This window comes from Streptomyces sp. NPDC054786 (assembly GCF_053611685.1).
The window spans coordinates 56,174-113,844 of the sequence record NZ_JBSHAW010000025.1 but is presented as its reverse complement, the minus strand read 5'-3'; the positions used below and the strand labels follow the sequence as shown (position 1 = coordinate 113,844).

The following is a 57,671-nucleotide window of genomic DNA, read 5'->3' as shown; positions in this document are numbered from 1 at the left end:
TTACGTCCTGCGGTAACGCCTCTGAGGCGGATGGGAAACGTCAAAACGGACATTCTCCGTCGCGAACCTGCCATGGACGGCGCGGCCGGGGCGCTCACCAGGTCACAGGGTGCGAGCATCTGCTGGGGACCCGCGCCCGTAGCGCACATGGTCAGCACCCGACGCTCCGAGGAGAGAGTGACAATGACGACCGAGGCAGCGACCCGGCGGATGCCCGGCGCGCCCTGCTGGGTGAGCCTCCTGGCCCACAGCCTTTCCGCGACGCAGGAGTTCTACGGCGCGCTGTTCGGCTGGGAGTTCCGCCCGGGACCCCAGCATTTCGGTCCGTACGCCCGGGCCTTCCTCGACGGCCGGGAAGTCGCCGGCGTCGGCGAGCTGGCACCCGACCGCCACCTCCCGGTCGCCTGGACCACGTATCTGGCCAGCGATGACGCGGATGCGACCGCCGAGCAGATCCGTTCCTGCGGTGGGACGGTGGGCGTCGGGCCGCTGGATGCGGACGACGACACGGGACGGATGGCGATCGCCTCCGACCCCCAGGGGGCGATCTTCGGAATCTGGCAGGGCAGGTCGATGACGGGCACCACCATCACCGGGGAGCCCGGCACCCCCGCATGGAACGAGCTGGTCACCCGGGACAGTAGCTCCGTCCTGACGTTCTACGAGCATGTCTTCGGCTACGAGGCGGAGCCCGTGGTCTCGGCCGACTTCGACTATCTGACGCTGCATCTCAAGGACCACCCGGTGGCCGGTATCCACGGCGTGGGCAACGCCCTGCCACGCGACCGGGGCTCGCACTGGATGACGTACTTCGCCGTCCCCGACACGGACGCGGCGGCCCGCCGGGTCACCGAGCTGGGCGGGCAGGTGCTGCATGCCGCCCGGGACTCCGCGCACGGCCGGCTGGCGACGGTCGCCGACAGTGAGGGCGCCGTCTTCACGATCATCCAGCGGAACTGAGGGGCTGTCACTCCAGGTTCCGCCCAGCGTCCGGCGCGTGTCCGCACGCCTTCCGGCCGCGGACAACGGGCTGTTGCACCCGCCCCTCCCCCGGACTCGCCGCACGCTCGGCCCCGCCGCCGGCGGCCGGTCCTACCGCGCGCTGTCGACCGGCAGTACGTCCGGGGAGAGCGCGGCCGCGCGGGCGCTGGCCGAGGTCTGGCGGCGACGGTGGTGACGCCGGCACAGCACCTCGTAACCGACCACGGCCTGTGGGCCGTCCACCTCGCCGACGACATCGCCGACCACGACCTGCGCACCCTCGACGACCATCCTGCCGTCGACCGTACGGGCGTTGTGCGTGGCGCGGGCGCCGCACCAGCACAGCGCCTCGACCTGCAGTACCTCTATGCGGTCGGCCAGTTCGACCAGACGCTGGGAGCCGGGGAAGAGCTTGCTGCGGAAGTCGGTGGTGATACCGAAGGCGAAGACGTCCAGTTCGAGGTCGTCGACGACGCGGGCGAGCTGGTCGACCTGTTCGGGGGCGAGGAACTGTGCCTCGTCGGCAATGACGTAGTCGACCCGGCCGCCGGCGGAGAGGTGGCCGACGACATGTGTGTAGAAGTCCATGTCGTGCGCCGCCTCGACGGCTTCGGTGACCAGGCCGAGGCGGGAGGAGAGCTTGCCGCGGCCGGCCCGGTCGTTGCGGCTGTAGATCATGCCCTGCAGACCGCGGGAGGAGCGGTTGTGCTCGATCTGCAGAGCAAGTGTCGACTTTCCGCAGTCCATCGTTCCGGAGAAGAACACCAGCTCGGGCATGGGAAGTTGCGGGCCTTTCGGGCTCGTACGGAGGGGGCGGGGCAGCGCGCGGGCGACGGGCCGTGCGGGTCAGGTGCGGACTTCCAGAAGCGGCACCAGCTGCTCCATCGGGGTCATCGAGCCGTGCATCCCGACCATCTCCGATTCACGGGGCTCCCGCTCGGTCGCGATGATCACCATGTCGGCGTGCGCGGCCGCCACGACATCGCCGATCCGGGCACGCACCCGGTCGTCGACATGCGGCCCGAACCACCCCGCGGCGATGGCCTCTTCGCGGCTCGCCACCCACATCTGCTCGCCGACCACCTCGCGCCAGACGGCGAGCACGTCCGCGGCTGCGCCCGGGTGGGCGTACACATGGCGGGCCCGGCCCTCGCCGCCCAACAGGCGTACGCCGGCGCGCAGTTCCCAGTCCTCGTCGAAGTCGATCCGGGAATCGGGATCGAAGGGAATATCGATCATGCCGTGATCGGCGGTGATGTAGAGCGCGCTGCGCGGCGGCAGTTGTTCCGCCAGCCGCTGGGCGAGCCGGTCGACGTACATCAACTGGCCACGCCAGGCATCGGAGTTGACGCCGTAGCGGTGGCCCTTGCCGTCCACCTCGGAGTAGTACGTGTAGACCAGCGAACGGTCACCGGCGGCGAGCTGCTCGGCGGCGAGGTCCATCCGCTCCTCGCCGGAGAGCCGGCCGTGGAACGTGCCGCCGCTGAGCGCGACCTGGGTGAGCGGGGTGTGCTGGAAGTTCGGCGCGGAGACCTGGCAGGTGTGGACACCGGCGGCGTCCGCACGCTGGAAGACCGTCGGATACGGCTGCCAGACATACGGATCGGTCCACGGATACCAGCGCAGCTGGTTCATCAGGCTGCCGGTGGCCGGGTCCTCACAGGTGTATCCGGGCAGGCCGTGGGCGCCCGGTGGCAGGCCGGTGCCGACCGAGGCGAGGGAGGTGGCGGTGGTGGACGGGAACCCTGCGGTGAGGGGGCGGCCGCTGCCGTTGAACGACGTACCCAGGAGTGAGGTGAGAAACGGCGCCTCCTCCGGGTGGGCGCGCAGCAGCTCCCAGCCGAGGCCGTCGATCAGGAAGACACAGGCCCGGTCGGCGGGGGCCAGCTCCATCGTGGTGGCGAGGCCGGTCACCCCGAGCCCCGTGGCGATGGTGGGCAGCAGATCGGCGAGCGAACCGGTGCCGTACTGCGGTACGGGGGCACCGAGCGGGTCGAGGGGTTCGGGTTCCGGCCAGGCGGGGGCGATGTGGACCATCAGCGGGGGGAGGGGGTGGCCGCGGTGGCCTCGGAGAGCGCCTGGGCGAAGGTGAGCGTCTCGCGCACCGAGTCCGGTCCGTCACCGGCCTCACTGACCCGCAGCGAGAGGTCGTCGGCGGTGGAGGAGCCCGTGTAGCCGTGGTCCGCCTCGCAGTTGGGGTCACCGCAGGCGGCGGGCTCCAGGTCCAGGCGGGCGACCGCGCCCCAGCCGATGGTGAGCACGACCTCGCGGGGAAGCTGGCCAGGCGTGTACGACTCGGGGTTGGCGACCACCCGGCTGAGTACCACGGAGGAGATCCGGCCCAGCTTGACGGACTCGGTGGAGGTGGTGGCGTACGGCGACGGGGAGGTGGCGTCGGCGGCCTGCTCGTCGGTGTGACTGACGATGAAGCGGGTGCCGGTCAGGACCAGGACCGTGACATGGCGGCGGACCTCGTTGGCATCGAAGGTCGTCTCCTGATGGACGAGGTACGACACCACGGGCTCCCCGCCGACCGCGGCCTGCACCGCCTCGGCCACGAGCGTCGGGTAATAGCCGCTGCGCTCGATCGCCGCGCGCAGCCCCTGGGTCGTCGTACCGGTCTTAGCCATGGGGTCCATCTTACGGGGCGTACCGGGCCACGAGAGCCTCAGTAGACGGGCAGCCGGCGGGGGCCGAGGTCAGTGGTGGCAGGGGCCCGGGCCAGGCGCACGGTCGCCCCCAGTACGGAGAGGCCGTGCGCGGCGACGACGACCGGTTCGAGGTCGACGCCGACGACCTCGGGGTGGTCGTCGACGAGCCGGGAGACGCGCAGGAGCACCTCGGCCAGCGCCGCGGTGTCGACGGGCTGGGAGCCGCGCCAGCCGAACAGCAACGGGGCGGCGCGGATCGAGCGGATCTGCTCGGTGACCTCGCGGTCGGTGGCGGGGATGAGGCGGTGGGCGATATCGCCGAGCAGCTGGGAGGGCGCCCCGGCCAGGCCGAAGGAGAGAACGGCACCGGCGGCCGGGTCGATGGCGGCACGGATGACTGTGTCGACGCCGCGCGGCACCATCGACTGGACGACCGGACGCAGCTCTTCCGGGGAGCCGAGGAAGTCAGTCAATTCGGTGTATGTACGGCGGAGTTCGGACTCGCCCGCGATGTCGAGACGTACTCCGCCGAGATCGGCGCGATGGCGTAGATGGGGTGCGGTGGTTTTGAGGGCCACCGGATAGCCGAGGCGGGCGGCGGCGCGGACGGCGGTGTCCGGGTCGGGGGCCGGGAGGACGGGCCGGGTGTGGATGCCGTAGCGGGCGAGCAGGGCCTCAGCGTCCTGGGGAGGCACCGGGACGGAGCGGCCCGTGGGGGCGTCGGGGGTGAGCCGGTCGAGCAGGCGCTCGATGTCGGCGCCGGCCGCCGCCTCCTGGATGTCGTCGTACTCGGGCACCCGGCCCGGCTCGGCGGCCTCCCGGCGCCATGCGGCGTAGCGGACGGCCTCGGCGAGGGAGCGCACGGCGCGCTCGGCGGCCGGGTAGGCGGGGATGCGGAGGGGGGACGGGCGGGGCCGGGGCGGGGTGGCGGCGTCGGCGTCACGGGACGGGGCCGGATGCCGTGCGGCGAAGGTGGGGGGCGGGCCCGGGGGGATCAAGGGGCGTGCGCGGTTCGACGGATTGTGGGCGGGCGGCGGGGGTTCCGCGGGGCGGGCGGCGGGCGCAGGGACCGGGTCCGCGGGGCCGGTCGACTCGACGCGAACGGGGTCGGGGGCTGCGGGCTCGGGCGACTGCGCCGGGGCCGGGGCTGGGGCCGGGGCCGGGGCTGGGGCCGGGGCCGGGGCGGCGAGTGTCTCGGCCAGATCGTCCATGGCGAGGTGGACGACCGTCACCGGCTTCTCCGGATGCGCCTCGGCCGCGGTGCGCAGCGCGGCGGCGAGTGCGGCGCCCTCGCTGTCGGCCGGGGAGACGGCGGCCCCCTCCCCCACCCAGGGGATGGCCGTGACGACCACGGCATCGCAGCCGTCGCCGGAGAGTGCCTCGGCGAGCGCGGCCCGGAAGTCGTCCGGTGTCGCGGCGGAGGGCAGTACCCGGGGGCTCTGCGGACGCAGCCGTTCGGTCAGGCAGGCGTCGTACGCGAGCAGCGCCAGCGACTCGGAGTTGCCGAGGATGGCGATGCGCGGGCCGGCCGGCAGTGGCTGGGAGGCCAGCAGCAGACCGGCGTCGATCAGCTCCGTGACCGTGTCGACCCGGATCACGCCGGCCTGGCGCATCAGGGCGGCGACGGTGCTGTCCGGGACGCGGACCGTGGGCACGGCGTGGCCGGGCGGTGCGGTGCCGTTGTGCCGGGCTCCCTTGGCGACCACGACCGGTTTGACGGCGGCGGTGCGGCGGGCGAGCCGGGCGAACTTGCGCGGGTTGCCGATGGACTCCAGATAGAGGATCACGACGTCGGTGTCCGGGTCGTCGTACCAATACTGGAGCAGGTCGTTGCCGGAGACGTCGGCGCGGTTGCCGGCCGAGACGAAGGCGGAGATACCGGCGATACCGCCGTCGCCGGGGCCGCGCGCATGCAGTCCGCTGAGCAGGGCGATACCGATGGCACCGGACTGGGTGAACAGGCCGATGTGGCCGGCGCCGGGCATCTGGGGGGCGAGGGAGGCGTTCAGCCGGACGTCGGGGGCGGTATTGATGAGGCCGAAGGCGTTGGGCCCGATGAGCCGCATGCCGTACGAGCGGGCCTGCCCGAGCAGGGCGCGCTGCCGCTCCCGCCCCTCCAAGCCCGCCTCGGCGTAACCGGAGGACAGGATCAGCACGCCCTGGACGCCGTGTTCGCCGCAGTCGCGGACCACGTCGGGGACGCTGTCCGCGGGGACGGCGATGACGGCGAGGTCGACCGGGTCGGGGATCTCCTGCAGGGCGCGGACGGCCGGCACGCCTTCGGGATGCAGCCGCTGCATGTCCTCGGGGAAGGCGTGGTTGACGGCGTGCACACGGCCCGTGAAGCCGGATTCCAGGAGGCTGCGCAGGGCGGTACGGCCGACGCCGCCGGGGGCGCGGCCGGCACCGATGACGGCTACCGAGCCCGGGGCGAGCAGCCGTTGTACGGAGCGGGCCTCGGCGCGCTGCTCGCGGCCGCGCATCACGGCCATGGACTGCTCGGTCGGCTCCAGATCGAACTCCAGGCGGACCACACCGTCTTCGAAGGTGCGCTTCTGGGTGTAGCCGGCGTCCGTGAACACTTTGATCATCTTGGAGTTCGCGGGGAGCACCTCGGCGGCGAACCGGCGGATGCCGCGTTCGCGGGCGACGGCCGCGATGTGCTCCAGGAGGGCGGAGGCCACACCGCGGCCCTGGTGGGCGTCCTGGACGAGGAAGGCGACCTCGGCCTGGTCGTCCTCGGGGTCCTTGGCGGGCAACCCCTGGTCATTGATCCGGTCGTAGCGGACGGTGGCGATGAACTCGCCGCCGACGATGGCCGCGAGCCCGACCCGGTCGACGTAGTCGTGGTGGGTGAAACGGTGCACATCGCGGTCGGACAGGCGCGGGTAGGGCGCGAAGAATCGGTAGTACTTCGACTCGTCGGAGACCTGTTCGTAGAAGGAGACCAGCCGCTCGGCGTCGTCCGGGGCGATGGGGCGGATACGCGCCGTGCCTCCGTCGCGCAGCACCACGTCGGCTTCCCAGTGGGTCGGGTATGCGTGGTCCGGCGGCTTCTGCATGCGGACAGCGTACGACCGGCCACCGACAACCGGCTCGGCGCGCGTACGCTCGGGGTGCGGGGCAGGCTGGGGATGCCGTATGGACGTACGGTCCGGTCGGTCTGCCGGACCTCCCTTGGGGGGACCAATGGCCGCAAAAGGCCAGGACAAAGGGCTGCGGAGCACTGTCGGCAGCGTGAGAGACTGGTCTAGACAACAGTCACGACTTTGAAGGGCAACACCATGGCTGAGCGCCGCGTCAATGTCGGTTGGGCCGAGGGCCTGCACGCCCGCCCCGCGTCGATCTTCGTCCGTGCGGCCACCGCCTCCGGCGTCCCGATGACGATCGCCAAGGCTGATGGCAACCCCGTCAACGCGGCCTCCATGCTCGCGGTCCTGGGCCTGGGCGCCCAGGGCGGCGAGGAGATCGTGCTGGCCTCCGACGCCGAAGGCGCCGAGGTGGCGCTCGACCGCCTGGCCAAGCTCGTCGCCGAGGGCCTTGAGGAGCTCCCCGAGACCGTCTGAGCCCGCCAGGACTCTCTGCTGCATGCGGCGGCCCCGCCGCGGCGACCGGTGACCGGTTGCCGCGGCGGGGCCGTTTCGCTGTGCCGGGTTCCGTCCGCAGTGCCGGATTCCGTCCGCAGCGCCCGGGATATCGGGGTGCGCGCCTCACCACGTGGGTCGTACGCGAATCACCGCACGGGTGCATTGAACGCGTTGGATTTCCGGATGGCCCGATATCGTCGGCGCGCAAGAAAAAGCGTGCGCTATTCAATGCCCCGAATGCGGCAATGGAGGCAGCGCAAATAAAACTGCGGACGGGCCGAAAAGAGAACGCCACCGCCCGCCACCGAAGTCCATTCGGCACTTCTTTGTATACGGGGCGATTGTTAAGGACGGGCGCGCGCCGTGTTGACGGGCGGTTTCGGGTCCCTCACCTCCGTCTTGGCGGGGCGCCGGAGCCGGTACACCGGGAGTGAGCGCTCGACATGAGCCGCCATCAGGGCGCGGGCCCGCTCCGCATCCCCCCGGGCCACCGCGTCCAGCACCGCGCCGTGTTCATCCCAGGACTCCCCGGCACGGGCGGGCAGTTCCACGGCGTACATCCACTCGATCTTGCGCCGCAGCTGGGTCAGCAACGCCGTCAGACTGGGGCTGCCGGCCGCTTGGGCCAGCGTCTCGTGGAACCAGCCGTCCAGTTGGCGCAGATCCGCGGGGTTGCCGTGACGGGCCCGCTCGCGGCCGAGCCGTACCAGGCCGCGGAGCACCTTGAGGTGGGCCGGGCTGCGACGGGCGGCCGCGCGGGCGGCACCCAGCGGCTCCAACAGGGCGCGGACGTCGAGGAGATCGGCGGACTCCTGCTCGGTGGGCTGGGCGACACAGGCGCCCGCATGGTGGCGGGTGGTGACGAACCCTTCGGACTGCAGCGTGCGCAGCGCTTCACGGACCGGCACTCTGGAGACGCCGTACCGGGCCGCCAGGATCTCTTCGATCAGCCGGCTCCCCGGCGCCAGCGCACCGGAGACAATGTCGTCGCGAATCGCCGTGCACACCGCATGCGCGGAAATATGGCCTCGCATCTTCCGTGCCTCCGCCGTAATCCCGTGGAAACGCCGCCGGTCGGCGACTTTTCCGTGACTCTATTCGACCGGAACGGCTTTTCCGACGGACTCCGGTTATTCATGGATATTTTTTGGCCAGAAGTCGCGGGCCACACGGCGTATCCGGTGCACTCGTCCCGCTCCCGGATACGCCGAAGCCCCGGCCGTGGAGCCGGGGCTTCGGGCGGACGCTCGGGCCGACGCGGGCACCGCGAGGCGCGCGGCGGGGCGAGACGGGAGATCAGACGTTGACGCCGTGCGAGCGCAGGTACGCGACCGGGTCGATGTCCGAGCCGTAGTCGGCGCCGGTACGGGCCTCGAAGTGCAGGTGCGGGCCGGTGGCGTTGCCGGTGGCGCCGGAGAGGCCGATCTGCTGGCCCGAGGTGACGTGCCGGCCGACCGAGACACCGAGCGACGACAGGTGACCGTATTGGGTGTACGTACCGTCGTTCATCTTGATCACGATGTTGTTGCCGTACGAGCCGCCCCAGCCCGCCTCGACGACGGTGCCACTGCCGACGGCGTGGACGCTGGTGCCGGAGGCGGCATGGAAGTCGATGCCGGTGTGGCTGCCCGAGGACCACAGTCCGCTGGAGGCCTTGTACGCGGTGGAGACGTAGGAGTTGGCCACGGGGGCGACGAAGGTGTTGAGGCGCTTGCGCTCCGCCTCGCGGGCGGCGCGCTCCTTGGCCTTGCGAGCGGCCTCGACGCGCCGCTTGGCCTCTTCGGCCTGCTTCTTGGCCACGGCCTCGGCCTTCGCCTTCGCCGCCGCGGCCTCCGCTTCGGCCTGCTGCGCGTCGGCCTGGGCCGCGACACGGCCGGCGAGCTCGTCACCCAGCACGACGGCCTGCTGCAGACCGGTGTCGTGGGTGCGGGCTTCGTCCGTGGCCGCCAGCGCCGGCGAGGCCATGGAGGCGACAACGCCGCCCGCCGCGAGGGTGGCTATGCCGGCGATGTTGCGGGTCGTACGAACGGGGCGGCTCGCACGACGGTGCTTCCCGGTGGCACGGATGAACGCCATGTACTGGCTTGTCCTTTCCTTCCTTCTCGCCTACCGGGTTAGCTGACGGGTTCGGAGCAGGAAGGTCTCCTACGGGCTCCTCCGGAGGGGAGTCCGATTCACCCCAAGGGACACTGGGTCCCCGGCTCCCCTGGCTCGCGCCGTACGGGGACTCGGCGATGACTGTCCGGTGCCACGGTTGTGGCGGACTTGTGACGAACAGCCGGACCGACGCTAAACGGGGCAACTTTCAATCGGCAAACAGAACCGCTTTTTTGTGCGGGATGCCACAAGAACCGGGGCGCCTGTCGAGATAAACCGGACATACAGCGGCTCCCGTGGCGGGCTATCGCCACGGGAGCCGCTTTGTCGATATATGACCTTCCGTCACATGCCGGGACTAGCCACTGACGACCGTCACCTCACCGATGCCCAGCGCCTTGATGGGCTCGGCGATCTGTGCCGCATCGCCCACCAGGACCGTCACCAGCCGGTCCATGGGGAAGGCGTTGACCGCCGCCGCGGTCGCCTCGACCGTGCCGGTCTCCGCGAGGCGGGCGTACAACTGCGCCTGGAAGTCGTCCGGAAGGTGCTGCTCCACCTGATCGGCGAGAGTGCCCGCGACGGCTGCCGCGGTCTCGTACTTCAGCGGCGCGACCCCGACGAGGTTCTGTACGGCGACATCCCGCTCGTCGTCCGTCAGCCCCTCTGCCGCAAGAGTGCGCAGCACCTTCCACAGGTCGTCGAGCGCCGGGACGGTGGAGGCGGTGTCCACCGAGCCGCTGATGGCGAGCAGCGCGGCGCCCGTGGCCCCCTCGGGGGACGTGGGAGCGGTGGAGCGAAGCACCTGGCCGAAGGCACGCACCCCGTAGGTGTAGCCCTTCTCCTCCCGCAGTACGCGGTCCAGACGGGAGGTGAGGGTGCCGCCCAGGCAGTACGTGCCGAGGACCTGCGCGGGCCACACCCGGTCGTGCCGGTCGGCACCGATACGGCCGATGAGCAGCTGCGTCTGGACGGCACCGGGGCGGTCCACGATCACCACGCGGCCGGTGTCGTCGGCGACGATCGGGGAGGCTTTCAGCGGCTCGGCCGTCGAGCCGCTCCAAGCGCCGAGGGTCTCGGCGAGCGCGGCGGCCAGGTCGACCCCGGTGAAGTCACCGACGATGACGGCGGTGGCCGTGGCGGGCCGCATGTGGGCGTCGTAGAAGGCACGGACGGCCGCGGCGTCGATGCGTGCGACGGTCTCCTCGGTGCCCTGGCGCGGCCGCGACATACGGGACGTGGCCGGGAACAGTTCCTTGGACAGCGCCATCGCGGCACGCCGGGCCGGGTTGGCGAGCTCGTGCGGGATCTCGTCGAGACGGTTGCGCACCAGCCGCTCGACCTCGCTCTCCGGGAAGGCGGGCGCGCGCAGCGCGTCGGCGAGCAGGCCGAGCGCACGCGGCAGCCGGGAAGCCGGCACCTCGAGGGAGACCCGTACGCCGGGGTGGTCGGCGTGCGCGTCCAAAGTGGCGCCGCAGCGTTCCAGCTCGGCGGCGAACTCCTCCGCGTCGTGCTTGTCGGTGCCCTCGGACAGGGCCCGCGCCATGATCGTGGCGACGCCGTCCAGGCCCTCCGGTTCGGCGTCCAGCGGAGCGACGAGGTTGATCTCGACGGCGACGACCTGCTGGCCGGGGCGGTGGCTGGTCAGGAGGGTGAGCCCGTTGGGCAGTTGGCTGCGGTCGGGGGCCGGGAAGGCCCACGGCTTGGGCGCGCCGCCCTGGGGCTGCGGGTGAAAGTCCATGCTGCTCACGGGGGAATCGGCGTGGGTGGTGGCGTCGCTCACTGGTCCGCCTCCCCTTCCTCGGTGTCGGCGGCGTCGGTCGGCTCGGTCGGCTCGTAGACGAGCACCGCGCGGTTGTCGGGGCGCAGCCGGGCCTTGGCCACCGCCTGCACCTCCTCGGGGGTGATCTCCAGAACGCGCTGCACGGCGGTCAGCGCGAGCTGCGGGTCGCCGAACAGGACAGCAAAGCGGCACAGTTCATCGGCGCGGCCGTTGACCGTGGCCAGCCGGTCCAGCCATTCGCGCTCCAGCTGGGCCTGTGCCCGCTCCATCTCCTCCGGGGTCGGGCCCTCGGCGGCGAAGCGGGCCAGCTCCTCGTCGACCGCCCGCTCGATGCCGGGGACCTCCACGCCGCCGGACGTCTTCACGTCCAGCCAGCCCAGCGAGGGCGCGCCGGCCAGCCGCAGCAGGCCGAAGCCGGCCGCCACGGCGCTGCGGTCGCGGCGCACCAGCCGGTTGTACAGGCGGGAGGACTCGCCGCCACCCAGGACGGTCAGCGCGAGGTCCGCGGCGTCCGCCTCACGGGTGCCGTCGTGCGGCAGGCGGTAGGCCGCCATCAGGGCACGGGCGGGCACGTCCTCCTCGACGACCTCGCGGAGCTCGCCGCCGATGACGTCGGGCAGCGTGCCGTCCCGCGGCGGCTGCTTGCCGTCGTGGCCGGGGATCGAGCCGAAGTACTTCTCCACCCAGGCGAGCGTCTGCTCGGGATCGATGTCGCCGACGATCGAGAGGACGGCGTTGTTGGGCGCGTAATACGTCCGGAAGAACGCCCGCGCGTCCTCCAGAGAGGCCGCGTCCAGGTCGGCCATCGACCCGATGGGCGTGTGGTGGTACGGGTGGCCCTCCGGGTACGCCATGGCCGTCAGCTTCTCGAAGGCCGTGCCGTAGGGGACGTTGTCGTAGCGCTGGCGGCGCTCGTTCTTGACGACGTCGCGCTGGTTCTCCATGGAGTCGTCGTCGAGCGCGGTCAGCAGCGAGCCCATCCGGTCCGCCTCCAGCCAGAGCGCGAGCTCCAGCTCGTGGGCGGGCATGGTCTCGAAGTAGTTGGTGCGCTCGAAGCTCGTGGTGCCGTTGAGCGAACCGCCGGCGCCCTGCACCAGCTCGAAGTGGCCGTTGCCCTTCACCTGCGCGGAGCCCTGGAACATCAGGTGCTCGAAGAGGTGAGCCAGGCCCGTACGGCCCTTGACCTCGTGGCGGGAGCCGACGTCGTACCACAGGCAGACCGCTGCGACCGGGGTCAGGTGGTCTTCGGAGAGCACCACGCGCAGGCCGTTGGCCAGCCGGTGCTCGGTCGCTGTCAGGCCGCCGGAGCCGGCTTGTTCTGTGGCCGTGTGACCCATGGGCATGTACGTCCCTTCGATCTGCTTGCGAGGAAGTTCTGTCACTGTATGCAAGCGGATCGACATCTGGCGAAGTTCCCGTGCGACCGGCCCCGAACGTGCACCGTGCTCGGCCCCCGCGGGAGCCGAAGGGGGGAGTCGCGGTCGGCATTGTCAGTGGGGCGGTCCACAATGGTCCGCGTCAGACGCAGACATACTCGCGGGTCGATCCCTCAGCTGGTTGACCCGACTGGTTGACCGTTGTTCCGATGTCGCCTCCCCGACCTCGGCAGTAGACGCAGCAGAAGGAGCCGCAGCCGCGATGGCCCGCCGCAGCACGAAGACCCCGCCGCCGGACGACTTCGAGGAGAGGATCCTCGACATCGACGTCGTCGACGAGATGCAGGGTTCCTTCCTCGAGTACGCGTATTCGGTCATCTACTCGCGCGCCCTGCCGGACGCCCGCGACGGTCTCAAGCCCGTGCACCGCCGCATCCTGTACCAGATGAACGAGATGGGGCTGCGGCCCGATCGCGGCTACGTCAAGTGCGCCCGCGTCGTCGGCGAGGTGATGGGTAAGCTCCATCCGCACGGCGACGCGTCGATCTACGACGCTCTGGTGCGCATGGCGCAGCCGTTCTCGATGCGGCTCCCGCTGGTTGACGGCCACGGCAACTTTGGTTCGCTGGGCAATGACGACCCGCCCGCCGCGATGCGGTACACCGAGTGCCGGATGGCGTCCGCGACATCCCTGATGACGGAGTCCATCGACGAGGACACCGTCGACTTCGCACCGAACTATGACGGCCAGGAGCAGGAACCGGTCACCCTCCCTGCCGCGTATCCGAACCTCCTGGTCAACGGCACGTCCGGCATCGCCGTCGGTATGGCGACGAACATGCCGCCGCACAACCTGGGCGAAGTGATCGCCGCCGCCCGCCATCTGATCAAGCATCCCAACGCCGATCTCGACACCCTGATGCGCTTCGTGCCGGGTCCGGATCTGCCGACGGGCGGCCGGATCGTGGGCCTCGGCGGCGTACGGGACGCCTACGAGAAGGGCCGCGGCACGTTCAAGATCCGTGCGACGGTCACGGTGGAGAACGTCACCGCGCGCCGCAAGGGTCTGGTCGTCACCGAACTCCCCTTCACGGTCGGCCCCGAGAAGGTCATCTCCAAGATCAAGGACCTGGTCGGCTCGAAGAAGCTCCAGGGCATCGCAGACGTCAAGGACCTCACCGACCGCAAGCACGGCCTGCGGCTGGTGATCGAGATCAAGAACGGCTTCAACCCCGAGGCCGTATTGGAGCAGCTCTACAAGCTCACGCCGATGGAGGAGTCCTTCGGCATCAACAACGTCGCGCTGGTGGACGGCCAGCCGCTGACGCTGGGCCTCAAGGAGCTGCTGGAGGTCTATGTCGACCACCGCTTCAATGTGGTGCGGCGGCGCAGCGAGTACCGGCGCGGCAAGCGGCGCGACCGTCTCCACCTGGTCGAGGGCCTGCTGACGGCCCTGGTGGACATCGACGAGGTGATCCGGCTCATCCGCTCCAGCGACAACAGCACGCAGGCCAAGGAGCGGCTGATCGAGCGGTTCTCACTGAGCGATATCCAGACGCAGTACATCCTCGACACCCCGCTGCGCCGGCTGACCAAGTTCGACCGTATCGAGCTGGAGTCGGAGCGTGACCGGCTGCAGGACGAGATCGAGAAGCTGACGCAGATCCTGGATTCGGACGCCGAACTGCGCAAGCTGGTGTCCGGCGAGCTGGCCGCGGTCGCGAAGAAGTACGGCACGGACCGGCGGACGGTACTGCTGGAGTCCGCGGGCACCTCGGTCGGCGCGGTGCCGCTGGAGGTCTCCGACGACCCGTGCCGGGTGCTGCTGTCCTCGACGGGGCTGCTGGCGCGTACGGTCACAGGGGAGGTGGCCTTCGACGCCGATGCCAAGCGCGTCAAGCACGATGTGATCGTCTCTGCGGTCCCGGCGACGACCCGCGGCGAGGTGGGCGCGGTGACGTCGCTGGGCCGGCTGCTGCGGATCTCGGTGATCGATCTGCCGCAGCTCCCGGAGACCGCGGCGGCGCCCAGTCTCTCCGGTGGCGCGCAGCTCTCCGAGTTCGTGACGCTGGAGGACGGCGAGGAGCTGATCTGTCTGACGACGCTGGACGAGTCCTCGCCGGGCCTGGCGCTCGGCACGGAGCAGGGCGTCGTCAAGCGGGTGGTGCCCGACTACCCCGCCAACAAGGAGGAGTTGGAGGTCATCACCCTCAAGGACGGCGACCGCATCGTGGGCGCGGCCGAGCTGCGCACCGGTGAGGAGGATCTGGTCTTCGTCACCAACGAGGCGCAGCTGCTGCGCTATCCGGCGTCGCAGGTGCGGCCGCAGGGCCGGCCCGCGGGTGGCATGGCGGGCGTCAAGCTGGGTGAGGGCGCGAAGGTGATCGCGTTCGCCGCGGTCGATCCGGCCTCCGAGGCCATGGTGTTCACGGTTGCCGGCTCGCACGGCACGCTGGACGACTCGGTGGCTACGGCCAAGCTCACCCCGTTCGACCAGTATCCGCGCAAGGGCCGGGCGACCGGCGGTGTGCGCTGCCAGCGGTTCCTGAAGGGCGAGGACGTCCTCATCCAGGCATGGGTCGGGCCGGCTCCGGTGCGGGCCGCGGATGCCAAGGGCGCTCCGGTCGAAATGCCGGAGGTGGACCCGCGGCGGGACGGCTCGGGTTTGCCGCTGACGAAGCCGGTGGCGGTGCTGGCGGGGCCGGTGTCATCAGGCGCGTGACAGTTGCGGGAGACGCCGTCGGGCCGGTGGAGAAGCGGCCCGACGGCGTCACTCGTCTTCGGTGTCCTCGCGTGCGGCCACGTACCGCAGCACGCCCCACATGCTGTTTTGGTCGGCATCCGACGGTGCGCTCTCGCGGCAGTTGCCCAGCTCCTTGTGCAGGGCGGGTGCGTCGATACCGCTGCCGATCATGACGAGCCGGGTGCACCGTTCCTCGCCCTTCGGCCACGGTGCGGGGTAGAAGCGCAGGAAGTCACCGACGGCGTGCACCGTGAACTTCTGGCGGTTCTCCGGTACGTCGAAGTGGACGAAGCCCTTGATGCGGTAGAGGCCGGCAGGGCGGCTGTCCAGGAATTCCATGAGCCGGCGCGGATGCATCGGTTCGGCGGAGGTGAACTCCACGCTCTGGTAGGCGGCGTGAAGGTGACCTGCATGGTGCATGTGATCGGCGTGGTCGCACCGGTCGTCTGAGCCGTGCGCGGGGTCCCCGTTCGCCGCGGTCTCGCGCAGCAGGTCCTCGAAGGACAGCTGGCGCACGGCCGCGTCGTGGTCCTCCCCCGGTCCACGGTCGAAGAACAGCTCGGGATCGACCCGCCCGTACGCCGTGCAGATCACGGGCCGGCCGGGAGCGAGGTCCGCGAGTGTGTCCATGAGGTGCTGCCGCGCCGCGTCGCCGATGCGATCGGCCTTGTTGAGCACCACGATGTCGGCGATACCCACATGCCGGTCCAGTTCGGGATGCCGGGCCCTGGTGTCCTCGAACTCCGCAGCGTCGACGACCTCGATCAACCCGCCGTAGACGATCCGGTCGTTGTCACTGGCGAGGATCATCCGGATGACTTCCTGCGGCTCGGCCAGCCCACTGGCCTCGATGACGATCACGTCGATACGGGCGGCGGGGCGGGCGAGGCGCTCCAGGTAGGTGTCCAGTTCGCTGGTATCGACCGCGCAGCACAGACAGCCGTTGCCGAGCGAGACCATCGAGTCCACCTGCCCGGCGACGGTCATGGCGTCGATCTCGATGCTGCCGAAGTCATTGACGATCGCGCCGATACGGGTGCCGTCGCCGGTGCCGAGCAGATGGTTGAGCAGCGTGGTCTTGCCCGACCCGAGGAAGCCCGCGAGCACGACGACCGGGATCTGTTGCGTGGCCAAGGGGGCGCCTCCATGGTGCGGGTGGCGGGCCGCGCGGACCGGCGGCGGACGAGCTGTCGATCGTAACGGAAGGCCGGCGACACGAGCCCGGCTCACCCCCGCACCACCTACGGCCCTCCGGCTAGCGGGACACGGCGACGGGCAGCGGCTGCGGCGGGGGCGGGCCGACGTACCGGGCCGCTGGACGAATGATCTTCGAGTCCTCAGCCTGCTCCAGAATGTTGGCGCTCCAGCCGACCACGCGGGCTGCGCAGAAGGTGGGCGTGAACATCTCGCGTGGCAGTCCGCACAGCTCCATGACGACGCCCGCGTAGAGCTCGACATTGATGTGCAGCTCTCGGCCGGGCTTGAGCTCGGACAGCAGCTCTTCGACCCTCGCCTCCACCTGGACGGCGAATTCCACCAGCGGCCCACCGAACTGCTGGGCAATACCTCGCAGCATCCTGGAGCGCGGGTCCTCGGTGCGGTAGACGGAGTGACCGAACCCCATGATCCGGTCGCCGCTCAGGACGCGGTCGCGGATCCAGGGGTCGATGCGGTCGGGTGTGCCGATGGCGTCGAGCATGTCCAGGGCGCGGCCGGGCGCACCGCCGTGCAGCGGCCCGGAGAGCGCGCCGACGGCGCCGACGAGGCAGGCCGCGAGGTCGGCACCGGTGGAGGCGATGACGCGTGCGGTGAAGGTCGAGGCGTTGAAGCCATGGTCGATGGTGGAGATCAGATACGCCTCGATGGCCCGGACCCGGACAGGCTCCGGCTCGTCGCCGGTGAGCATGTAGAGGTAGTTGGCGGCGTAGCTCAGATCTGCGCGAGGCTCGACGGGCTGCAGGCCCTGGCCGAGCCGGTGAAGCGCGGTGACCAGGGTCGGTACGGCGGCGCACGCGGCGAGCGCGTCAGCGCGTCGGCAGGCCGCGTCGATGTCGTACAACGGCCGGAAGCCGGCTGAGGCGCCGAGCAGCGACAGCGCGGTGCGCAGCCCGGCGAGCGGGCCGGAGAGCACGCCGGCATGGGCGAGGGCGGGCAGCGCGTCGCGTACGGCCGTGGGCAGTGTGCGCAGAGCTGCGGTCTCGGCCCTGAAAGCCGCAAGCTGCGCCGTGTCGGGCAGCTCCCCGTGGAACATCAGGTACCAGACGTCCTCGAAGGTGCGGGCCGTCGCCAGCTCGACGGCAGAGTACTGGCGGTAGTGGTAGAAGCCCTCGATGCCCCGAACGTCGCCCACTTGGGTCTCGGTGACGATGACGCCCGCAAGTCCACGGGGCGCATCGATCAGTGTGTTCGCCTCGGCGCTCGCCATGGCTGGTCTCCTTGCTCTTCCTCACCCGAATATTGATCAGACTGTCTATGCTTGACTCAACTGTTGTCAATATTGATTGAATCAATGTGGATGAGCCTGGATACGGTGACCTCATGGCGGATCGAGACACGGCGCAGGACACGGGCGGGCAGCGACTGAGCACCCGAGAGACAGCCGACCGGCTGGGTGTGAAGCCGGAGACGGTGTACGCCTATGTCAGCCGCGGCCAGCTGACCAGCCGTCGCGAGCCGGGCGCCCGGGGCAGCACCTTCGACGCGAACGAGGTCGACGCGCTCGCCCGCCGGGCGGGCCGCCGCGAACCGTCCGTCTCCGGCGGCGAGTTGGCCGTCCGTACGGGCATCACACTGATCGACCGCGACCATTGCTACTTCCGCGGCGTCGACACATCGGAACTCGCCGCCCACTACAGCTACGAGGAAGTCGCCGAGTGGTTGTGGACGGGTGAACTGCGCCCCGGCACCCACTTCACAGCGCCGCAGGACGCACTGTCGGCTGCCCGGCGTGCCGTACAAGCACTGCCGGCCCACAGTGGGCCGATGGACCGGCTACGGGTCGCCGCAATCGCCGCGGCGGCCGCCGACCCGCTCCGATTCGACCTGTCGGAGGACACCGTCGTCGGCACCGCCCGCAGCCTCATCCCGACCCTCGTCGACGCCTTGCCGTCGCACACCCCCGAGCAGCGCGCTACCGACCCCCTCGCCACGCGCCTCTGGTCGCAGCTGACCTCGGAACCGGCCGACGCCGCGGCACTCCGTGTCCTGGACGCCGCATTGGTCCTGCTCATCGACCACGATCTCGCCGCCTCGACGTTCGCGGTCCGGGTCGCCGCCTCCGCCCGTGCCCATCCATACGCGATCGTCTCGGCCGGCTTCGGGGCACTGGACGGCGTGCTGCACGGTGCGGCGAGCGGACTCGCCCACCGGATGCTGCTGGAGGTACTGGACCGGGGCAGCGCGGCTGCCGTGGTCGCAGACCATCTCCGGGCCGGCCGCCAGGTACCGGGGCTCGGCCATCTCCTCTACCCGGGCGAGGACCCACGGGCCCGTGCCCTGTTCCGGCTCCTGGAGGACGTACCGCAGGCCCGCCCCGCCCTGCAGGCCGCCCGCCAAGTGATCACCACCACGGCCCGGCACACGGAGCTGCATGCCAACGTCGACCTGGCGCTGGCCGTACTGACCGTCTCAACGGGAATGCCGGCAGAGGCAGGCGAAACAGTCTTCGCCATCTCCCGCACCGCCGGCTGGATCGCCCACGCCCTGGAGGAATACACCGAACCGCCCCTCCGCATGCGCCCCAGCGGCCTGTACCACGGCCCCCGCCCACCTCAGCCGCTACCGTGACCGGAAGTACTGCAGGGTGGTCCGCCCCGGGCAGACCCAGGACTCCGGCAGCACCGGCACCGATACGGCATGTCCTGGCATCGCCGAACCTCACGCGAAGGGGACTCGCCACCACGGGGCATTCCGTTCGCCATCACCCCTCTGGGCACCCACCCGGAATCCGGCACAGGACAGATGAGGTTAGGCTCACCTATGTGAGTACCTGCGCCACCACTTCTCGTGAATCGGCCGAATCTCTCGCCGGGACCGCGGCCCCTGCCCGCACCTGGCTGCTCATCGAGCAGCCGGGACCCTGGGGCACCCATGCGCTGACGGACAGTCACCTCGACCCTGACGTCGGCCGGGCCTTGGAGGCCGCGGCAGCGGGGACGGACGTACGCGTCGCCCTGATCCGCCGACCGGGACGCCATGCCGACCGCCATGGGGCCTCCCGGCGGCGGCTGTTCCTCGCGCACACCGCGCCGGGACGCTCCTGGATCCGTACGACCACCGTCACCGACCCGCAGGCGGCCCTCGGGCTGGACTTCGCGTCCCTGGGAGCGGGAGAGCACCACGGCCTCTGGGAGCCGTACATCGGTGATCCCCTGGTCCTTGTGTGCACCAACGGCAAGCGGGACCGCTGCTGCGCCCTGCTCGGCCGCCCACTGGCCGCCGAACTCGCCGCCTGCGGAACCGAGGCCTGGGAGGTCACCCACATCGGGGGCCACCGCTTCTCCCCCACCCTTTTCGTCCTCCCCTACGGCTACGCCTACGGACGCGCCTCGGCCCCCCTGGTCAAGGAGGCCGTGGAGGCGGCGCGCGACGGACGGATCACGGTGGACCACACCCGTGGCCGCTCGGCCTGGGACCGGCCGGGCCAGGCGGCCGACCTCGCGATCCGTGATCTGATCGGGGAGGACCTGGCGGACGCACTCGATGTCGTACGGACCGACACGGTGTGGCCCGAACCGAAGTCTGCCGACAGCATGACGCCCGGCAGTACGGCCATTGCCGGAGCCTCCGCCGCCTGGGCGGTCACCGTTGCGCACTCCGACGGCCGCATCTGGCAGGTCATCGTCGAACAGCGGGCCGATGGTGCTGCGGCGCCCGCGAGCTGTGGTGCGCCGCTCGGTCCACCTGCGCGTATGACGGTTGTCTCGATCAGCGCGGTGAGCGGCATGCCTCAAAGGACGGCCCAGGCCGTCGGCAGGTGACCTGGCGGACTTCCCCGGACTCTCACCGGGTACGTCACCACTCCGCACGCCCCCACCCCCCGTTTCCGCCTCAGCGGACAGGTGCGGACCCTCATACGGACCGAGCCGGCGTCCGTCCGGAACCCCGCTATCGTTCCGGCCGCATGAGGCCGCGCCGGTCGCGCGTACGGCGCCCGGCAGCGGGTGGCTGCTCCACGACCAGGTGAGACGGCAATCCAGTCGCACCGACCACCTGTGCCGGGCTCGTCCGCCCTTGGCCCGCCGACCGAGCGGCACACAACCCGCCGCCCTCCACGACTTGCGCCAGACCCCGTGACCCTCCCCCGTCGACCGCACAGCCGCTCCCTTCCGCACGCCCCATCGCGCACTTCGCCCTGCCCCGGTCGGCCCCTCACCGCCGGCGCAAAACCAACCCAACAGCTTCACCATGAGAGATTACGTGCGCACACTCCGCGACCGAAAGGTCTGTGGATAACTCCTCCCGACTCTCCCCCGCCCCCGTGACGAGTGCCTGACCTGCGTCTTCGTCACTGGAGCCAGCCGTCTGCCACCGCTCGGCGAGACGACGGGACATGGTCGCATCGACGGCCTGCTGCTGGGGATTGCACGGATGAACTGAAGGCCGAGAGCCCCGAGCGGAAGGAACCGGCGGCGCGGCCGTGAGTCGCAACGCCGTCGCCGTTGCGGTGATTGCCCACGCCATGGCGTGGGCGGTCATGATGGTGGGCGCTCTTCACGCCCACCTCCCACCAAGGCGGCAGCAGGAGACGGTAGTGCGGCTCGCGACCCTCGAAGTCACCTTCGAGTCGCCGCCCGGACACCCTCCGAATTCGCCCCGTCAGGGATTACCGGCCAGCCCATCCACACGCTTACTGTTCGTGCGTATGGGCGATAAGGAAGCATCGGTTCCCCGCCCGAGCGCCGCCGAGCCCTCGGGCTCCGCACCATTTCCCGCCAGTACGGCCCCCGGCACGACCAGCGACGAGCCGGGCCACAGCGCCCCCACGGCTGACGGTCGGCCAGCGCCAGACACTCCGGTCCCGGCCGACCAGGGACCGTCCGCCCACGCAACGCGCCGGACAAGGCCCCGGCTGGGATGGCCGCGGCGGGTGTTCTCCCAGGTGCTCATGGTGCAGCTGGCCATCGCCACCGGTGTCACGGCCCTGGCGACCGGCCTGTTCCTCGCCCCGCTCAGTGCACAGCTCGACGATCAGGCGATGCGACGGGCTCTCGCCATTGCGCAGACCACCGCGGCCGCGCCCCGCCTCGACGATGCGCTGGAGTCCTCCCGTCCGACGCGCCACGGCCCCGTGCAGAACGAGGCGGAGCGGATTCGCGCCGCCACCGGCGCGGAGTACGTGGTGATCATGGACAAGCGGGGCGTGCGCTGGTCCCATACCGACCCGGATGAGATCGGACGCCACGTTTCGACCGACCCGAGTGCCGCACTCTCCGGCCAGGAGGTGATGCAGATCGACGAGGGCACCCTCGGCCGTTCCGCGCGCGGCAAGGTCCCGCTCCGTGACGAGTACGGCAAGGTCGTCGGCGCTGTCTCCGTCGGCATCGCGTACGAGAGCGTGCAGGAACGGCTGCTCTCCACCGTCCCGCAGCTGCTCGCCTACGCGGGCGGGGCGCTCGCCGTGGGCGCACTCGCCGCCTATCTCGTCTCCCGCCGGCTCCAGCGCCGCACCCACGACCTGGCGTTCTCCGACATCTCCGCGCTGCTCGTCGAGCGGGAGGCGATGCTGCACGGCATCCGGGAAGGATTCCTCGCGCTCGACAAGAGCGGCCGCATCCGCCTGATGAACGACGAGGCGCAGCGCCTCCTGGATCTCCGTGCCGAGGACACCGGCCGCCCCCTGGACGCGGCCCTGCCTCCGGGCCGTACGACCGACGTCCTGGCCGGCCGCGTTTCGGGGGCGGACCTGCTGGCTGTCAGCGGGCAGCGGGTCCTGGTGGCGAACCGCATGCCGACCGACGACGGCGGTGCAGTGATCACCCTGCGCGACCGTACTGAATTGGAGCGGCTGGGGCGCGAACTGGACGGCACCCGTGGCCTCATCGATGCCCTCCGTGCCCAGGACCACGAGCACGCCAACCGGCTGCACACCCTCCTCGGCCTGCTCGAACTCGGGCTGCACGAGGAGGCGGTGGACTTTGTGACGCAGGCCGTGGGCGTGCATCGGGCGACCGCGGAGCAGGTCACCGAGCGCATCCATGATCCGCTGCTGGCCGCCCTCCTGGTGGGCAAGGCCACCGTCGCCACCGAGCGCGGCGTCTCCTTGAGCCTCTCCCCCCACACGCACCTGCCCGACCGCCTGGTCGACCCGCACAGCCTGGTCACCGTCCTGGGCAACCTCGTCGACAACGCACTGGACGCCACGTCGGGCGAGCGCGACGCGCAACTGGAGGCGGAGGTCCGCGCCGACGGGCGCACCGTCATCGTGCGCGTCAGCGACAACGGACCGGGGGTGCCCGAGGAACGTCGTGCAGAGATCTTCACCGAGGGCTGGACGACCAAGGAACCGCCGGCCCACGGGCAACGCGGCATCGGCCTGGCGCTCGTACGGCGTCTCGCTGAGCGCTACGGAGGCAGCGCCGAGGTCGGCGAGCGTCCCGGTGGCGGTGCGGTGTTCACCGTGACGGTCCCCGATGCACTCTCCGATGAGCTTTCCGGAGCGCGTGAAGCAACCATCCAGGAAGCAGTCACGGGCACCCACCCCACCAGACGGGACGAGGGGGGCACTCTTCGCCCCGAAGGCGCCACGGAGGCCGGCCGATGATCGACGTTCTGGTCGTCGACGACGATGTGCACGTCGCGAAGATCAACGCGGCATATGTCGCCAAGGTCCAGGGCTTCCGTGTCAGCTGCCTCGCGCACACGGCCGCCGAGGCCCTTGCAGCCCTCGAGACGCACGCTGTCGATCTCATCCTTCTGGACCACTACCTCCCCGACAAAACGGGGCTCCAACTGGTCGGCGACCTGCGGCGGCGTGGCCTGCTCACCGACGTGATCATGGTGACGGCGGCTCGCGATATCGCCACCGTGCAGGCCGCGATGCGCCACGGCGCGCTGCAGTACCTGGTCAAACCGTTCACCTTCGCAGGCCTGCGCTCCAAGTTGATGGGTTACGCCGCGCTGCACCGAACGTTCGCGGGGGGCGGGCAGGCGGAGCAGTCCGAAGTGGACCGGATCTTCGGAGCGTTGGGGGCCGCCAACGCGGGCCCCGCCGAGTTGCCGAAGGGGCACTCCACCGCCACCGCCGACCGTGTGCGCTCGGTGCTGCGCTCCGCGGACGCCCCGCTGTCGGCGCAGGACGTCGCCCTCCAGGCGGGGCTGAGCCGACAGACCGCACAGCGCTACCTCAAACTCCTGGAACGCGCCGGGCGGGTGCGTCTCACACTCAGGTATGGCGAGACCGGCCGCCCCGAGCACCGCTACGAGTGGGTCTAGCCAGGAGAACCAACGCAACGCATGTGCAACGGGCACGGGAATCCGCGGCACACGGGCGGGGCGCGGCAACCAAGCACCGCACGGCTGCCGCGCCCCGCCCCGTCCGCTCCGGCGTCAGGACCGGTCCGATCCTGATATCTCGAACAGGCTCTAAGCCGCCCCCGCCCCGGTCAACGCCCGTACCTCCGTCTCTGCATGCCGTGCCTCATCGGCGGCCTCCGGGGAGAGCACCGTTCCCAGCCAGCCCATCAGGAAGCCCAGCGGGATCGATACGACACCGGGGTTGTCGAGTGGGAAGAAGGCGAAGTCCATTCCGGGGAAAAGTGACTCCTGGCTGCCGGAGACCACCGGTGAGAGAACGACCAGGGTGATCGCCGGAATCAGACCGCCGTATACGGACCACACCGCGCCACGGGTCGTGAAGCGGCGCCAGAAGAGCGTGTACAGCAGGACCGGAAGATTGGCCGACGCGGCAACGGCGAAGGCCAGACCCACCAGAAAAGCGACGTTCAAGTCCTGGGCGAGCAGGGCGAGGCCGATCGCGACCGCGCCGACAGCCACCGCCGCAATGCGCGCCACGGCCACCTCGGCACGCTGGGCGTCCTGCGCCGTGCCGCGCGGACGCCGTAGCGAGGCATACAGGTCGTGCGCGACGGAGGCCGATGAGGCGAGCGTAATGCCGGCGACCACGGCCAGGATGGTGGCGAACGCGACTGCCGCCACTACGGCGAAGAGAACCGTGCCGCCGGTCGAACCTGCGCCGCCTCCCAGGGCGAGGGCCAGCAGCGGGACGGCGGTGTTGCCGGCTGTATTGGACGTCCTTACGGCGTCGCTGCCGAGCACCGCCGCAGCACCGAATCCGAGCACGATGGTCATCAAGTAGAAGCCACCGATCAGCCCGATGGACCAGACGACGGATCGACGGGCGGAGCGCGCCGTGGGGACGGTGTAGAAGCGAGAGAGGATGTGCGGCAGCCCGGCCGTCCCCAGGACGAGCGCGACGCCAAGGCTGATGAAGTCCAGCCGAGAGGTCCAGTCGTCACCGTATTTGAGACCCGGTGCGAGGAAGTCGCGGCCGTGGCCGCTGCGTTCGGCGGCGGTGCTCAGCAGCACGTTGACGTCGCCGTGGAACCGGACCAGTACCAGGACGGTCAGGGCGATGGCGCCGCCCATGAGGAGCACGGCCTTGACGATCTGGATCCAGGTCGTGGCGCGCATCCCACCGAAGGCGACGTAGACCACCATCAAGGCACCGACGCCGATCACCATCCAGGTACGGGCCTGCTGGTCCGCGCCCCCCAGAAGCAGAGCGACCAGACTGCCTGCCCCGACCATCTGTGCCACCAGATAGAGCACCGACACGGTGACGGAGGCCGCGCCGGCCGCGATACGGACGGGGCGTTCCCGCATGCGGGCTGCGACGACATCGGCGAGGGTGAACCTGCCGCAGTTGCGGACCAGTTCGGCGACGAGGAAGAGGACGACGAGCCAGGCGACGAGGAAGCCGACCGAGTACAGCAGGCCGTCGTAGCCGAAGAGGGCGATCAGTCCGGAAATGCCGAGGAAGGAAGCGGCGGACATGTAGTCACCCGCGATGGCGAAACCGTTCTCCATCGGCGAGAAGAGCCTCCCTCCCGCGTAGAACTCCTCGGCGGAGCCGTGCCTGCGACGGCTCACCCAGGTGGTGATCGCCAGGGTGACGGCGATGAACACGCTGAACAGGACCAAGGCGAGGGTCTGGTGGTCGTCGGTCACCTGACGTTCCCTCCGGTGAGTTCCTGGGTCTCCCAGCGGATGTCGAGCGCCGCGCTGTCTCTGCGCAGCCGGGCGTGGCGCGCGTACGCCCAGGTGAGCAGGAACGTCGTGGCGAACTGACCGAGTCCGGCGAGCATCGCGATGTTCAGGGCGCCGGCGACGCGGTGGGCCATGAGGCCGGGCGCGGCGGTCGCCGCGATCACATAGGCGAGGTACCAGGCCAGGAAGACTGCCGTGCCGGGCAGGACGAACCGGCGGTAGCGGCGGCGCACCTCCTGGAAGGCCGCGCTTCGTTGCACCGCAAGGTAGATCTCGTCATGCGACGCGGCCCGCTGTTCCGGTACTGGTACCGGCCGGGGTCGCTGCCTGCTCTCCCACTCGCCCGCCGCCTCCGTCGCGCCCTCCAGCTCGCCCCACCCGGAGGCGAGAGCGTCGTACCAGGGGTCGTCGAGCCGTACGCCCCCCGGCTCACCGGCCGAGCGGCCGTCCTGCTTGTCCACCGAACTCTCCTTGGTGCACGGGGCTGTTGTCCGTGCGACCCAAGGTTGGACAGAAAGGAAGATCCGGGACTCTTCATTCCGAACCCTTCACCCCATCAGGTGATGGGGCTATCCGGGAGGCTGGGCCAGGCCGTGGCGGTACGCGTAGTGGATGGCTTGGGCCCGGTCCCGCAACCCTGCTTTGGCGAAGAGATTGTTGATGTGGGTCTTCACGGTCGCGGTGGAGACGTGCAGCGTGCGCGCGATCTCCGGATTGGACTGGCCCTCGGCCACCAGCCGCAGCACCTCCACCTCGCGGGCGGTCAGCCCGTCCGGCGGCTCCTCCGACGGTTGCGGCATGGGTCGTACGGGCGCTGTGAAGCGCTCCAGCAGCCTGCGTTGGATCTTGGGTGACAGACCGGCCTCACCCGAGAGCACATCGTCGATGGCGCGGACGATCTCATCGCCGTCCGCATCCTTGGTCAGATAGCCACGGGCGCCGGCCTGCAGGGCAGGGAAGAGCGAGTCGTCGTCCGCATAGGTGGTGAGCACCACGACCTGGGTACCGGGGTGCTCGGCATGGATACGCCGGGTGGCCTCGACACCGTCACAACGTGGCATCCGCAGGTCCATCAGCACGACGTCGGGGCTGAGTTCGGCGACGAGGCGGACCGCGTCCTCGCCGTCCGCGGCCGATCCGACGACCTCGATGCCCGGCAGCAGCCCCAGCAGCATCACGATCCCCTCGCGCACCACCGTCTGGTCATCGGCGACCACCACCCGTGTCACCGTGCGTGCCGTCATGCGGGCACCCGCAGCCGCACCACGAAACCCTCCTCGTCAGGGCCGGAATCCAGCGTTCCGCCGAGGAGTTCGGCGCGCTCCCGCATCCCGAGCAGACCGTACCCGGAGCCGCTGTTCGCGAGCTCCCCGGGCTTGCCGCGGCCACCGAAGTCACGTACCTCCAGCCCCACGTCGTCCCTCGTGTACTCCAGCCGCACGCTCACCCGTGCCCCTGGGGCGTGCTTGCGTACGTTCGTCAGCGCCTCCTGGGCGACCCGGCGGACCGCGAGACCTGCCTCGGCCGGCAAGGTGCGGCGCTCTCCCGCCACCTCCAGCCGAACGCCCTCAACGGCCGTCAGGCGGCGCAGAAAGTCCTCGACCGGGGCCGTCTCCCCGTGCAGCGCGGAAAGCGCCTCGCGGGTGCCTTCCAGCCCATCACGGGCCATCCCGCGGCACGCCACCACCCGGTCCAGGAGCTGGTCACGGTCGTCCTCGAGATCGGTGCTGCGCTGGATCAGCAGCCGCGCCGCCTCCAAGTGCACCAGTTGTGCGCTCAGGCTGTGGGCGAGGATGTCGTGGATCTCGCGTGCGATCCGCCCGCGTTCGGTGAGCGCCGCCGACTCGGCCTCCGCCTTGCGGGCCGCCCGTTCCTGGGCCAGCAGCCGCTGGGCGTTGCCGCGCGCCTCGGCATCCATCCGTACGACATAACCCGCCAGCGCCAGACCCGCGGTGGTCGCGGCGGTCGTGATCCAGTTGCCGTGGTCCACCACTGCGTACGCACCGAGGGCCGCGGCGGAGCACGGCACCGCGGCACTCAGCGGAAGCCGCTGCATGGCGATGACGGCACAGGCACACCACAGGACGATCGCGGGCGTCCGCGCCCCGGCGAACTCGAAGCCGAAGGCCGCCGCCTCCAGTACCGCGAACAGCCAGATCGACGGCCACAGACGGCGTGCCCGCGTCGTACGGAAAAAGCCGCGGAAGGCCACGATGGTGACGGCCATACCGGCGCACGCCGCCACCAGCCCCCAGCCGGTGAAGCCCGGCCCCGCCAGGGTGGTCCACACCAGGCTCGCGACCACCACGACACGCACCGACCGGCCGATCCATACCCGGACGTCGCTGATGCCCTCACGGGACAGTGACTCCGGCAGGGGCCAGCTCGTCCAGGAGTTCAGCGGCACGTACGGTCCTTTCCACTGCGCGCGCGAGGCGTCAGCCCGCAACAGGGACACGGTACGTCTGCCGCAGGGCCTGGGCCCGCCAGGTGGTGACACCGGCACGGGTCAGCAGCATCGCGGCAACGGAGAGCATGGTTGCCGCGCTGCCCTGGTGGACGCCCATGGCCGCGGCGATGCCCATGAGGCCGAGCCGCAGCGCCATGCCGCAAAGCCACACTCCGGCCGCCGCCCAGCCTCCCTTGCTCCACACCACTCCGTCCGCGTCCGTCCAGATGCGCGTCGTCCAGGCCCAGCCGACACCGCAGGCCAGCCCGATAAGGATCTCCACGCCGAGCAGGACGACGGACGCCGTGTGGTGCCCGGGGTCCAGGAGGCCGGGCTGCCGCACCGCCAGGACCGTCAGAACGGCCGGAATCAGCCACCATTTCTTGCCCTCCGACGTGACGCGCTGCGCCGTGCACTGCCGGACGAACACCCATACAACCGCCGCGATGATCACAACGATGTTGAGCAAGCCGCTCATGACCTAGGCCCTTCGTGGGACGGGAAATTCAACGTTCCCGACGCTATGGAGCGGCGCTGGCGGCCGGATCGGAGCCAGGGTGGGCACCGGGTGGAAATGCCGAAGGGCGCCCGTCCACCCAGGGGTGGAGAGGCGCCCTTCGGGAGCTGCGGTCCGGTCAGGTGTCGATGCGAGAACGGTCCAGAGTGGCAGCGGAGTTGGTGATGAACTCCTTACGGGGGGCGACTTCGTTGCCCATGAGGAGGTCGAAGGCCTTCTCCGCCGCTTCGAGGTCGCTGATGTTGATGCGGCGCAAGGTGCGGTGGCGCGGGTCCATGGTCGTCTCGGCGAGCTGGTCGGCGTCCATTTCGCCCAAGCCCTTATAGCGCTGGATGCTGTCCTTGTAGCGGACCTTCTTGCGCTGGAGCTCGAGCAGTGTCTGGCGCAGCTCGTTGTCCGAGTAGGTGTAGATGTACTTTTCCTGGCCCTTTTTGGGGTTGATCAGTTCGACGCGATGCAGCGGCGGGACGGCGGAGAAGACCCGGCCCTGCACGACCATGGGCCGCATATAGCGCTGGAAGAGGGTCAGCAGCAGACAGCGGATGTGCGCGCCGTCGACGTCCGCGTCGGCCAGGAAGATGACCTTGCCGTAGCGGGCGGCGTCGATGTCGAAGGTACGACCGGAGCCAGCCCCTATGACCTGGATGATGGCACCGCACTCGGCGTTCTTGAGCATGTCCGAAACCGATGACTTCTGGACATTCAGAATCTTGCCGCGGATCGGCAGCAGGGCCTGGAATTCCGAATTCCGGGCCAGTTTTGCGGTGCCCAGCGCCGAGTCACCCTCGACGATGAAGAGTTCGCTGCGCTCGACGTCGTCACTACGGCAGTCCGCGAGCTTGGCCGGCAGCGAGGAGGACTCCAGCGCCGTCTTCCGCCGCTGTGCCTCCTTGTGCTGACGGGCCGCGATGCGCGTACGGGCCGCGGCGACGATCTTCTCCATGACGGAGCGCGCCTGCTGCTTGTCGTCCCGCTTCGTGGAGGTCAGGAACGACTTGAGTTCCTTGCTCACCACCTGGGCGACGATCCGCGAGGCGGCGGAGGTGCCGAGCACCTCCTTGGTCTGGCCCTCGAACTGCGGCTCCGCGAGTCGTACGGTCACGACGGCGGTGAGGCCCTCCATGGCGTCGTCCTTGACGACATCGTCCTCCGCGACGCGCAGCAGCTTGCTCGACCGCAGTACCTCGTTGACGGTCTTGGCGATCGACCGCTCGAAGCCGGAGACGTGGGTGCCGCCCTTGGGCGTCGCGATGATGTTGACAAACGACTTGACCATCGTGTCGTAGCCGGTGCCCCAGCGCAGCGCGATATCGACGCCCAGTTCCCGGGTGACCTCGGTCGGTGTCATGTGGCCGCGGTCGTCGAGGACCGGCACCGTCTCCTTGAAGGAGCCCTGGCCGGTCAACCGGAGCACGTCACAGACGGCCTTGTCCTGAGCGAGGTACTCGCAGAATTCGCTGATGCCGCCGTCGTAGCGGAACATCTCTTCTGTTTTGCCGGCGCCGTCGATGCCGCGCTCATCACGGACGACCAGGGTCAGGCCGGGTACGAGGAAGGCGGTCTGGCGGGCGCGGGCGTGCAGCGTCTCCAGGGAGAGCCTGGCGTCCTTGAGAAAGATTTGCCGGTCGGCCCAGTAGCGCACCCGGGTGCCGGTCTTCGTCTTGGCGATCCGCTTGCCCTTGAGCAGGCCGTTGCCCGGGTCGAAGGGAGAGTCGGGGCCCGATTCGGTGAAGATACCGGGGACGCCGCGACGGAAGCTGATCGAGTGCGTCTTGCTGTTGCGGTCCACCTCGACGTCGAGCCGGGCTGAGAGGGCGTTGACGACCGAGGCACCGACGCCGTGCAGGCCGCCGGAGGCCGCGTAGGAGCCGCCGCCGAACTTTCCGCCGGCGTGCAGCTTGGTCATGACGACCTCGACGCCGCTGAGGCCGGTCTTGGGCTCGACGTCCACGGGGATGCCGCGGCCGTTGTCCCGGACCTCCACCGACCCGTCGTCGTGGAGAATCACCTCGATGTGGTCGCAGTAGCCGCCCAGCGCCTCGTCGACGGAGTTGTCGATGATCTCCCACAGGCAGTGCATCAGGCCGCGACTGTCCGTCGACCCGATGTACATGCCGGGGCGCTTCCGGACGGCCTCAAGCCCCTCGAGGACGAGCAGATGCCGCGCGGTGTAGTTGGAACCGTCCCGGTCTGCCCCGGTCAGCACTGCGGTGGACGGCACGGACATCTCGGCGGTCACGCGGTTCGCTCCTCGCTGAATTTCTGGCAGTCCGCATTCCGCGGACTCGGTTGTGGCGGTGTCGCCCGTCAGAGGGTACCGAGGCCTGGTAGAGCCGATGTGACGCCACCCGTAAGCATGCCCATGGTAGTAGAATTTCGCTCGTACGTTCGATCCCTCGATGGGGTGACGTCCGAGTGACGTGCACATCACGTTCCCTTCGAGGCATGAACCATTTAGGCTCCGGGCACGTCCTCATCAACAACCGGCAAGCCGGCCGGGAGGACACAGATCCAACAACCAACGTGAATCAGACCACCAAGCAATACGGCTCATTCGCCGCCACCCGGCAGCACCCGGCCCCCTCGGAGAATTTTTTCGAGGAAAAGGCACGAGCGGGAACGTTTTCGGCCTGGTTGGATGTTGACCCTGGTACGACAGCTCGTCGAGCTAGAGAAGAGGCGACGTGACTACTGTTCTGACACCCGCGAGCCCGCTGACGGCCGCTGACCGCTGCGACCGCTGCGGCGCCCAGGCATACCTGCGCGTCGTCCTGATGTCCGGCGGAGAACTGCTCTTCTGCGCCCACCACGGTCGCAAGTTCGAGCCAGAACTCAAGAAGATCGCCGCGGAAATACAGGACGAGACGGAGCGGCTGACCGCTTCTCCGGCGTCCGCGTCCGATGAGGAACGCTGACACTTCGCATCCACGACGAGCGAGCAGCGGCCCAGCGCCGTAACCGCGGGCGGTTCCCCGACACCACAGGGGACACCGCCCGCACTCGCGCGCTCACGCCCCCGCGCCGCTCAGTGGGCCCCGTGTGCGGACACCGCCGGGAGAAGCGCTGAGGCGCGCGTATAGACCCCCGGACTGCCTCGTTGACCGCAGCCGGTCCCCCACGACACCAGACCCACCAGCCGTCCGCGCACGACCAGCGGCCCGCCACTGTCGCCCTGACAGGCGTCGTGGCCGCCGTCCGGCTCCCCCGCGCACAGCATCGTTCGCGCCTTGTACGTACCGTCGGCACTGCCCGGATACGCCCGCGCACAGACCGCATCAGGCAACACGTTGACGTGTGCCGCCCGCAGCCGTGACGCGTAGCTGCCCCCGCCCGTGGTGTCGCCCCAGCCGTAGACCGTGGCCGCAGTGCCGGCCCGGTAGGCGTTGTCCTGCCGTCCCGCTATCGGGATGGGCCGGTTCGGAATCGGTTTGGCCAGCGTGAGGACAGCCATGTCACCGTCGTTCGTGTAGTTGTTGTAGCGCGGGTTGACCCAGATCTTTGCAGGCTTGAGCTCCTGTCCACCGCCACCGCTGAGCTTGTCGCGTCCGACGACGATCCTCAGATCCCGTACTTCCCGCCAGGGGACGCCCAGCACCTCCTTGCTCAGACAGTGCGCCGCCGTCACCACCGTCGAGTGCCCGACGAGCACACCGCCACAGAACTGTCCGGAGCGCTGGGCCCCGAAGCGCTCGTGGGAAGCCAGAGCCACGGCCCAGGGGCTCTGTGACAGCGGCGCGGGCTTTCCGCCGATTACCGCCTCGTCCGCAACCGCCGGCGCCGGCAGGGCGAGGACCAGCGCGAGGGCTCCGAGGGCAGCATGTGCGGTCGGACGCATTCGGACTCCTGACTCTGGGACAGTGCGCGCACACCTAGAGTGACCCAAACGGCGGCCCGGCGCACCCCGGACGGGCGCGAGCCCGGCCCTCCGAGTAGGAGTGACCGGGCTCGTGGCGCTCTTGGGGCGGTTGGACTAGTCGAGGTAGTCGCGCAGCACCTGGGAACGCGACGGGTGACGCAGCTTCGACATCGTCTTCGACTCGATCTGACGGATCCGCTCACGCGTGACGCCGTAGACCTTGCCGATCTCGTCCAGCGTCTTGGGCTGGCCGTCGGTGAGGCCGAAGCGCATGGACACGACGCCGGCCTCACGCTCGGAGAGCGTGTCCAGCACCGAGTGCAGCTGCTCCTGCAGAAGCGTGAAGCTGACCGCATCGGCCGGGACGACTGCCTCGGAGTCCTCGATGAGGTCACCGAACTCGCTGTCGCCGTCCTCGCCCAGCGGGGTGTGCAGCGAGATCGGCTCACGGCCGTACTTCTGGACCTCGATGACCTTTTCGGGGGTCATGTCGAGTTCCTTGGCCAGCTCCTCCGGGGTGGGCTCGCGGCCCAGGTCCTGGAGCATCTGGCGCTGGACGCGCGCGAGCTTGTTGATGACCTCGACCATGTGGACGGGGATACGGATCGTACGGGCCTGGTCGGCCATGGCGCGGGTGATGGCCTGACGGATCCACCACGTGGCGTAGGTCGAGAACTTGTAGCCCTTGGTGTAGTCGAACTTCTCGACCGCACGGATCAGACCGAGGTTGCCCTCCTGGATCAGGTCCAGGAACAGCATGCCGCGGCCCGTGTACCGCTTGGCCAGGGAGACGACCAGACGGAGGTTGGCCTCCAGGAGGTGGTTCTTCGCCCGTCGGCCGTCCTCGGCGATGATCTCCAGCTCACGCTTGAGCTTCGGTGCGAGCTTGTCGGAGTTCGCCAGCTTGTCCTCGGCGAACAGCCCCGCCTCGATGCGCTTGGCGAGCTCCACCTCCTGCTCGGCGTTGAGGAGCGGGACCTTACCGATCTGCTTGAGGTAGTCCTTGACCGGGTCGGCGGTGGCACCGGCCGCGGCGACCTGCTGCGCAGGCGCGTCGTCCTCGTCGTCGTCGGACAGGACGAAACCGGCGTTCTCCGCGCCCTCGGCGGCCTCGGGCGCGTCACCCTTGCCGGGTGCCGGGGTCTCTTCGGTCGCCTCGTCGTCGAGCAGCTCGTCGGCGTCCTTCTTGGACGCGGTCTTCTTTGCGGTGGCCTTCTTGGCCGTGGCCTTCTTCGCGACCGTCTTCTTGGCGGTCGTCTTCTTCGCCGCCGCCTTCTTTGCAGGCGCGGACTCGGACTCATCGGCCGACGGGTCCGCCAAAGGGGCGGGGGCCGCGGCGGCGGTGGTCTTCTTGACCGTGGCGGCCTTCGCCGCGACGGTCTTGGTGGCGGTGCGCTTCGCCGGACTCTTCGCTGCGACGCTCTTGCGGGTGCGCTTGGGCGCCTCTGCGGCACTGACCATCAGCGTCACACCCTCCTCGTCGAGGATCTGGTTGAGGCTGCGCAGAACGTTCTTCCACTGGGTTGGCGGAATCTGGTCAGCCTCGAAGGCCCGACGCACGTCATCGCCGGCGATCTGCCCATCTGCCTTTCCCCGCTCGATGAGCGCCATCACAGACTCGGACTCGGCGATCTCCGGCGGGAGCGTACGGGATGTGCTGGCCGACACGAACAACCTCTCGGAACGATGGAAACGGCTTCCGACCCCGTCCAATGTGGATCGGAGCCGACGACCGCCGGTGGGGATGGACCGACGGCGCAGGGGCAACCGGGGAGTTGAACAGCGTCACGAACGCCGCTCGTATTCCCTCCTCGGCTATCACCTCTTAAGTCATCGCGCTTCCCGGAAGAGCGTTACGCCCAATCTGCGTGGCCCGAGTCACACCCCATAACGACCCATTCCCAGTCATATGACATGCAACCCTCCCAAGACCTGTCGCCGGATCCGGTCGGCGACCCGGATCCGGCGATATTTCTGCGCCTCGCCGTGTACGGCGTGCCCTGCCCCGAGGGGTGCGCAGGGCACTGGGCCGTGCGGCGACCACGGTCCGTACGCGGTCGGGTGCGGACCTTCAGTGCTCGCGGGGCGCGGGGACGACGTGGTCCACGGGCGTCCCGGGGCCCTGGCCGACGACCTCGCCATGGGCGGCGAGGAGCTGGCGCATCGCGGATTCGGCTGCCGTGGCGTCGCCGGATCCGATGGCGTCGACGACCCGCATGTGCTGGCCCACGGACGTCTCGACCGGACGCTCGCAGCCGCCGCCGGGGCCGCCCGAGACATGGAGGGCGGCGGAGACGATGCCCGAGAGATGCTCGAGCATGCGGTTACCGGCGAGCTGCAGCAGCAGCGAGTGGAACTCGGCGTCGGCGCGGGAGAAGGTCATGGTGTCGCCCTGGGCCGCGGAGTGCCCCATGATCTCGACCATGTCGGCCAGCCGCTGCTGGATGTCTTCCCGGCCATGGCCGGCGGCGAGCCTGGCGGCGAGGGGCTCGATCGTCCAGCGCAGCTCGGAGAGCTCGCGGCGCTGGTCGTCACGCTGGGGCCCGTAGGCCCGCCATTCGATGATGTCGGGGTCGAGGAGGTTCCAGTCGCTTACCGGGCGCACTCGGGTGCCCACGTTCGGGCGAGCGCTGACGAGGCCCTTGGCCTCGAGGACTCGCAGCGACTCACGGACGACGGTGCGGGAGACCTCGAAGCGCTGGCCGATCTCCTCGGGGACGAGCGGGCGGTCGGCGCCGAGGTCCCCGGAGACGATCATCTGCCCGAGCTGCTGGACGAGTTGACCGTGCAGGCCGCGGCCGCGGCTGCCGGCCGTGCGACGGCCGACCCGGCCGATGTCTGCCTCGGAGCCGTCCCAGACCTGCGAAACGCGCTCGGCACGGTCGTGGCCGGCTGCGTTGTTGGCGTTCGCGGCGTTGGCGGCGTTCGCGTAGGGGTAGCGGTCAAGCTCGCCCGGGCCTGCGAGGCCGGTGTCGCCGGGGCGAGCCGCGGTCATCATGGTGTGCGCAAGGGTACTCACGCATCTTTTGTCGGCGACACCCTGAACACCCTTGAGGTCTTTGGTGAAAAGCACACGAAAGGGTGATCGCCCCCCATCCCCTAATTGACGCTTTATCGGAAAGAAATGCGCTCTCCATGGCGAGTTGTGAACAGCAGCCGCAACAACAGGGCGCCAAAATATATGCCTTACTCGATCAGCGGAAGAAGCCGAACGGTATCGCGAGCACATATCCGCAGACCAGACGGGTTGACGACAACACCAGGGCGCTGCCTACGGGTTGGCACGCGAGCCACATCACGAACAGATGCGTCTTGGTCGATTGCGAACGGGTACTTGACGCGGCGGCTGGACAGTGGATCGCCCCCTGCCGGGCACTACGACAGCGCCCTCCGGCAATCCCGTTGCGGTGAAGCGGAATACACCGACCTCCGATAACCCCGCCTGCACACGACCGTGCAGCGGTCCCGCCCAACTGACAGCAAGAGCAGGGCACTCGATAAGGGTGATGACGGGCGCCGCCACGGAAGCCGCGCCAGAGCCGAGGCCAGGACCGCAGAGGGGGCCGGGCCGGCGGACGGGGCAAGTGGTCACGGGCGGGGTGGGCAGCCACGGAACGGGGCGGGCCGGGCGCTAACGGGGTGGCGCCACGGGCGCGCGACACCCCTCCGTCGGGGGCGCCGACAGCGGCCGGATACGGGCTGCGGATTTCGCCGGGCGGCCCGGCGGCGCGAGACATCGCGCCCCTGGCGGGGCGTGAGGCCGGTCGGAAGCTGCAAGGGACGCGAAGGGACTCACCCGCCCAAGGTACCGCGATATGTCTTATTTTCTCGCAATGTTCAATCTTGACGGTTTGTCGTGTCACTGCGGGTGAACTTCCGCCCCGCGGTGCCGTGGGCTTTGCCCGGGCTCAGACCTCGGGGCGCAGCATCGGCGGGTTGAGAAGCGTCGCCCCACCGGCCCGGAACAACTGTGCGGGGCGGCCGCCCTGACGCGTCGTCGTGCCGCCCGTGGGCACCAGGAACCCGGGGGTGCCGGTCACCTTGCGGTGGAAGTTACGGGGATCCAGGGCAACGCCCCAGACCGCCTCGTACACCCGGCGCAGCTCGCCGACGGTGAACTCCGGCGGGCAGAAGGCCGTGGCGAGCGAGGAGTATTCGATCTTCGAGCGGGCGCGCTCCACGCCATCGGCGAGGATCCGGGCGTGGTCGAAGGCCAGTGGGGCCGCCAGCTCGCCCTCGCGGGCGAGGGTGTCGTCCTGCTCCAGGAGGGTCTCTACGGGTGCCCAGCGCGCGCTGTGGGCGTCGCCGCCGGCCGTGGGCGCGGGCAGGTCGGGGGCGAGCGCCAGGTGCGCGACGCTGACGACCCGCATCCGAGGATCCCGCTTGGGGTCGCCGTACGTGGCGAGCTGTTCGAGGTGTGCGCCGTACACGGGGGGCGGGCCCGCCGGGGAATGGGCGTGCAGACCGGTCTCCTCGGTGAGCTCCCTGGCGGCCGCGGCCTCGAGATCCTCATCGGCCCGGACGAAACCACCGGGCAGGGCCCAGCGGCCCTGGAACGGCGGCTCACCGCGACGCACGGCCAGCGCGCACAGGGCGTGGCGGCGCACGGTGAGCACGACCAGGTCGACAGTGACGGCGAAGGGCGGGAAGGCCGACGGGTCGTAGGGAGGCATGGGCGTGATCATAGTCGTCCCCTTGACGATAAACAGGCCCCGGAGCACCTCACGACCCCAGTTGCAGGCCTTCTGCCGCCGTCTCCACCATCCCCATGCCGAGCCTGCTGATCCGTACCGCGAACGGCTGCTCCGCGACACACAGACCGGTGAGCTGCATCGCGCCGAGCGGGACGGTACCGAGCGGCCGCACGGACACCGTCCCAGCGGGAACGTCGGGCCGCAGGCCCGCGAGCGCGACGAGTATGTGCACAGCGCCGGCCGCCGCCACGGCAGCGGGACGGCAGGCCGCCGGATGCGGTACGGGGGCGCCGCCGGCGGTGCGCTGCTCGCCTGCGTACATCTCGGGGAGGCGGTACCGGAAACTGTCCGCGGCGTCGAGGACGCCTTTGGTCAGTGCGTCGGCCGCCCGCTCGTGGCCGGCTGCGGCCAGGCCGGCGGCGGCGACCGCCGTCTCGTGGACGCGGACCGCGCCGCTGCGGTGGCCGAAGGGGTTGTAGCCACTCTCCTTGGCACTCAGCCCTCGCAGGCCCCACCCGGAGTCCATGGCCGGGCTGCCCAGCAGACCGGCCAGCTGGCCGGTCCGTGCCGCGTCCAGCAGGCCGGGGGCCAGAGCGCCGCCACCGAGCAGTCCGGTGTCGAGGAGATGGGCGGAGGCGGAACCGAGGTGCGGGACCGGTCGGCCGTCGGCGGTGAGCAGGGCGGCGGGACGGCCGACCGCCGCGCCCTCCAGCCAGAAGTCCCTGCGGAACCGGGTGCGCAGGTCGGCCGCCCAGTCCCGCAGCGCCGCCGCGTCGGACGAGTGGAAGGCATCGAGGAGGTCGGCGCCCAGGAGGGCCGCGCGATGGGCATGGGCCTGGGTCTCGCAGCGGTACGGTCCGCCGGGCGCGGGATCGGGGACGTAACCGCCGCGGCCGCCGACCGATGGGTCGGTGACCCTCCTCAGCCACGTCAGGCAGCGCTCCGCGGCGGGCAGCAGCCGCTCGGTCTCGTGCTGGGGCAGGCCCCAACGGCGGGCCTCCGCGAGAACGGCGGGGAACAGAAGGGTTGCCTCGATGCCGGCGCAGCTGGGTGTTGAGTGCGGCCCTGCGTCCCGCAGAGCGCCGGGAATTCGGCCGAAATCCGCCCCTGGCGCGGCTTGTTGGCTACGGGCGAGCGCGCGCAGCGTGCCCGCGGCGAGCTTGGTGCCCAGGGGCAGCAGCATCCGGGCGGTCCACAGCGCCTCGACCGGTGCCAGGCCGCAACGCCACGGGAATCCGCCGGCGACATACATGTCCGTAGCGGCGACCGGGTCCCGCATCACCAGGCCGTGGAGATCGTCGAGGCTGCTCGCCATGAGGGCGTCGGCCCGACGGTCGTCGCACTCCAGCCGGGCCGCCGTCCAGGGGCGCGGCGGCCGGTCGCTGCGTCTCCGCGCAGCGACCGCTCCCGTGCGCGGTGCGGGGATGCGGACGTCCGCTGCACGCCGGTGCTCCAAAGGGCCGCCCGGTCCGCCGGGCTCGTACTCCAGACCGGCGCGCAGTTCGATGCTGCGGTGGCCGCCGGCCGGCAGATCGAGTTCCCAGCGCAGCAGTCCCGCCGAGGCCAGCGCATCCTGAGGTGAGGGCGTCGCGGACACCACTGCGTGCACACCGGTCCCGGACCAGCGGAGCCCGGCGCCGTGGACAGCGGCCCGCAGTTCGGGGCCCGGGAGGCCGACGGCGACGGCGCCGAGCTCCGCAAGGTCCGTGCCCAGCCGGATCTCGACCGCCAGCCGAACGGGCCGCGTGGCACTGCTGCGGAACGTGATCTGCTCGGTGCCGTCGGCGGATCGCAGCCGCTCCAGACGGATCTCCGGGTCCGGCCCGCGCTCTCCGGCCCTGCGGATCGTCCCGATGAACCGGGCTCGGTCCACGCCCGTCAACCGCCCTTGGACGATGAGCGGTTCGTCGCCCGCGACCCGCAGTTCGCAGCGGGACAGGACCCGCCGGCCGTCACGGTAGAAGCCGTCCATGCCGCTGCCGGTCAGCTGCCCCGACGCCGGGGACACGGCGAGGGCCGGGAGGGCCACACAGACGAGTGAGGAGTGGACGGGTTGGGGCTGCGGGACCCGGGGCGGCGCCGGGCGCCGTTCTCCGGGCAGCCGGCTGGCCGGCTGAGAAGTGGGGACGAGGCCTGGCACGTTCTGCGCTCCCTGATGAGGTCGGGGCTCCGTACGGGCCGCTCCACTCAGGTGAACGGCCCGGCCGGCGCCCAGGTCACGCCGGCCGCGCAGCGACGGCAGGGTCACCGCCGGCTCCGGTCGCCATTCCGGCCGGCCCGGCGCCTGCCGCGCCCGTCGGTCGTACGCGAACCGGGGCCCGTGCCACCGCGTGGTCCGCGGGGGCGGCCGGCCGGTCCGGAGCGGGTCGGCCCGGGGCGTTTCGTGGGCTGCGGTGTCTTCTTGGCGGCAGGCGCGGGGACGGCGGGCTCGGCGGTGGTCACCGCCTCTCGGTGCTGCTCGCGCAGGCAGCGGCGCAGCGGCTCCGGGTCGAGGCCTTCGTTGATGGCCCGGTGCAGCAGCTGGGCGAAGGTGTAGTCGGGGTCGAGGGCCAAGGCGCAGCTGAGGGCGACGCGCGCCGAGGGTCCGTCCTCGGTGGACCAGCAGACCCAGCCGGCGAGGGTGAGCGGTGCCACCGCGTGTTCGACATAGCCGCCGGCACAGCGGCGGGCGAGGGCACGCCAGAGCCGAAGGGCCGGCGCGGCAGCGGAGCCGTCCATCCACTCCGCCGCCCGGTCGCGGGTGACCCGGTCCTGCAGGCCGAGGATGAGATCGGCGGCCTCGGCGTCGGTGATCAGTGCGTCGTCACAGGCGTCCCTGGCCCGGTTGCTGCCCGAGGGGGTGTCCTGACGGAACCGGTGGATCATGGCGCCGGCCATGTCGAGGGTGTTCCGGCGGACGTCCGCCGCGCCATCCCGCCGGAGCATGCGCGGAACCAGCGCGCCGGCGGCCGCGTCCAGCGCCTTCTCCTGTTCGGCGGCCCGCAGACCCGTGCGGGGCGTGAGCCTGGCCTCCATTTCCTTGAGGGAGCCGCGCACCTGCATTCCCGCGTAGGCGGCGGCCGCGGCCATGACGGACGTGCCCGGCATGACCATGGGTGTGCCCTCCGCGGGGCAGCACCGGAAGTCGGGGCAGCAGTAGGACCAGAAGCGGCCGTTGGAGAGGCACAGGGCTTCCAGGACCGGTACGTCGAGCGCGCCGCAGGCAGTGCGCAGCCGCTGGGCGAGGGGGCGAAGGCGGTCCTTGACGTCCTTGCCGCTCTCGCCCGCCACCGGCTCCTGGCAGAGGTAGACGATGATCGCCGCGGGACGGGTGTCACGGTCCTGGCCTGCGGAGATCAGGCACTCGGCAAGCTGGTCGGCAACATCCGGCCACTGCGCGGTGTCGGTGGGGATGCCGAGCCTGACCCGGCCGCCGAAGCGTCCGTGCTCGCCGTTCAGCGCGACCATCACGACGCTGTCGTCCGGATAGAAGCCCATGAGATACGGCAGGGCGTCGGCGAGCTCGGCCGGGCCGCGCAGGGTGACCTGGGCTTCGGCGGACGGGGCCTTGGTCGCGTCGGAGGGGGTGGAGGAGTGGGAGGGGCGGGAGGGAAGTGACGGGGTCATGGAGCCGGTGAGGTCGGACGAGGTCAGGGGGACAGTGGTGTCAGCGGGAGCAGAAGGGTTGGTGGCTTTTGCGGGGCCGGGCGGGCTGGAAGCTTCGGTGGGGCCGGCCGGGTCGGTGGGTGCCGTGGGGGCGGATCCGGCTGCGCCGGGCGCGTCGGCGGGGGCATCCGGCTTCGGGTCGCGGGGAGTGCGAGGAGAGTTCGAGGGGTTCGAGGAATTCGCGGCGGAGGGGTCGGCGGGCGTGGGGGTCGAGTGGATGTCGCCGGTGCGCTTGCTCGGTTCGCTGTGCGGATTCATGGCTCGAAGATCCCGCGGCCGGCCGCTGCGCCGCGACCCCTGTGGATAACTCGCGGGCGACGAGGTTATCCACAGCTTCGGGCGAGGGTTCGCGCGTTGTCAGTGGCATCGGGTTGCATGGGGGCATGAGCAACGAAGATCTGCGTGCCGCGGCCGACGCCGTCCTGACCCGCCTCGTCGGGGATCCCGGCGGCGAGGCCAGGCTGCGTGAGGATCAGTGGCGGGCGATCGAGGCGCTGGTCGCCGACCACCGCCGCGCACTGGTCGTACAGCGCACGGGCTGGGGCAAGTCCGCGGTCTATTTCGTCGCGACGGCGCTGCTGCGTGAGCGCGGCAGCGGACCCACCGTGATCGTTTCCCCGCTGCTCGCGCTGATGCGCAATCAGGTCGAGGCAGCCGCGCGGGCCGGGATCCGCGCCCGCACGATCAACTCCGCCAACACCGAGGAGTGGGACACCGTCCAGGCCGAGGTGGCGGCCGGCGACGTGGATGTCCTGCTGGTCAGCCCCGAGCGGCTCAACAACCCCGATTTCCGCGATCAGGTGCTGCCCAAGCTCGCGGCGGCAACCGGTCTGCTGGTCGTCGACGAAGCGCACTGCATCTCCGACTGGGGCCATGATTTCCGGCCGGACTACCGGCGGCTGCGCACCATGCTCGCCGACCTCCCGCCCGGTGTGCCCGTGCTCGCCACCACCGCCACGGCCAACGCACGAGTGACCGCGGATGTCGCCGAACAGCTCGGCACGGGCGAGGGCTCCACCGAGGCGCTGGTTCTGCGCGGGCCACTGGACCGGGAGAGCCTCAGCCTGGGCGTCCTCCCGCTGCCGGACGCCGCGCACCGGCTCGCCTGGCTTGCGGACCATCTGCACGAGCTGCCGGGCTCGGGGATCATCTATACGCTCACCGTTGCCGCCGCCGAGGAGGTCACGGCCTTCCTTCGCCATCGCGGGCACACGGTCTCCTCGTACACCGGCAAGACGGAGAACGCCGACCGTCAGCAAGCCGAGGACGATCTGCTCGCCAACCGCGTCAAGGCCCTGGTGGCGACGTCGGCGCTGGGCATGGGCTTCGACAAGCCCGACCTGGGTTTCGTGGTGCACATGGGCTCGCCGTCGTCCCCCATCGCGTACTACCAGCAGGTGGGCCGGGCCGGCCGTGGGGTCAAGCACGCCGAGGTCCTCCTGCTGCCCGGGCGGGAGGACGAGGCGATCTGGAAGTACTTCGCCTCGTTGGCGTTCCCGCCCGAGGAGCAGGTGCGGCGGACCCTGGACGTCCTGGCTGCCGCCGGCCGGCCGGTGTCGCTGCCGGCCCTGGAGCCGCAGGTCGAACTGCGCCGCTCGCGCCTGGAGATCATGCTCAAGGTGCTCGATGTGGACGGCGCCGTGCAGCGCGTCAAGGGCGGCTGGACGTCCACCGGCCGGCCATGGTCGTACGACGCCGAGCGCTATGCGTGGGTGTCACGCCAGCGCGAGGCCGAACAGCAGGCAATGCGGGAGTACGCCACCACGACCGGCTGCCGGATGGAGTTCCTGCGCCGGCAGTTGGACGACGAGGCGGCCGTGGCGTGCGGCCGCTGCGACAACTGCGCCGAGGCGCGGTTCACCACCGAGGTGTCCGCCGCCTCGCTGGATGCGGCGCGGGGTGAGCTGGGGCGGCCCGGCGTGGAAGTGGAGCCGCGGCGGATGTGGCCGACTGGGCTGCCGGCCGTCGGTGTCGACCTCAAGGGGCGTATCGCGGCAGGTGAGCTGGCCGCGACCGGCCGGGCCCTGGGACGGCTCTCCGACATCGGGTGGGGCAACCGTCTGCGGCCGATGCTCGCACCACAGGCGCCGGACGGCCCGGTCCCCGACGACGTGGCGGCCGCGGTGGTCACCGTGCTCGCCGACTGGGCCAAGGGGCCCGGTGGTTGGGCCTCGGGTGCGGCTGATGCACCGGCCCGCCCGGTGGGCGTCGTCGCACTCTCCTCGCACAGCCGCCCGCAGCTGATCCGGTCACTGGCCGAGCGGATCGCCGCGGTCGGCCGCATGCCGTTCCTGGGCACGGTGACCTCGGTGGACGACGGTGGCGACGGCCGGATTCCGCGCAGCAACAGTGCCCAGCGGCTACGGGCTCTGCACGGTTCGCTGGGCGTGCCGCCGGAGCTGGCGCAGGCTCTGGCCTCGGCGGGCGGCCCGGTGCTGTTGGTGGACGACTACGCCGATACCGGCTGGACGCTGGCCGTGGCCGCCCGGCTGCTGCGCCGGGCGGGGGCCGAGGAGGTGTTTCCGCTGGTCCTCGCCGTACAGGGCTAGGAGTGGTACGGCCTGCCTCGATGCGGCGATGAGTAGGGATATTTGCCGTTCTCCGGGCGATTCCGGTCGCGGGCGGGAATTGCTCGTTGCCGCATGCCTGTACGACCGCAAGAATTGGAGTTGCTTCCCCGTACCGGCCGTCCGTGGTCAGGCAGGGCCATGTCGTGGTGCGTACCCGCACCCGGCCACCGCCCGACGTGCGGACGCGTAGACGATGGGAGGAACGTGACCTTCGGCTTCGCCCCGCCCCCGCAGGTGTCCCCGCCCACGTCCGCCGACTCCGCCGCCCGCCTGGAGCGGATGCTGGAGCCCGCCGAATGGGCTTCGGCCGGTATCCCGTTGCTGCGCAATCCCCGTGAGGTCGTCGCCGGCCTGCACGACCGTCATCGGCCGGTGCCGTCGACGGCCGTGGTCGCGGTGCTCGATACGCATGAGCGGGTGACGGCCAGTGCCTCGTTCACCGAGTTCACGGCCGCTCCCGACGGCTGGGAGTTCCGCAATGTACTGCTGGCGCATCTGCGCCGGGTCATCCCGCACGACCTGCGGCTGCGCGCCCCTGTCCGGACCGCCGTGCTGCTCTATTGCCGTGAGGGCGAACCCCTTTGGACGGAGACGGACGGGGCGTGGATGTGGGGGTTGCGCGACGCCTGCACCCTGCACGGGCTCCGCTGCGGGGCATACATCACGTTGACCCCGGACCGCTGGCAGGTGCTGGGCGAGGGCCGGGGCGGGCGCCGCCCCAGGCCGGCCTCCGTGAACGAGTCGGTCACGGAATCACGCGGTGCGGGAGCGGGTCGTATGGAGGCACGTCGCACGACGGCGGCACGTCCGGATGCGCCGCATACGGCCGCGAATCTTCCCGTCACTCCGAATCGGTCGATGCCGCGGCGCACCGGAGGCGGTGCCCCGGAAGCCCATCGGCACACGGCGGCACGCTGAGCGGTCCGGGCCGACGTACGCCCCAGGCTTCCGACACGGGACCGAAGCCGCGGCCAGCGTTCCGGCAGACGGCAGACGGCAGACGGCCCACCCTCTCGGCGCCCCGGTACACGGCAGAAGCCAGACCGCCTCGACCGGCCAGCCGCACCCCTCCCCCGCCGAAGCCCCCGGCCTCCGGACCTCGCCCATGCGGGAACGCAAGCGAGCCCGACGGCCTACAGGGCCGACGGGCTGTTGCGAAGCGGCAGCGATCAGGCGGGCGCGCCGAGAACAGTGTTGATCCGCTGCGGGTCACCGCAGACGATCAGCAGCGCTCCGGCACGGGCCATCGCCGCGGGCAGCGCCTGCGCGGTGACCTCGTCCGTACCGCCGTTGACGGCGACGACCACCACGGGCCGGCCGGTGGCACGCTCGGCCCCGGCGTCCGCGTAGAACACATCGTCCGCGGCGTCGTGTTGGGCCCAGTAGGACGCCTCACCGAAGGACAGTTCATGCGCGGCCCACGGGTGCGTTTCACCGGTGGTCAGCACCAGGATGTCGCCCGGCGCACGCCCGGAGTCCAGCAGCAGGTCGACGGCCTCGTCGGCGGCGTCGACGGCGCCGTCGGCGGGGGCCGGGATCAGCTGGAGCTGCGCTCCCGCGGCGGTGCCGGTCTTGCCGGCGGGCGGCTGCGGGGAGCTGGTGCGCTGCGCCGGCGGAGCGGCGACAGGCCCACGCGGCGGGGCAGCAGGTCCGGGCTTGCCCGGACGGACACTGGACGCGGGAGCGCCACGCGGCGGCGCGGGGCGGGGACCGGGACCAGGAACGGGACGGGGGGTCGGCGCGGTACGGCCGGCGGCCGGAGTTGCGCGGGGACCCGGGACACTCTCGTGAATCTGAGGCTCCTCGGGGATGAGAGGCATAAAGGGATGTCTATCAAACGTAAGTGCGGAACACGTCATCGGGTACCGAATTGATGTCCGTACCGCTCAGAAATCGAAGCCGAGTTGGCCACCGGCTTCCAGAGCGGCTGCTTCGGGGGTGATGCGCACCTTCTTCAGATGCCGCCAGCGGGGCAGGGCATCCATGTAGGACCACGACACTCGGTGGTGCGGCGTAGGACCGTACTCCTCCAGGGCAATGCGATGGGTCGGCGAGGGGTAGCCTGCGTTGGCCGCGAAGTCGAAGTCGGCGTATACCAGGCCCAGTTCGGCCATCATCGCGTCGCGCCGCACCTTGGCGATCACGGACGCGGCGGCGACCGCGATGCAGGACTGGTCGCCCTTGATGACCGTGCGGACCCGCCATGGCGCGCCCAGGTAGTCGTGCTTGCCGTCGAGAATGATCGCGTCCGGCCGGACCGGCAGCGCCTCCAGGGCGCGTACGGCCGCGAGCCGCAGGGCAGCGGTCATCCCCAGTTTGTCGATCTCTTCCGGTGAGGAGTGCCCCAGGGCGTACGACGTGACCCACGTGCCGAGCACATGGCACAGTTCGGTCCGGCGTTTGGGGGTCAGCAGCTTGGAATCGGTGAGTCCGTCGGGCGGCCGGCGCAGACCGGTGATGGCTGCGCAGACGCTGACCGGACCGGCCCAGGCTCCGCGCCCGACCTCGTCGACACCTGCAACGATCTTGGCGCCCGTCGTGGCGCGCAATGATCGCTCGACGGAATGGGTGGGGGGCTCGTACGGCATGGCGCCAGCAAGGTTACGCCTATTCGGTCCAGCCGTCCGCACCGGATCCCCACCTGGTGGCGAACGGTGCCAACGACCGTGCGAGCGGGCTGCGAACGGGACCCGCCGGTTCCGTTACCGATGGGTACGCGGAAGTAGGTTCAGGCCGGCCGCGGCCGGGATCGGACTCCGGCATCCCCCACGCCCGCGCGGGACCGTGTGGAGTGAAGTCTCGGTCCGGTGCCGCCTGTTGGAGGGCGCAGGCGGGACGGAAGCGGACGGGCGCGCGTACGTCGCAGCGGGCGACGAGGGCAGCGGCCGGACGGAACGACGTGATCAGCCGGCGAGGGCGGGGGTCCAGGACGGGAGCGGCTCGGTGCCGTCCAGCCATGCCTCGGGCGGGTTGCCGGCGTGGCCGGCGGCGACGATGCCGCCGACGATGGCGCAGGTGGTGTCCACATCGCCGCCCGCCTGCGCGGTGGTCCAAAACGCCCGCTCATAGTTGCCCAGATGCCGGGCCGCGGCCCAGAGCGTGAAGGGCACGGTGTCGTGGGCGCTGGTGCGCCGTCCACAGCCCAGGACGGCGGCGACGGTGCCGGAGTCGGCGTAGTCGAGCATGTCGCGGGCGCGGCGCAGCCCGGCTTGTACGGCGCTGCGCGGGATGAGCTCCAGCACGCCGTCCAGCAGCTGTTCGGGGCCGGCGTCCCGGGCCGGGTCGGCCACCAGGGCGGCCGCGGCGGCGACGGCCATGGCGCCGACGACGGCCTCGCGGTGTTGGTGGGTGGTGTAGGCGGAGATCTCCGCCTGGTGGGTGGCCTGCTCGGGGTCGTCGGCGTACCAGGCGCCGAGGGGAGCGATGCGCATGGCCGCTCCGTTGCCCCACGAGCCGTGGCCGTTGAAGAGTCCGGACGCCAGCTCGCGCCAGTCGCCGCCCTCGCGAATCAGCCGCAGCATGCGGTTGACGGCCGGGCCGTAGCCACGGTCGAAGTCATGATGGTCGGCGAAGGACCGGGCCAGTGCGTCCTGGTCGATCCGGCCATGGGCGGTGAGTACGGCCAGGACGGAGCAGGCCATCTCGGTGTCGTCGGTCCACTGCCAGGGGGAAGGAGGCAGCTCGCGGCGCTTGAGAGAGGGGTAGTGGGCGGGGACGAAGAACTGGGATCCGAGGGCATCACCCACGGCGAGGCCGCGCAGGCTCGCCAGAGCTCGCGCACAGCGGTCTGCGTCACGGTGGTCGGGGGTCATCGCTGTGCACTCTAACCGGTGGCGCCATAAGGCTCGGGTACACACCAGCGCTCAAACGGCCGGTCAAGGGTGTAGCGGCCGTCCGGGCCGAGCAACAGGGTCCGCCGTTCCGCGTTACCGGGATTGGACAGCGACTCGAACTCCGCCACCGTCCAGTGGAACCACCGCATACAGAACAGCCGCATGGTCAGACCGTGCGTGACGATGAGGACGTTCGGCGGGTGGTTCGGGTCCTCGAAGCTGCGCCACAGGCTCTCCAGGAACGCCCCGACCCGGTCGTAGACATCCGCTCCGGACTCACCCTGGGCGAAGCGGTAGAAGAAGTGGCCGTAGGCGTCGCGGTAGGCCTTCTGCCGTCGTACGTCGTCGCGGTCCTGCCAGTTCCCCCAGTCCTGCTCGCGTAGCCGGGGCTCCTCGCGCACCCGCACCTTGGCGGGATCGAGAGCGAGTCCGCGGAAGGTCTGGTGGGTGCGTCGATAGGGCGAGACATAGGCGGAGATCCGTTCATCGCCGAACATCTCGCGCAGCGGGCCACCCGCTTCCTTCGCCTGTCGCATCCCGGTCTCGGTGAGGGCGAGTGCATGATCGGGCTCCCGCTCGTACACGGTGTCATCGACGTTCCCCGCCGACTCTCCATGGCGGATGAGGACGATGCGTCGGGGCCGGGCCATGCCGCCAGCCTAGATCTCCTGCTCTGTACATGGCGCACGCAGCCGAACGACAACAGCAGGGCGGTCAGCCTCTGCGCGACCGCGGCAAGACGGCGGCGGCACACGGTGAGCAGCAGCCGGTAGACGGAGAACCTGACGGTGTCGCGTAATGAGTTTCGAGTACTCAATGCCCCTTCCCACGCAAATGCAACCTTCGTCGCATTACGATGAGGATGGCACACGCAAGCCGCTAACGCAATGGAGTTGCAATTGCCTGACGAGACGGCGCACGAGAACGGGCGCGAGACCGGCGGTTCCGCGCCCACCCCCGGCACCCGGCGCCCCGGCGGCCGCACCGCCCGCACCCGCGCCGCCGTCCGCGACGCCGTACTGGCCGGACTCACCGAGTACGGCTATCCGGGCTTGACGGTCGAATACGTCGCGGAGCACTCCGGTGTGCACAAAACGACGCTGTACCGCCGCTGGAAGGACGTCGAGGGCCTGGTGGCGGACGCTCTCGATCTTGCGGGCGAGGACAGCTGGGCCCCGCCCGACACCGGATCCCTGGAAGGCGATCTGCGCGCGCTGGCCCGCGAGGTCGTCGCTTCCTTCACCGACCCGGCAGTGGCCGCATCAGGCTCCGCGATGATCGCCGCCGCCTTCCAGTCGGAGCGGGCGGCCGTGGCGCTGCGTGACTACTATGCCGAGCGATTCACGCGCTGCGAGGTCCTCGTCGAACGCGCCGTCCGGCGCGGGGAATTGCCGGTAACCCCTGACACTGTGCCGGACACCCCGGAAGCCACCCCGCCGGATACCGCCTCCGGGACCGCCCCGGACCGCGCCATCGACGCCGGCGCACTCGTCCGCTCGGTCTCCGCACCGCTCTTCTTCCGCCTGTTCATCACCCGGGAGCCGGTGGACGACGCCCTTGCCGACCAGGCCGTGGCGGCCACGCTGGCCGCCGCCCGCGCCGGCGCGTTCACCACCGGCAGCACGGCCGGCAACTCCCCCGGCGCGGCCCCCTGACCATGCCGTCCCTCACACCGTCCACGACGGTTCGAGCTGCACCACGTCGCCCGCGATCGCCCGGACATCCGCGGCTATCTGGGCCCGCAGCGCCAGCCGCTCCACCCGTTCAGGCCGGTACTTCCCCCGCTCGGCCGCCGACTGCCACATCGACAGCACCAAGAACTCCTCACCCGGAGCCCGCCCCAGCATCCCCCGCAGCATTCCCGGCGACCCCGCCATCGCGGGGTTCCAGACCTTCTCCTGCATCAGCATGAAGTGATCCACCCGGTCCTGGTGTACCTGGCAGTGCGCCAGCCGCAGCACGTCCACGTCGCCGAACGACGGACGGAAGCCCACCTTCACATCGAATTCGTGCTCGAACAGCCGCACTTGGGCGTCCTTGAACGTGCCGACCTGGGCGGCCGCCAGCCGGTCGTGCGAGCGCGCCATGAAGGAGTCGTAGAAGGCCCGGCTCTCCCAGAAGGCCACCAGATGCGCGACGCCCGGCCGCCCCCGGCTCCACCCCCCGCCCTGCCCTCGAAACCCCGGCTCACCCAGCAGCCCCGCCCATTTCCGCTGCCCCCGCTCGAACCCTCGACGGTCCACAACGGTGAGACGAATCCACTTGACCAGCACCGCGCCATCGTACGGCCCAACGGCGAGACGGGGTCACTGCGCGTCACCTTCCGACCGGCCCGAACTTCCTTACGGGCGCGGGTCGATCGGCGTCTGGACACCCAGCCGCTGCTCCACCGCCTCTGCCGCTGCCAGACACAGGTCCTCCCGGTAGGAGCGCCCGATCAGCTGCACGCCGTACGGGAGCCCGTCCACCACCCCGGTGGGTACGGCCACCGCGGGCACTCCGACGAAACTGGTGGCGGTGCACAGCCGCAGGGCGCGCTGCACCCGCTGATGGCCCTCCTCGTCCCAGACCTCCTCCCCCGGAGCGAACGGCGGATCGGTGAACACCGGCCCCAGGACCAGCGGATACTCGTCCAGGAACGCCGCCCAGTCCCGCTGGAGGCCCATTCGCACCCCGGTCAGCCGCAGATACTCCGCCAGCTCCACGGGGCGGGACTTCGCCATCGCCCTCTCGATATAGCGATGGCCGCCCTCCCCGAGCAGCGGCTTGACCACCGGCCAGGTGGTGGCGAACTCCGTGAGCGTCATCCGGCCGTAGGCATCGAGGGCGTCCTCCAGCCGCGGTACGTCCGCCACCTCGCACACCTCGTAGTCCGCATCCCGGAGCGCCTCGGCCGCGCTCTCCACGGCCCGACGCACCACAGGGTGCACACCGCGGCCCCCGGGGTCCGTCACCTTCGCCACCTTGAGGGGGTGCCCCAGCGGCTCCCCGTAGGGAGGCACCGGCACGGCACGCGGGTCGCGCGGATCGGCCCCGGCCAGCACCTCGTACGCGAGCCGCAGATCACCGACCGTACGGGCCAGGGGGCCGTCGACCACGAGGACCTGGGCCGCGAAGGACGGGTCGTCCGGTCCGAGCCGGTGATCGGCGGCGAACCGTCCGTAGGTCGGCTTCAGCCCCGCGATGCCACAGAAGGACGCGGGAAGGCGCACCGACCCTCCGGAGTCGTTGCCGAGTCCCAGCGGCGCCATCCCGGTTGCCACGGCCGCACCGTCGCCGCCACTGCTGCCGCCCGGTGTGACCGCACCGCTCCAGGGGTTCGCGGTGTCCCCGAACAGCTCACTGCGGGTGTGGATCCCGGCGAGGATGAGCGTCGGAACATTGCTGTGCCCGATGGGTATGCCGCCGGCCGCGCGCAGCCGCGCCACCGGGGGCGCATCGCAGTGCGCGACGGCGTCACGGAATCGCTCCGCGCCGTAGGTCGTCGGCACCCCCTCGATGCCCGTGGTCTCCTTCACGGTGAACGGCACCCCGGCCAGCGGCCCGAGCCGGTCACCCGCCGCACGTCTGCGGTCGGTCTGCGCCGCCTCGCCCCGCGCCCGCTCGGCGAGGAGCTGGGTGACGGCGTTGACGGCCGGATTGACCTCGGCGATCCGCTCCAGGTGCGCCTCCACCAGCTCCACCGCCGACACCTCGCCGCTATGTACCGCCGCCGCCTGGGCGCGGGCCGCCATCTTCCACAGCGCGTTGCGCATGCCCTCCCCTTTCTCTCGGCCCCGGGCGGCCCTCTTCCGGACCGTTCGGGCCGTCTTCCGGCACGTTCCCGACGCACCGGCACACGTTCCGATGCGCTTGCATCGCTTCGGCATCGTAGCCTGGTCACCGATACGTACGCATCGAAAAAAACCGGAGTGCGGGGCATGCCCAAGCAGGTCGACCACGAGAGCCGGCGCCGTCAGATCGCCGAAGCCGTGTGCCAACTCGCCGACGAGAGCGGGCTGGAGGGCGTCACGCTCCGCGACGTGGCGGCCCGGGCCGAGGTGTCCATGGGGGCCGTTCAGCGCTGCTTCGGCACCAAGGAGGAGATGCTGGTCTTCGCGCTCGGCCACATCGGCGAGCGGGTCGCCGCGCGGGTGTCGGCCCGGCTCGCCGCATCGCCCGCGCAGTCGGCCCGAACGGCGCTGGGGCACGCCGCGACCGAGGTGTCGCTGGTCAGTGAGGAGCATCGGGCCGAGGCCCGGGTCTGGCTGGCCTTCTTGGCACAGGCCGCGGTCAGCCCGTCCCTGGCCAAAATCCTGCGCACCAACTACGCGCATTTGCGGGCGGTGTTCGCGCGGCTGATCGCCGAGGCCTCCGACACCCCCGACCCGGACCGCGCGGCCCGCACCCTCCTCGCCCTGGCCGACGGCCTCACCACCCACGTCCTGATCGGCCACCTCTCCCCCGCCGAGGCGCTGGATGTCCTGGACGGCGGGCTCGCCCGGCTCTGGAACGAGCAGGTGCACTGAGCAGACCCGCGATCCCATGGCCCGCAGGGCACTTTCCAGCCACCCGGACCGGGGCAAACCGCAGGTGACCAGAGGCAGTTCACTCCGCCCGGGGACCGCCGGGCGTGGCACGATGGTCAGTCAACGGGAAGTCCCGGGGACGGGCCGCGCGCCCGCGTGGGCCAGGCCGCGTCCCCGGGAGATGACGGGAGGGAAGCCCGGTGAGCACGTTCAACAAAGGGATCGAGAAGGCCGAGGTAACGCTCAAGTGGGACCCGAGCCCCCTCGGGACGCCGGACAATGACCTCGACATCATCGCGGCGACCTATACGGCCGACGCGCCGCACGGCGACCCCGCCTATCTGGTGCACTTCGACAGCCGGTCGCCCGACGGGACCATCACCCTCAACCGGGACAGCAGGACCGGCCAGGGGTTCGGCTTCGACGAGATCATGACCCTGGAACTGGACCGGCTGTCCGACACCTACGCCCGGGTGGTCGTGGGGGTGGCCATCCAGCAGGGCGAGGGCCGCAAGGTCTTCGGCGACATAGAGAACACGGCCGTACGGATCCGCGAGGGCTACACCGATCTGGCCGAGAACGACTTCACCGAGGTCGCGGAGGCCACCGCCGCAACGGTCGCCGAATTCGCCCGGGACGAGGCGGGCCAATGGCGGTTCCGCGCGGCACTCCGCGGATTCGACACCGACCCGGACGCGTTTGCCTCGCTGATGGGCCGCTGACGGAACCCGGTACGAAACCGGCGGCAATAGAGGAGGGGACCGGCGCCCGGCCGGTCCCCTCCTCGCTTCCACGAGCTGTATCAGCCCGAGGCACGGGCCGCGCGGAAGGAAGCCTCCCGCGCGGGCCCGCTCATGCTCAGCTGCAGCCGCTGGTCGACCCGCAGCCCTCGCACAGGTAGCAGCTGCCGGCCCGCTGCATCTTCGTCCCGCAGGAGAAGCACAGCGGCGCGTCGGCGTTGATGCCCAGCTGCATCTCGACGAGTTCGGCGTTGGTGTGCGCCTGCTGGGGAGCCGGTGCGGCGACCTCCTCGACGATCTTCACCGCCGGAGTGGACTCCGTCACCGATTCCGTCCGGCGCGGCGCGGACTGGGCCAGGCCCTCGACGTCGACCTCGTCCTCGGACGGCTCGTACGAACCGGTCTCCAGGTGGCGCGTGCGCTCCTCGACGGAGTGGATGCCGAGCGCCGAACGGGTCTCGAACGGCAGGAAGTCCAGCGCCAGGCGGCGGAAGATGTAGTCGACGATCGACTGCGCCATCCGCACGTCCGGGTCGTCCGTCATACCGGCCGGCTCGAAGCGCATGTTGGTGAACTTCGAGACATAGGTCTCCAGCGGCACTCCGTACTGGAGGCCCACGGACACCGCGATGGAGAAGGCGTCCATCATGCCCGCGAGGGTCGAGCCCTGCTTGGACATCTTCAGGAAGACCTCACCGAGACCGTCGTCCGGGTAGGAGTTGGCGGTCATGTAGCCCTCGGCACCGCCGACCGTGAAGGAAGTGGTGATGCCGGGACGGCCCTTGGGGAGGCGCTTGCGCACCGGGCGGTACTCGACGACCTTCTTCTCCACCGGGGCCTCGGCCTCGACGGCCTCCGGCTCCTTCTTCTTGGCGGAGAGCGGCTGGCCGACCTTGCAGTTGTCGCGGTAGATCGCGAGCGCCTTCAGGCCGAGCTTCCAGCCCTCGAAGTAGACCTCTTCGATCTCCTCGACGGTGGCCGTCTCCGGGACGTTGACCGTCTTGGAGATCGCACCGGACAGGAAGGGCTGCGCCGCGGCCATCATGCGCACGTGGCCCATGGCGGAGATGGAGCGGACGCCCATGGCGCAGTCGAAGACCTCGTAGTGCTCCGGCTTGAGGGCGGGGGCGTCGACGACATTGCCGTGGTCGGCGATGTGGGCGACGATCGCCTCGACCTGCTCGGGCTGGTAGCCGAGCCGCTTGAGCGCCTTGGGGACCGTGTTGTTCACGATCTGCATGGAGCCGCCGCCGACCAGCTTCTTGAACTTGACCAGGGCCAGGTCCGGCTCGACGCCCGTGGTGTCGCAGTCCATCATCAGGCCGATGGTGCCGGTCGGGGCCAGCACGGAGGCCTGCGCGTTGCGGAAGCCGTTCTTCTCGCCGAGGCGCAGCACGTCCTGCCAGGCCTCGGTGGCCGCCGCCCACACCGGAGTGTCCAGGTCGTCCATGCGCACCGCGATGCCGTTGGCATCCGAGTGCTGCTTCATGACGCGCTTGTGGGCATCCGCGTTACGGGCGTAGCCGTCGTACGCGCCGACGACCGCGGCCAGCTCGGCGGAGCGCCGGTAGGAGGTGCCCGTCATCAGGGAGGTGATGGCACCGGCCAGCGCGCGGCCGCCGTCGGAGTCGTAGGCGTGGCCGGTGGCCATCAGCAGGGCGCCGAGGTTGGCGTAGCCGATGCCCAGCTGGCGGTAGGCGCGGGTGGTCTCACCGATCTTCTCGGTGGGGAAGTCCGCGAAGCAGATGGAGATGTCCATCGCGGTGATGACCAGCTCGACGACCTTGGCGAAGCGCTCGGCGTCGAAGGACTGGTTGCCCAGGTCGTCGTCGCGCAGGAACTTCAGGAGGTTGAGCGAGGCGAGGTTGCACGAGGAGTTGTCCAGGTGCATGTACTCGCTGCACGGGTTGGACGCGGTGATCCGGCCCGACTCGGGCGACGTGTGCCAGTGGTTGATGGTGTCGTCGTACTGGATGCCGGGGTCGGCGCACGCCCATGCGGCCTCCGCCATCTTGCGGAAGAGCCCCTTGGCGTCGACCTCCTCGATGACCTCACCGGTCATCCGGCCGCGCAGCCCGAACTTCGAGCCGGCCTCGACGGCCTTCATGAACTCGCCGTTCACCCGGACGGAGTTGTTGGCGTTCTGGTACTGGACGGACGTGATGTCGTCGCCGCCCAGGTCCATGTCGAAGCCGGCGTCGCGCAGCGCGCGGACCTTCTCCTCTTCCTTCACCTTGGTCTCGATGAAGGCCTCGACGTCCGGGTGGTCCACGTCCAGGACGACCATCTTCGCCGCGCGGCGGGTGGCGCCGCCCGACTTGATCGTTCCTGCGGAGGCGTCGGCGCCGCGCATGAAGGAGACCGGGCCGGAGGCGTTGCCGCCGGAGGAGAGCAGCTCCTTGGAGGAGCGGATGCGGGAGAGGTTCAGGCCGGCGCCGGAGCCGCCCTTGAAGATCATCCCCTCTTCCTTGTACCAGTCGAGGATCGACTCCATGGAGTCGTCGACGGAGAGGATGAAGCAGGCGCTGACCTGCTGCGGCTGCTGGGTGCCGACGTTGAACCACACCGGCGAGTTGAAGCTGAAGACCTGGTGGAGCAGCGCGTACGCCAGCTCGTGCTCGAAGATCTCGGCGTCCGCCGGGGAGGCGAAGTAACCGTTCTCCTCGCCGCTCTTGCGGTACGTCTTGACCACCCGGTCGATGAGCTGCTTGAGGCTCGCCTCACGGGTCGGGGAGCCCACCGCACCACGGAAGTACTTGCTCGTGACGATGTTGACCGCGTTCACCGACCAGAAGTCGGGGAACTCGACGCCACGCTGCTCGAAGTTGATCGAGCCGTCGCGCCAGTTGGTCATGACGACGTCACGAGACGCCCACTCCACCTCGTCGTACGGATGCACGCCGGGTGTGGTGTGAATGCGCTCGATACGCAGACCCTTGCTCGCCTTGCTGCCCTTGGCGCGGGAGCCTCGTGCCGGGCCGCTCGTCGTCTCTGTCATGCCGCCTCCCTGTATACGGGCAAACGCCCATATGTGCGCACTCATTCCGTGGCACGGTGTATGTCTTTCTGCGCCGGGACGCCCTGCTCTCGCCCCGATACAGGTCCTGGATGCGCGCCGAACTCAGTCGGCGGCGGTGGCGGGCACGGGAGCTGCCGGACCGCCGGCCTCCCCGTCACTCCCGCATTCCTGCCCGGGCGGCCCCAGCTCGCGCTGCTCGCGCAGCTCGGCGATGGCCGCCTCGAAGTCCTCAAGTGAGTCGAAGGCCCGGTAAACGGACGCGAAGCGCAGGTACGCGACGAGGTCGAGTTCCTGCAGCGGGCCCAGTATGGCGAGCCCGACGTCATGGGTGGACAGCTCGGCGCTGCCCGTGGCACGCACCGCCTCCTCGACCCGCTGGCCGAGCTTGGCGAGGGCGTCCTCGGTGACCGGGCGCCCCTGGCACGCCTTGCGTACTCCCGCGATGACCTTGTTGCGGCTGAAGGGCTCGGTGACCCCGCTCCGCTTGATCACCATCAGCGATGCCGTCTCGATGGTCGTGAAACGGCGGGAGCAGTCGGGGCACTGGCGGCGCCGGCGGATCGCCGTCCCGTCATCGGTGGTGCGGCTGTCGACGACCCGGCTGTCCGGGTGCCTACAGAAGGGGCAGTGCATGGCTCCACCCTCCTCACCCTCGATATACGGACGTACGTACGCCAACGAACCCGGCGTACGGCAACAACCTCCGACCGGTCCGTACGGGCCCTTCGGAGTAGCCACCAGCATAGGCGATTCCCGGCCCCGGAGGGACCAGGCACCACAACTTCTGGGTAACCGATCGCATCTAACCACTAGATGTGGTGTCGGGCCGCTTACATCCGCCTACCGCGTGTCGCGGCGGCGGCGGGCCGGCCGGTCGCCCATGAGAGTACGGGAAGCCACCCGGCCGGCGCCGCGGAGGGGCGGTGATGACAGAATCAGCAGCGCCACGGCGGCCGAACTCCGCGCCCCCGTGCGCACGTGGCCCGACACACCTGACGGCCGGGAAAAGCGGGCTCCGGCGCCCGCTCAAGGCCTGAATTACCGCTCGGCCATACACCCAGCCACTTGATCCGGGCACCCAATCGGCGAATATTTCACTCGAACGTGTGTTTGGCGCAACCTTTCGAAAGCAACTACCGTTGGCTAACTAGGGAGAACATTTCGAGAGGGGCCGACGTGACCACCACCGCAGACAGCGCGACCATCACTGCACAAAGCCACTCCCAGAGCCGGTTCGATCCGCAACAGGCACAGCGGCCGCCGATGGACGACGCCACGTTGGACTCCGAAGAGCAGAAGCCGGCCCGCTCGCTGCCGGGTCGGCCCCCAGGGATCCGAGCCGACAGTTCCGGACTCACCGACCGCCAGCGCAGGGTGATCGAGGTGATCAGGGATTCGGTGCAGCGGCGCGGCTACCCGCCGTCCATGCGCGAGATCGGCCAGGCCGTCGGGCTGTCCAGCACCTCGTCCGTCGCCCACCAGCTCATGGCTCTGGAGCGCAAGGGCTTCCTGCGACGCGACCCGCACCGCCCCCGGGCGTACGAGGTCCGCGGCTCGGACCAGACCACCGCCGCCGCGACGGAGACCGCCGGCAAGCCCGCCGCCTCCTATGTCCCGCTGGTCGGCCGGATCGCCGCCGGTGGCCCGATCCTCGCGGAGGAGTCGGTCGAGGATGTCTTCCCGCTTCCCCGCCAGCTCGTCGGCGACGGAGAGCTGTTCGTCCTGAAGGTCGTCGGCGACTCGATGATCGAAGCCGCGATCTGCGACGGCGACTGGGTCACGGTCCGCCGCCAGCCGGTCGCCGAGAACGGTGACATCGTGGCGGCCATGCTGGACGGCGAAGCCACCGTCAAGCGCTTCAAGCGCGAGGACGGCCATGTGTGGCTGCTGCCGCACAACTCTGCGTACCAGCCGATCCCCGGCGATGAGGCGACCATCCTCGGCAAGGTGGTGGCGGTGCTGCGCCGCATCTGACGCACCCCTCACTACCGAGCCCCGGAACCACTGCGCCGGTTCCGGGGCTTGGTTTTGCGCGCCCTTGCCGCCGAACCGCGGCCGCTCCCGCGGAGGTGGCCGATGTCCGCTCGGTGTTGCTCAGTTGGTGATTACGGGCCGGCCGGGGTGGCCGGAGGGCTGGGGCATACCGTTCCGATCACTTGGGGTTCTCCTCCGCCGGCTGTGCCGCTTCAGGTGATTCCGTCGCCTTTGCTGCCGCATCGATGGCGGCGAGGGAGCGGCGGACCTGGTTGCGGTCGGTGGTGTACCAGAAGTCGGGCATCGACTTGCGGAGGAAGGAGCCGTAGCGGGCCCGCTCCACGCGGGGGTCGAGGACGGCGACCACGCCGCGGTCGTCGGTGGCGCGGACCAGACGGCCGGAGCCCTGGGCCATCAGCAG

45 protein-coding genes and 1 riboswitch (1 of these 46 cut by a window edge) are annotated in these 57,671 nt (G+C 70.4%); of the genes, 14 read left to right on the top strand and 31 right to left on the bottom strand.

The annotated features are described in order from the left end of the window. Positions 1–183: 183 nt before the first annotated feature. Positions 184–960, top strand: a complete 777-nt coding sequence (locus tag ACWGI6_RS22030; protein WP_453269095.1) for a VOC family protein — start codon at positions 184–186, stop codon at positions 958–960. 132 nt (positions 961–1,092) lie between these two features. Here ACWGI6_RS22030 and ACWGI6_RS22025 read toward each other — a convergent pair whose 3' ends face one another. The 4 genes from ACWGI6_RS22025 to ACWGI6_RS22010 all read right to left on the bottom strand — a co-directional run bounded on the left by ACWGI6_RS22025 (position 1,093) and on the right by ACWGI6_RS22010 (position 6,694). Next, positions 1,093–1,758 carry a thymidine kinase gene (locus tag ACWGI6_RS22025; protein WP_453269094.1) on the bottom strand — a complete coding sequence of 222 codons (666 nt, stop codon included), beginning with the start codon at positions 1,756–1,758 and terminating at the stop codon, positions 1,093–1,095. Between the two features lie 69 nt (positions 1,759–1,827). Then, complete coding sequence (locus ACWGI6_RS22020) at positions 1,828–3,018, bottom strand: alkaline phosphatase family protein (protein ID WP_453269093.1); 1,191 nt, start codon at positions 3,016–3,018, stop codon at positions 1,828–1,830. After that, positions 3,018–3,611 (bottom strand): DUF5998 family protein, encoded by a 594-nt coding sequence (locus tag ACWGI6_RS22015; protein ID WP_393909343.1) that lies wholly within the window; start codon positions 3,609–3,611, stop codon positions 3,018–3,020. Before ACWGI6_RS22015 ends, ACWGI6_RS22020 begins: the two co-directional genes overlap by 1 nt. A 38-nt stretch (positions 3,612–3,649) precedes the next feature. Next, positions 3,650–6,694 (bottom strand): bifunctional acetate--CoA ligase family protein/GNAT family N-acetyltransferase, encoded by a 3,045-nt coding sequence (locus tag ACWGI6_RS22010; protein WP_453269092.1) that lies wholly within the window; start codon positions 6,692–6,694, stop codon positions 3,650–3,652. A gap of 222 nt (positions 6,695–6,916) precedes the next feature. Here ACWGI6_RS22010 and ACWGI6_RS22005 point away from each other — a divergent pair, with 222 nt between their 5' ends. Then, positions 6,917–7,198 carry an HPr family phosphocarrier protein gene (locus tag ACWGI6_RS22005; protein WP_033267424.1) on the top strand — a complete coding sequence of 94 codons (282 nt, stop codon included), beginning with the start codon at positions 6,917–6,919 and terminating at the stop codon, positions 7,196–7,198. 365 nt (positions 7,199–7,563) lie between these two features. Here the strand turns inward: ACWGI6_RS22005 and ACWGI6_RS22000 are convergent, their stop codons facing one another. The 4 genes from ACWGI6_RS22000 to ACWGI6_RS21985 form a co-directional block, all read right to left on the bottom strand. Beyond that, on the bottom strand, positions 7,564–8,253 hold the full coding sequence (locus tag ACWGI6_RS22000; RefSeq protein ID WP_453269091.1) for a GntR family transcriptional regulator: 690 nt from the start codon (positions 8,251–8,253) through the stop codon (positions 7,564–7,566). A 262-nt stretch (positions 8,254–8,515) separates the two neighbouring features. After that, positions 8,516–9,295, bottom strand: coding sequence for a M23 family metallopeptidase (locus tag ACWGI6_RS21995; protein WP_453269090.1), 780 nt, complete (start codon positions 9,293–9,295; stop codon positions 8,516–8,518). Positions 9,296–9,307: 12 nt separating this feature from the next. Beyond that, positions 9,308–9,463: riboswitch (cyclic di-AMP (ydaO/yuaA leader) on the bottom strand. Between the two features lie 211 nt (positions 9,464–9,674). Continuing rightward, positions 9,675–11,057, bottom strand: a complete 1,383-nt coding sequence (locus tag ACWGI6_RS21990) for a M16 family metallopeptidase (protein WP_453269115.1) — start codon at positions 11,055–11,057, stop codon at positions 9,675–9,677. Positions 11,058–11,095: 38 nt separating this feature from the next. Then, positions 11,096–12,436, bottom strand: a complete 1,341-nt coding sequence (locus ACWGI6_RS21985; RefSeq protein WP_453269114.1) for a M16 family metallopeptidase — start codon at positions 12,434–12,436, stop codon at positions 11,096–11,098. A 301-nt stretch (positions 12,437–12,737) separates the two neighbouring features. Here ACWGI6_RS21985 and ACWGI6_RS21980 point away from each other — a divergent pair, with 301 nt between their 5' ends. Further along, positions 12,738–15,197 carry a DNA gyrase/topoisomerase IV subunit A gene (locus ACWGI6_RS21980; protein WP_453269089.1) on the top strand — a complete coding sequence of 820 codons (2,460 nt, stop codon included), beginning with the start codon at positions 12,738–12,740 and terminating at the stop codon, positions 15,195–15,197. 48 nt (positions 15,198–15,245) lie between these two features. Here the strand turns inward: ACWGI6_RS21980 and ACWGI6_RS21975 are convergent, their stop codons facing one another. Beyond that, positions 15,246–16,352 carry a CobW family GTP-binding protein gene (locus ACWGI6_RS21975; protein ID WP_453269088.1) on the bottom strand — a complete coding sequence of 369 codons (1,107 nt, stop codon included), beginning with the start codon at positions 16,350–16,352 and terminating at the stop codon, positions 15,246–15,248. Positions 16,353–16,473: 121 nt separating this feature from the next. Then, positions 16,474–17,643: a citrate synthase/methylcitrate synthase gene (locus tag ACWGI6_RS21970; RefSeq protein ID WP_453269087.1), complete on the bottom strand. Its 1,170-nt coding sequence runs from the start codon at positions 17,641–17,643 to the stop codon at positions 16,474–16,476. Between the two features lie 113 nt (positions 17,644–17,756). Between ACWGI6_RS21970 and ACWGI6_RS21965 the strand changes: the two genes are divergently transcribed. The 4 genes from ACWGI6_RS21965 (at position 17,757) to ACWGI6_RS21950 (ending at position 23,651) form a co-directional block, all read left to right on the top strand. Beyond that, positions 17,757–19,004 carry a citrate/2-methylcitrate synthase gene (locus tag ACWGI6_RS21965; RefSeq protein WP_453269086.1) on the top strand — a complete coding sequence of 416 codons (1,248 nt, stop codon included), beginning with the start codon at positions 17,757–17,759 and terminating at the stop codon, positions 19,002–19,004. A 194-nt stretch (positions 19,005–19,198) separates the two neighbouring features. Further along, on the top strand, positions 19,199–20,197 hold the full coding sequence (locus tag ACWGI6_RS21960; RefSeq protein WP_453269085.1) for a sucrase ferredoxin: 999 nt from the start codon (positions 19,199–19,201) through the stop codon (positions 20,195–20,197). 1,127 nt (positions 20,198–21,324) lie between these two features. Beyond that, on the top strand, positions 21,325–22,980 hold the full coding sequence (locus tag ACWGI6_RS21955; RefSeq protein ID WP_453269113.1) for a sensor histidine kinase: 1,656 nt from the start codon (positions 21,325–21,327) through the stop codon (positions 22,978–22,980). Beyond that, positions 22,977–23,651 carry a DUF7342 family protein gene (locus ACWGI6_RS21950; RefSeq protein WP_453269084.1) on the top strand — a complete coding sequence of 225 codons (675 nt, stop codon included), beginning with the start codon at positions 22,977–22,979 and terminating at the stop codon, positions 23,649–23,651. Before ACWGI6_RS21955 ends, ACWGI6_RS21950 begins: the two co-directional genes overlap by 4 nt. 150 nt (positions 23,652–23,801) lie before the next feature. Here ACWGI6_RS21950 and ACWGI6_RS21945 read toward each other — a convergent pair whose 3' ends face one another. The 6 genes from ACWGI6_RS21945 to ACWGI6_RS21920 form a co-directional block, all read right to left on the bottom strand. Beyond that, positions 23,802–25,406: a solute symporter family protein gene (locus tag ACWGI6_RS21945; protein WP_453269083.1), complete on the bottom strand. Its 1,605-nt coding sequence runs from the start codon at positions 25,404–25,406 to the stop codon at positions 23,802–23,804. Continuing rightward, on the bottom strand, positions 25,403–25,906 hold the full coding sequence (locus ACWGI6_RS21940; RefSeq protein ID WP_453269082.1) for a DUF485 domain-containing protein: 504 nt from the start codon (positions 25,904–25,906) through the stop codon (positions 25,403–25,405). The genes ACWGI6_RS21945 and ACWGI6_RS21940 overlap by 4 nt, the downstream gene beginning before the upstream one ends. Positions 25,907–26,014: 108 nt before the next feature. After that, a complete protein-coding gene (locus ACWGI6_RS21935; RefSeq protein ID WP_453269081.1) occupies positions 26,015–26,689 on the bottom strand; it encodes a response regulator transcription factor in 675 nt (224 codons plus the stop codon). Further along, entirely contained in the window at positions 26,686–27,852 is a 1,167-nt protein-coding gene (locus ACWGI6_RS21930; RefSeq protein ID WP_453269080.1) for a sensor histidine kinase, read from the bottom strand. Before ACWGI6_RS21930 ends, ACWGI6_RS21935 begins: the two co-directional genes overlap by 4 nt. A gap of 31 nt (positions 27,853–27,883) precedes the next feature. Beyond that, the gene (locus ACWGI6_RS21925) at positions 27,884–28,372 is read right to left on the bottom strand and encodes a DUF1453 domain-containing protein (RefSeq protein ID WP_453269079.1); all 489 of its coding nucleotides are present in this window, start codon (positions 28,370–28,372) and stop codon (positions 27,884–27,886) included. Positions 28,373–28,529: 157 nt separating this feature from the next. Further along, entirely contained in the window at positions 28,530–30,650 is a 2,121-nt protein-coding gene (locus tag ACWGI6_RS21920) for a DNA gyrase/topoisomerase IV subunit B (RefSeq protein ID WP_453269078.1), read from the bottom strand. Positions 30,651–31,095: 445 nt separating this feature from the next. On the opposite strand from ACWGI6_RS21920, the gene ACWGI6_RS21915 reads away from it, so the two are divergent. Continuing rightward, the gene (locus ACWGI6_RS21915; protein ID WP_003981845.1) at positions 31,096–31,326 is read left to right on the top strand and encodes a DUF7455 domain-containing protein; all 231 of its coding nucleotides are present in this window, start codon (positions 31,096–31,098) and stop codon (positions 31,324–31,326) included. A gap of 110 nt (positions 31,327–31,436) precedes the next feature. On the opposite strand, the gene ACWGI6_RS21910 is transcribed toward ACWGI6_RS21915, so the two are convergent. The 6 genes from ACWGI6_RS21910 to ACWGI6_RS21885 all read right to left on the bottom strand — a co-directional run bounded on the left by ACWGI6_RS21910 (position 31,437) and on the right by ACWGI6_RS21885 (position 40,864). Continuing rightward, the gene (locus tag ACWGI6_RS21910) at positions 31,437–32,246 is read right to left on the bottom strand and encodes a serine protease (protein ID WP_453269077.1); all 810 of its coding nucleotides are present in this window, start codon (positions 32,244–32,246) and stop codon (positions 31,437–31,439) included. A 135-nt stretch (positions 32,247–32,381) separates the two neighbouring features. Continuing rightward, a complete protein-coding gene (locus ACWGI6_RS21905) occupies positions 32,382–33,941 on the bottom strand; it encodes an RNA polymerase sigma factor (RefSeq protein ID WP_453269076.1) in 1,560 nt (519 codons plus the stop codon). A gap of 397 nt (positions 33,942–34,338) precedes the next feature. After that, a complete protein-coding gene (locus ACWGI6_RS21900) occupies positions 34,339–35,340 on the bottom strand; it encodes a FadR/GntR family transcriptional regulator (RefSeq protein ID WP_453269075.1) in 1,002 nt (333 codons plus the stop codon). Between the two features lie 835 nt (positions 35,341–36,175). Beyond that, positions 36,176–36,940 (bottom strand): NUDIX hydrolase, encoded by a 765-nt coding sequence (locus tag ACWGI6_RS21895; RefSeq protein WP_453269074.1) that lies wholly within the window; start codon positions 36,938–36,940, stop codon positions 36,176–36,178. Between the two features lie 49 nt (positions 36,941–36,989). Continuing rightward, complete coding sequence (locus ACWGI6_RS21890; RefSeq protein ID WP_453269073.1) at positions 36,990–38,990, bottom strand: glycogen debranching N-terminal domain-containing protein; 2,001 nt, start codon at positions 38,988–38,990, stop codon at positions 36,990–36,992. Between the two features lie 215 nt (positions 38,991–39,205). Further along, positions 39,206–40,864, bottom strand: a complete 1,659-nt coding sequence (locus ACWGI6_RS21885; RefSeq protein ID WP_453269072.1) for a DUF4192 family protein — start codon at positions 40,862–40,864, stop codon at positions 39,206–39,208. 125 nt (positions 40,865–40,989) lie between these two features. Between ACWGI6_RS21885 and ACWGI6_RS21880 the strand changes: the two genes are divergently transcribed. After that, entirely contained in the window at positions 40,990–43,155 is a 2,166-nt protein-coding gene (locus ACWGI6_RS21880; RefSeq protein WP_453269071.1) for a RecQ family ATP-dependent DNA helicase, read from the top strand. A 225-nt stretch (positions 43,156–43,380) separates the two neighbouring features. Then, positions 43,381–44,094 carry a hypothetical protein gene (locus tag ACWGI6_RS21875; RefSeq protein WP_453269070.1) on the top strand — a complete coding sequence of 238 codons (714 nt, stop codon included), beginning with the start codon at positions 43,381–43,383 and terminating at the stop codon, positions 44,092–44,094. Positions 44,095–44,345: 251 nt separating this feature from the next. Here ACWGI6_RS21875 and ACWGI6_RS21870 read toward each other — a convergent pair whose 3' ends face one another. The 4 genes from ACWGI6_RS21870 to ACWGI6_RS21855 form a co-directional block, all read right to left on the bottom strand. After that, positions 44,346–44,996 (bottom strand): hypothetical protein, encoded by a 651-nt coding sequence (locus ACWGI6_RS21870; RefSeq protein ID WP_453269069.1) that lies wholly within the window; start codon positions 44,994–44,996, stop codon positions 44,346–44,348. Between the two features lie 66 nt (positions 44,997–45,062). Beyond that, entirely contained in the window at positions 45,063–45,764 is a 702-nt protein-coding gene (locus tag ACWGI6_RS21865) for a ribonuclease HII (protein WP_453269068.1), read from the bottom strand. A 315-nt stretch (positions 45,765–46,079) separates the two neighbouring features. Continuing rightward, positions 46,080–46,988 carry an ADP-ribosylglycohydrolase family protein gene (locus ACWGI6_RS21860; RefSeq protein ID WP_453269067.1) on the bottom strand — a complete coding sequence of 303 codons (909 nt, stop codon included), beginning with the start codon at positions 46,986–46,988 and terminating at the stop codon, positions 46,080–46,082. Positions 46,989–46,999: 11 nt separating this feature from the next. Continuing rightward, the gene (locus ACWGI6_RS21855; RefSeq protein WP_453269066.1) at positions 47,000–47,659 is read right to left on the bottom strand and encodes a histidine phosphatase family protein; all 660 of its coding nucleotides are present in this window, start codon (positions 47,657–47,659) and stop codon (positions 47,000–47,002) included. 237 nt (positions 47,660–47,896) lie between these two features. On the opposite strand from ACWGI6_RS21855, the gene ACWGI6_RS21850 reads away from it, so the two are divergent. After that, positions 47,897–48,664, top strand: a complete 768-nt coding sequence (locus tag ACWGI6_RS21850; protein WP_453269065.1) for a TetR/AcrR family transcriptional regulator C-terminal ligand-binding domain-containing protein — start codon at positions 47,897–47,899, stop codon at positions 48,662–48,664. Between the two features lie 12 nt (positions 48,665–48,676). Here the strand turns inward: ACWGI6_RS21850 and ACWGI6_RS21845 are convergent, their stop codons facing one another. Together ACWGI6_RS21845 and ACWGI6_RS21840 are read right to left on the bottom strand one after the other, a co-directional pair. Continuing rightward, complete coding sequence (locus ACWGI6_RS21845) at positions 48,677–49,282, bottom strand: YdbC family protein (protein ID WP_393909316.1); 606 nt, start codon at positions 49,280–49,282, stop codon at positions 48,677–48,679. 69 nt (positions 49,283–49,351) lie between these two features. Then, a complete protein-coding gene (locus ACWGI6_RS21840) occupies positions 49,352–50,764 on the bottom strand; it encodes an amidase (RefSeq protein WP_453269064.1) in 1,413 nt (470 codons plus the stop codon). 165 nt (positions 50,765–50,929) lie between these two features. Between ACWGI6_RS21840 and ACWGI6_RS21835 the strand changes: the two genes are divergently transcribed. Next, on the top strand, positions 50,930–51,517 hold the full coding sequence (locus tag ACWGI6_RS21835; RefSeq protein ID WP_453269063.1) for a TetR/AcrR family transcriptional regulator: 588 nt from the start codon (positions 50,930–50,932) through the stop codon (positions 51,515–51,517). Positions 51,518–51,717: 200 nt separating this feature from the next. Beyond that, positions 51,718–52,239: a TerD family protein gene (locus ACWGI6_RS21830; RefSeq protein WP_453269062.1), complete on the top strand. Its 522-nt coding sequence runs from the start codon at positions 51,718–51,720 to the stop codon at positions 52,237–52,239. A 136-nt stretch (positions 52,240–52,375) separates the two neighbouring features. Here the strand turns inward: ACWGI6_RS21830 and ACWGI6_RS21825 are convergent, their stop codons facing one another. Continuing rightward, a complete protein-coding gene (locus tag ACWGI6_RS21825) occupies positions 52,376–55,255 on the bottom strand; it encodes a vitamin B12-dependent ribonucleotide reductase (RefSeq protein WP_453269061.1) in 2,880 nt (959 codons plus the stop codon). Between the two features lie 123 nt (positions 55,256–55,378). Then, positions 55,379–55,909: a transcriptional regulator NrdR gene (nrdR, locus tag ACWGI6_RS21820; RefSeq protein WP_453269060.1), complete on the bottom strand. Its 531-nt coding sequence runs from the start codon at positions 55,907–55,909 to the stop codon at positions 55,379–55,381. Between the two features lie 543 nt (positions 55,910–56,452). Here nrdR and lexA point away from each other — a divergent pair. Then, positions 56,453–57,250 carry a transcriptional repressor LexA gene (gene lexA, locus ACWGI6_RS21815; RefSeq protein WP_453269059.1) on the top strand — a complete coding sequence of 266 codons (798 nt, stop codon included), beginning with the start codon at positions 56,453–56,455 and terminating at the stop codon, positions 57,248–57,250. A 178-nt stretch (positions 57,251–57,428) separates the two neighbouring features. Here the strand turns inward: lexA and ACWGI6_RS21810 are convergent, their stop codons facing one another. Then, positions 57,429–57,671: the end of an ATP-dependent DNA helicase gene (locus ACWGI6_RS21810; protein ID WP_453269058.1), read on the bottom strand. Its footprint extends 1,764 nt past the window's final position; the window shows 243 of its 2,007 coding nt (coding positions 1,765–2,007); its start codon lies beyond the right edge, outside the window; its stop codon occupies positions 57,429–57,431.

Excerpts from the sequence above, each read along its gene's own strand:
- ACWGI6_RS22030 (WP_453269095.1), top strand. The coding sequence starts at position 184 with ATGACGACCGAGGCAGCGACCCGGCGGATGCCCGGCGCGCCCTGCTGG.
- ACWGI6_RS22025 (WP_453269094.1), bottom strand. The coding sequence starts at position 1,758 with ATGCCCGAGCTGGTGTTCTTCTCCGGAACGATGGACTGCGGAAAGTCG.
- ACWGI6_RS22020 (WP_453269093.1), bottom strand. The coding sequence starts at position 3,018 with ATGGTCCACATCGCCCCCGCCTGGCCGGAACCCGAACCCCTCGACCCG.
- ACWGI6_RS22015 (WP_393909343.1), bottom strand. The coding sequence starts at position 3,611 with ATGGCTAAGACCGGTACGACGACCCAGGGGCTGCGCGCGGCGATCGAG.
- ACWGI6_RS22010 (WP_453269092.1), bottom strand. The coding sequence starts at position 6,694 with ATGCAGAAGCCGCCGGACCACGCATACCCGACCCACTGGGAAGCCGAC.
- ACWGI6_RS22005 (WP_033267424.1), top strand. The coding sequence starts at position 6,917 with ATGGCTGAGCGCCGCGTCAATGTCGGTTGGGCCGAGGGCCTGCACGCC.
- ACWGI6_RS22000 (WP_453269091.1), bottom strand. The coding sequence starts at position 8,253 with ATGCGAGGCCATATTTCCGCGCATGCGGTGTGCACGGCGATTCGCGAC.
- ACWGI6_RS21995 (WP_453269090.1), bottom strand. The coding sequence starts at position 9,295 with ATGGCGTTCATCCGTGCCACCGGGAAGCACCGTCGTGCGAGCCGCCCC.
- ACWGI6_RS21990 (WP_453269115.1), bottom strand. The coding sequence starts at position 11,057 with ATGGACTTTCACCCGCAGCCCCAGGGCGGCGCGCCCAAGCCGTGGGCC.
- ACWGI6_RS21985 (WP_453269114.1), bottom strand. The coding sequence starts at position 12,436 with ATGGGTCACACGGCCACAGAACAAGCCGGCTCCGGCGGCCTGACAGCG.
- ACWGI6_RS21980 (WP_453269089.1), top strand. The coding sequence starts at position 12,738 with ATGGCCCGCCGCAGCACGAAGACCCCGCCGCCGGACGACTTCGAGGAG.
- ACWGI6_RS21970 (WP_453269087.1), bottom strand. The coding sequence starts at position 17,643 with ATGGCGAGCGCCGAGGCGAACACACTGATCGATGCGCCCCGTGGACTT.
- ACWGI6_RS21965 (WP_453269086.1), top strand. The coding sequence starts at position 17,757 with ATGGCGGATCGAGACACGGCGCAGGACACGGGCGGGCAGCGACTGAGC.
- ACWGI6_RS21955 (WP_453269113.1), top strand. The coding sequence starts at position 21,325 with ATGGTGCAGCTGGCCATCGCCACCGGTGTCACGGCCCTGGCGACCGGC.
- ACWGI6_RS21950 (WP_453269084.1), top strand. The coding sequence starts at position 22,977 with ATGATCGACGTTCTGGTCGTCGACGACGATGTGCACGTCGCGAAGATC.
- ACWGI6_RS21935 (WP_453269081.1), bottom strand. The coding sequence starts at position 26,689 with ATGACGGCACGCACGGTGACACGGGTGGTGGTCGCCGATGACCAGACG.
- ACWGI6_RS21925 (WP_453269079.1), bottom strand. The coding sequence starts at position 28,372 with ATGAGCGGCTTGCTCAACATCGTTGTGATCATCGCGGCGGTTGTATGG.
- ACWGI6_RS21910 (WP_453269077.1), bottom strand. The coding sequence starts at position 32,246 with ATGCGTCCGACCGCACATGCTGCCCTCGGAGCCCTCGCGCTGGTCCTC.
- ACWGI6_RS21895 (WP_453269074.1), bottom strand. The coding sequence starts at position 36,940 with ATGCCTCCCTACGACCCGTCGGCCTTCCCGCCCTTCGCCGTCACTGTC.
- ACWGI6_RS21885 (WP_453269072.1), bottom strand. The coding sequence starts at position 40,864 with ATGAATCCGCACAGCGAACCGAGCAAGCGCACCGGCGACATCCACTCG.
- ACWGI6_RS21880 (WP_453269071.1), top strand. The coding sequence starts at position 40,990 with ATGAGCAACGAAGATCTGCGTGCCGCGGCCGACGCCGTCCTGACCCGC.
- ACWGI6_RS21870 (WP_453269069.1), bottom strand. The coding sequence starts at position 44,996 with ATGCCTCTCATCCCCGAGGAGCCTCAGATTCACGAGAGTGTCCCGGGT.
- ACWGI6_RS21865 (WP_453269068.1), bottom strand. The coding sequence starts at position 45,764 with ATGCCGTACGAGCCCCCCACCCATTCCGTCGAGCGATCATTGCGCGCC.
- ACWGI6_RS21860 (WP_453269067.1), bottom strand. The coding sequence starts at position 46,988 with ATGACCCCCGACCACCGTGACGCAGACCGCTGTGCGCGAGCTCTGGCG.
- ACWGI6_RS21855 (WP_453269066.1), bottom strand. The coding sequence starts at position 47,659 with ATGGCCCGGCCCCGACGCATCGTCCTCATCCGCCATGGAGAGTCGGCG.
- ACWGI6_RS21850 (WP_453269065.1), top strand. The coding sequence starts at position 47,897 with ATGGAGTTGCAATTGCCTGACGAGACGGCGCACGAGAACGGGCGCGAG.
- ACWGI6_RS21840 (WP_453269064.1), bottom strand. The coding sequence starts at position 50,764 with ATGCGCAACGCGCTGTGGAAGATGGCGGCCCGCGCCCAGGCGGCGGCG.
- ACWGI6_RS21835 (WP_453269063.1), top strand. The coding sequence starts at position 50,930 with ATGCCCAAGCAGGTCGACCACGAGAGCCGGCGCCGTCAGATCGCCGAA.
- ACWGI6_RS21825 (WP_453269061.1), bottom strand. The coding sequence starts at position 55,255 with ATGACAGAGACGACGAGCGGCCCGGCACGAGGCTCCCGCGCCAAGGGC.
- nrdR (WP_453269060.1), bottom strand. The coding sequence starts at position 55,909 with ATGCACTGCCCCTTCTGTAGGCACCCGGACAGCCGGGTCGTCGACAGC.